We start from the raw sequence: 55,935 nt of genomic DNA, 5'->3' as shown, positions 1-55,935 counted from the left end.
TTTGAGAATTGTGGTGCACGACGTGCGCCTTTAAGACCGTATTTTTTACGTTCTTTCATGCGTGAATCACGTGTTAAGAATCCAGCTGATTTAAGTGCAGCACGGAAGTCAGGGTCTACAGTTAAAAGTGCACGTGCAACACCGTGACGAATTGCTCCAGCTTGTCCTGTATAACCGCCACCATGAACGTTTACAAGGATATCATAGCTTCCAAGTGTTTCTGTTGTAACGAGTGGTTGTTTAATAACCTCACGCAATGTTTCAAATGGTACGTAGTCTTCTACATCACGATTGTTAATGACGATTTTGCCATTACCAGGAACGAGACGTACACGAGCTACAGAACTTTTACGACGGCCAGTGCCGAGATATTGTACTTGTGCCAAAGGTGTTTCCTCCTCTTAATTATCCGCGAAGTTCGTAAACTTCCGGTTTTTGTGCTGTATGTGGGTGATCCGTTCCAGCATATACGTTTAGTTTCTTATAAGTTTGACGACCTAAAGGACCTTTAGGAAGCATTCCTTTAATTGCAAGTTCAAGCATTTTTGTCGGATAATTTGTACGCATTTCTAGTGCTGTACGTTGTTTAAGATTACCCGTATAACCTGAGTGACGGTAGTAAATCTTGTCTTTCAATTTGTTTCCTGTTAAAACGATTTTCTCAGCGTTGATGATGATCACATGATCACCTGTGTCAACGTTTGGTGTGAAAGTCGGTTTATGTTTACCACGTAAAAGTTGTGCTACTTCAGAAGCAAGACGACCAAGCGTCTGTCCTTCAGCGTCGACAACGAACCATTTACGCTCTACTTCGTGACTTTTAGCCATGAATGTTGTACGCATTTTTTGTCCTCCTAAATGTATCAAAATCTGTTTCCGTTTTCTCTATCCCTAAACACAAATTACCTTCCGGGGCTTCTTGTGGGGTTTTAGAAATACCATTTCTTATCATATAATAGATTCAGCATTAAGTCAAGCACTTTAATAATATACGCTAGGACGGGTTGTCATAGCTTTTATATTCGACATTTTCCAAGTACAAACCTTGCGCTGACAAGGTTTTCCCTGCAGTTTTCCGATCTTTTTTTTCGAGAATAGAAAGTACGTCCGAAGGTGCTTTCCGACCTACTCCAACATCTATTAAAACACCCGCAATTGTTCGAACCATATTGTATAAAAAGCCGTCTCCGTTAATTGTCATTACGAGAAACTCATCCTGTTCTTCAAGTGTAAGCAATTTTACGGTTCGCACTTTATTACTCGTCGCTGTTTTAGTAGAACAAAAACTGGAAAAGTCGTGAGTACCCATTAAATGCATCGCTGCTTCTCGCATTTTTTCAACATTTGGTTTCCTTGTTCCTAAAGGTACCGAAAAGTTTCGCTCAAACGGACTGTGCACTTCACTATAGGACCACTTATACCGATATGTTTTACCTGTAGCAGAATAACGTGCATGAAAGTCTTGATCGACACTCTCAACTTTATTAATACGGATATCTGTCGGAAGCAATACATTAAGCGCCTTTTTCCATCGGTCTAACGGTAAATTAAAGGGTGTGTCAAAATGAATGACCTGACCATTTGCATGAACACCCGCATCCGTTCTTCCACTCGCATAAGAGATCATGTTCTCTCCCTTATGGATTTTCGTCAATGCTTTATCAATCTCTTGTTGAACAGTCCGTATTCCGGGTTGTATCTGATAACCCGCAAAATTTGTGCCATCATACGATATAGTTGCTTTTATTCGATTCATCTTTCTTAAACCCCCCTAAGAAAATAGAGGCTAATAATAAGCATTAGAAGCAGAACCATTATCGTTGTATCACGATATCCCCAGCTTAATTGTCGATACCTCGTTCTTCCTTCACCACCACGGTATCCGCGGACTTCCATAGCGATGGCGAGATCTTCAGCACGTTTAAATGCACTCACAAAAAGTGGTACTAAAAGTGGTATTACCGCACCAATTCGTTGCTTGACAGAACCTGTGCTTATGTCTGATCCCCGTGCTAATTGAGCTTTCAATATTTTATCTGTTTCATCCATTAACGTAGGTATAAAACGGAGTGATATTGACATCATCAATGCAAGTTCGTGGACAGGCAACTTAAATCGCTTGAAAGGGTTTAGCAGTTCCTCTAAGCCATCTGTTATTGAAATCGGTGTTGTGGTCAGAGTCAAAATAGAAGTCATTAAAACAAGTACAAGAAAACGGGTTGATATGAAAATAGCCTGCCTCAGACCTTCCTCATAAATCTTAATGAATTTCCAATCGACCAAAAGGGCTCCTTCTTTTGTGAAGAAAATATGCATTAAAAAAGTAAATACGATGAGAAAGATGATAGGTTTTAATCCATTTATTAAAAAGTAAATTCGAATTCGAGAAACAAATATAACTAACAACGTAAATGCCAAGAGCAATCCGTAGGTCCATACATTATTCGCAATAAAAACGGCAATTATAAATAAAAACACAAAAGATAATTTAGCTCGTGGATCCAGTTTATGTATAAAAGATGTTCCTGGAATGAAACGGCCAAAAATCATTTTTTCTAACATTAACGGCCACCTACTTCCGATGCCACTTTCGCAATTTCCTCAGCAAGTATTTCTTCCGTTAGTGCCATTTTAGACAATGAACGACCAATCAACTTCTCAAAATCACGCTGGAATTTAACCGCGCGAGGCAATCCGAGTCGATAAGTTGCAAGTCTTTCCTCATCGCTGAAAATCTCTTCAGGTGTACCATTCATGACAGAAGTGCCATCATGCATCACAATGATGTTGTCTGCATAGCGAGCCGCATCTTCCATACTGTGAGTCACCAGAATGGTTGTTAAATTTTCGCGTTCATGAAGAACTTGGAACAAGTCCATGATTTCTCTGCGTCCTTTAGGATCCAGGCCCGCTGTCGGCTCATCTAGAACGAGTACAGACGGTTTGAACGCTAGGACACCCGCAATTGCAACACGTCTCATCTGTCCTCCTGAGAGCTCAAACGGGGACTGTTCCGCAATTTCTTTAGGAAGACCTAACTGTTCAATAAGTTCATGTGCTCGTCTTCTTGCCTCTTCTTTATCAACACCAAAATTCATCGGTCCAAACATGATATCTTTTTCAACCGTCTCTTCAAATAGCTGATGCTCTGGAAATTGAAAGACGATGCCGACATGTCTTCGAACTTCTTTCAATCCTTTAGCTTTTGTACCAGCAGTAATGGTCGCATCACCAATCTTCACGATTCCCTCGGAAGGTTTTAACAGACCATTCAAATGCATTAACAACGTTGACTTACCAGAACCTGTATGACCAATTATTGCGGTGTAAGAACCCGAATGAATCGTGGCATCCACTTCGTGCAATGCCCTTTTTTCAAACGGAGAATTTTTAGCGTATAAATAACCTACTTGCTGAAGTGTGATGTCCATAATTCATTCACCAACTCTTTTTCTGTCATATGTTCCCCGTTAAAATCCATTCCAAATTCTCGTAGTAAACTGGAGACTTTCATAGCAAATGGTAAATCCAAACCAATGGAGTCCAGTTCGTTCCCACGAGAAAAGATTTGCTCTGGCGTACCTGTTGCGAGCAACTGACCTTTATTCATTACAATGATCCGATCTGCAAGCAACGCTTCTTCTAAATCATGTGTAATTGAAATAACAGTAAGTCCCGTTCTCTTCTTTAACTCTTGAACGATTTGAATCACTTCGTCACGACCTTGTGGGTCTAACATTGAAGTTGCTTCATCCATAATGAGCAGACGCGGTTTCAAAGCCAGGGCTCCTGCAATCGCTACCCTTTGTTTTTGACCACCTGAAAGATGATGCGGTTCTTGGTCTAAGAAATCCCCCATATTTACTTGGGCTAAAGATTCTTGGACACGAATAACCATCTCCTCAAAAGGTATTCCATTGTTTTCAAGAGCAAATGCTACATCATCCTGTACAGTTGAACCAACAAACTGATTATCTGGGTTCTGGAATACAATACCCATCTTCGAACGAATATCCCACAAATTTTCCTCTGTTAATTTTTCAATAAAAACACTTACATCTCCCGTATTAGGAAATAAAAGTCCAATCATTAATTTCGCTAGTGTAGATTTACCAGATCCATTATGTCCAACAATGGCAATCCATTCGTCTTCATGCACAGTGAATGACACATTATCAACTGCATTTGTTGGTTGACCATCCTCAGATGGATACGAATATGTTACTTTGTCCATCGACAGAATTTCTTTCATTGCCGACACCTCCGGCTTCTCACATTTTATGTATAGTAAATAACGTATTATTATAAGAGTAAGGACCCCCCGCAAAAAACGCGAGGAATCCTTATTTTAAGTAAAAAAAAAGCGCGCACCTCATCCGAAGAAATGCGCTCATATCTATGACTTGTACCGGCTGCTCAATTCCAGTACAGCGGATGAGGTACGTAGAGCTAGACCAAGAAGATAAAGTTCTATCGACGATCATAACACTCAGCTTTTAAAGTTGTCGTATAAATCTGTGTTGAAAAAGGGTGTGGACAAGCATATAGCTCGACACACCCTTCTAAAATGAAATCAAATCAATTTCGCCTTGGCGTAATTGCGTCCAGATTTTTTTCGAGTTTACTCGAAAAACTCCCCTAAAAAAATCTGTGACATCCGCCGGAGGCTTAATTTATTCAGCGTCAGCTGAATAAATTAAACGAGTTCGATTATGACGACGGGTGCACCGTCACCGCGACGCGGGCCCATTTTCATGATGCGAGTATATCCGCCTTGACGCTCTGTGTAACGTGGAGCGACATTATCAAAAAGTTTTTGAATCGCATAAATTTCTGATTCATTGCCTTCATCATTTGTGACTGTAACGAGTTCACGACGGATATATTGTGCGGCTTGACGACGTGCGTGCAAGTCTCCACGTTTACCGAGTGTAATCATTTTTTCTACAACAGAACGAAGTTCCTTCGCACGTGTTTCTGTAGTTTGAATACGTTCATGTATGATTAGGTCCGTTGTAAGGTCACGAAGTAATGCTTTACGTTGTGAACTTGTACGTCCAAGTTTTCTGTATCCCATAAAAGTTTTTCCTCCTTACACATTAAGATCACTCAATCTTCTGTTCGTAATACAAGATTAAGCTCATCTAGTTTCGCTTTCACTTCTTCAAGTGATTTACGACCTAGATTTCGAACTTTCATCATTTCATCTTCTGTTTTGTTAGCAAGCTCAAGAACAGTGTTAATACCTGCGCGCTTCAAGCAGTTATAAGATCTAACCGAAAGGTCAAGTTCTTCAATAGTCATCTCTAGAACTTTCTCTATCTGGTCTTCCTCTTTTTCTACCATGATTTCTGCAGTTTGTGCTTCATCAGTCATGCCAACAAATATATTCAAATGCTCAGTTAGAATTTTTGCTCCAAGTGATACAGCTTCCTTAGGACCAATACTTCCATCTGTCCAAACGTCTAGTGTAAGTTTATCGAAATTGGCCATTTGACCGACTCGAGTATTTTCCACTTGAAAATTAACTCTTGAGACTGGAGTATAAACCGAATCAATCGGAATAACACCAATTGCAAGATCTTCACGTTTATTTGTTTCAGATGGTGCATAACCGCGACCACGAACAGCATACATACGCATACGTAAATGACCGTTTTTCCCAAGTGTAGCAATAGGTAGCTCTGGGTTCATAATTTCAACATCACTATCATGCGTAATATCCGCAGCAGTAATAATTCCTTCACCCTTTACATCTATTTCAATCACTTTTTCTTCATCAGAATAAATTTTCAAAGCTAGCTTCTTCACATTCAATATAATTGAAGCGACATCTTCAACGACACCTTCAACTGTAGAAAATTCGTGAAGTACACCATCAATTTGAATTGAAGTAACAGCTGCTCCAGGCAATGAAGAAAGTAGAATGCGACGTAAAGAATTACCTAAAGTATTTCCGTATCCGCGCTCCAATGGCTCAATTATAAACTTACCAAACTTGGAATTATCGTTGATCTTAACTGTCTCAATTTTTGGTTTCTCAATTTCGATCATTCGGTTATCCTCCTTCGAAACATCTAATGTACAGGCAGTTCCATATTGAAATCGATTTTCTCATAAGACAAAATGTAATCCCACAATTCATTTTTGACAATAATTGTGTTTCTCAATCAAATGGATAAAAAGCCATTATACACGGCGACGTTTTGGTGGGCGGCATCCGTTATGAGGAACCGGTGTTACGTCTCTAATTGCAGTTACTTCAAGACCTGCAGCTTGTAGAGAACGAATCGCTGCTTCACGTCCAGCTCCTGGACCTTTAACAGTTACTTCTAATGTTTTCAAACCGTGCTCCATTGCTGATTTAGCAGCTGTTTCAGCAGCCATTTGAGCAGCGAAAGGAGTAGATTTACGAGAACCTCTGAAGCCTAGTGCGCCTGCACTTGACCAAGACAGAGCATTCCCCTGCATGTCAGTAATTGTAACAATTGTATTGTTGAACGTCGAACGGATATGTGCAATACCTGATTCGATATTCTTTTTCACGCGACGTTTACGAGTGACTTGTTTCTTTGCCATGTTAAGAAGATACCTCCTTTACCTATTATTTATTCTTGTTAGCAACAGTGCGTTTTGCACCTTTGCGAGTACGTGCGTTGTTTTTAGTGTTTTGCCCGCGTACAGGTAATCCACGACGATGACGAATACCACGGAAACTTCCGATTTCCATCAATCGTTTGATGTTAAGTGAAGTTTCGCGACGTAGGTCACCTTCAACTTTCAATGTATCCATTTGTTCACGGATTTTATCTAGCTCAGCATCAGTAAGATCACGAACTCGAGCTTCTTCAGAAACTCCAGCAGCAGCTAATACCTTTTGAGCAGTTGTTTTTCCAATTCCAAAAATATACGTTAATGAAATTACAATGCGCTTATCGCGCGGAATGTCTACACCAGCAATACGTGCCATAAAGATTGTGCACCTCCTTCTAAATTAGCCTTGTCTTTGTTTATGTCTTGGATTTTCACAAATTACCATTACTCGGCCGCGTCTGCGAATAATTTTACATTTTTCACAGATCGGTTTTACAGATGCTCTTACTTTCATCTTACCCAACCTCCTTCATATTCCGGAGTACAAAAGTTTATTTAAAGCGGTACGTGATACGGCCGCGTGTCAAATCATAAGGCAAAAGTTCCATTGTCACTTTGTCGCCAGGCAGGATGCGGATAAAGTGCATACGGATTTTGCCAGATACATGCGCAAGAATCGTATGGCCATTTTCTAGCTCCACTTTGAACATCGCGTTTGGTAACGTTTCGACTACAGTACCTTCTACTTCGATTACATCGTCTTTCGCCATCAATCCTGTCTCCCTTCTATATCAATAAAGGTTCTCACCATCAATCGGCATCAGTCGCCTTTAAAGCTTCCTTCAACATATGTCTGGACTGCAAGAGTGATGTTCGAAAGACGTCTGTCACATTTCGTTTCCCGCAAACCAGTCTTTCGACTATTGTTGTGGTAAATCGTATCTGAATGGACACGACCGTCCGGATTGCCGTAGATGAGTTCCTTGTTACGTTATTACAGTTCCCTTAAGAACTTTTTACGCCTCATTGAACTCTAAGCAGTTCTAATACCGGGCACATTATAACTTTTGTATCTCAATAAAACATACACTCCGTATAGCATATCCATAAATACCCTTAAAGCATACATGAGTATGTACCTAAAAGTGTTACTGATTGCTTTTTTGGAGAATTACATCCAGTTCTTTAAATACAATATCAATGTTTTGTTGACCATTAATATTTTCCAAAACACCTTTTCCATCATAATAAGATAAAAGTGGTGCTGTTTGAGTCATATTTACTTCCAGACGATTTGTGACAGTCTCTGGATTGTCGTCAGCTCGTTGATAAAGTTCTCCTCCATCCTTATCACATTGCCCCTCAACCTTTGGCGGGTTGAATTGTAAGTGATAAGATGTTCCGCACACCTTACAAATTCGGCGACCTGTTAAACGTGCAACAAGCTCATCCTTATCTACTTGGATATTCAGAACATGTTCGATCCTACGTCCCATGTCAGACAATAGCTCATCAAGGGCTGCTGCCTGTGGAACAGTACGAGGGAAACCATCGAGCAAGAAGCCTTTATCACAATCAGGTTTACTTAATCGTTCACGAACGATACCGATTGTCACTTCATCAGGAACAAGTGCGCCCTGATCCATGTAAGATTTTGCTTTGACTCCAAGTTCCGTACCTTCTTGTATTGCAGCACGGAACATATCGCCTGTAGAAATATGAGGGGTCTCGTACTTTTCGACAATTTTGTCTGCCTGTGTACCTTTACCAGCACCTGGCAAACCCATTAATACGATATTCATACGTAAAGTCCTCCGCCTTCATATTCGTTTTCCAAAATGTTAATCCCGAAAAACTTATTTCATAAAACCTTTATAATGCCTTTTCACAAGTTGTGATTCAAGTTGTTTCATCGTTTCAAGGGCAACCCCGACAACGATTAGTAAACTTGTTCCTCCAATTTGCGCAGACTGTGGAAGGTTTGCGAAATTGATAAAGAAAATCGGCATAACTGATACTACCGCAAGGAATGAAGCTCCAACAAAAGTAAGTCTATACAGAGTGCTTGTTAAATAACTTTGTGTATTCGCACCAGGACGAATACCAGGAATATAAGCACCTTGCTTTTTCAGATTATCTGCCATATTTTCAGGATTTACCTGAATAAATGCGTAGAAGTAAGTGAATGCGACAATAAGTACAACGTAAATGACCATACCAATTGGATTCGTATAATCAAATATCGATTGAATTTTTGTCGTAACACTATTTGTTCCGAAAAACGACGCGATTGATTGCGGTGTTATAAAGAATGCAGATGCAAAGATTACCGGGATAACCCCTGCAGCATTTAGTTTTAATGGTAAATGTGTCTGTTGACCAGCAGTTGTCGGTCCTCGTCCAGAAACACGTTTAGCATATTGAATTGGAATTTTCCGAAGTGCTTCTTGCACATAGATAACTCCAACTGTTACTGCAACAATCACTAGAAGAAGTAGAACTGCAATGGCTATTTTAATAAACAGCGCATCACCTGCATCTTTTAGTTGAGTCGCATAGTACTGATTTACAGCTGTTGGGATTCCGGCAGCAATACCAGCAAAGATGATGATGGAAATACCATTTCCAACACCTCTTTCCGTGATCTTTTCACCGAGCCACAACAAGAATGCAGTACCTGCAGTCAATACGATTGCAATAACGACATATGTTGAAACGCCTTCAGACTTGATAAGCTGTCCGCCAAACATACTATTAAAGCCAAATGACATAGCAATTGCTTGAATGAATGCAAGGATAATTGTGAAATACCTTGTAAACTGTGCAAGTTTACGTCTACCAACGTCTCCTTGTTTTGCCCATTCAGCAAATTTTGGAACAACATCCATCTGTAATAGTTGCACAATAATGGATGCGGTGATGTACGGCATGATTCCAAGTGCTAAAATCGAAAAGTTAGCAAGTGCTCCACCGCCGAAAATATTCATGAATCCGATAAGACTATTATCGGATTGCTGTAAAGCCGTTGCGTCAACGTTAGGAACAGTAATAAATGTTCCTAGTCTAAAAACGATAAGTAGCAGCAACGTGAAAATGATTTTACTTCTGATATCTCGAACGCGCATTAAGTTGGAGATTGTCTGAAACATTAAACCACCTCAGTTTGCCCGCCCGCTTTTTCAATTGCTTCCTTTGCGGATGCAGAAAATTTGTTTGCTCTAACTGTTATTTTCTTCTCAATAACGCCGTTACCAAGAATCTTAATTCCAGATTTAGCATTACTAACAACGCCAAGCTCGAGTAACAACTCAGGCGTTACTACTGTGCCTTCATCAAACATATTAAGTTTATCAAGGTTCACAATTGCATAGTCTTTACGGTTGATGTTTGTAAATCCACGTTTTGGAAGACGTTGGAATAATGGAATTTGTCCACCTTCGAACCCAAGACGTACACCACCACCCGATCGAGAGTTTTGACCATCATGTCCTCTACCTGAAGTTTTACCATGACCTGAACTCATTCCGCGACCAACGCGTTTGCGTTTTTTTCTAGAACCGTCAGCTGGTTTCATTTCGTGTAATTTCATCTAATTGGCACCTCCTTATTCAAAAAATCAAGATTATTGTTCTTTAACTGTAACCAAATGGGCTACTTTACCGACCATGCCGCGAATTGCAACATTGTCTTTATGTTCAACCATTTGATTTAGTTTACGTAATCCTAGTGCTTCCACTGTTTTACGTTGTGCCGGCTTTGAACCGATTACGCTTTTTGTAAGGGTAATTTCAAGTGTACTCGTCATTGTGTGTCCCCCCTTAACCTAACAGTTCTTCTACTGTTTTTCCACGCAGCTTAGCTACATCTTCAGCACGCTTCAAACTTTTCAGTCCATCAACAGTTGCACGAACCATGTTAATCGGTGTGCTTGATCCAAGTGATTTTGAAAGTATATCAGTAATACCTGCAAGTTCTAGAACCGCACGGACAGGTCCGCCCGCAATAACTCCAGTACCAGGCGCAGCTGGTTTAATAAGAACTGAACCTGCACCAAAGTGACCAAGCACTTCGTGAGGTGTTGTTCCTTTAACTCTAGGTACAACAATTAAGTTTTTCTTAGCATCATCGATAGCTTTACGGATTGCATCTGGAACTTCTTGTGCTTTACCAGTTCCAAAACCAACACGTCCGTTTTTATCTCCGATTACAACGAGAGCAGTAAAGCGGAAACGACGTCCACCTTTAACAACTTTCGCAACGCGATTAATCGTTACTACGCGTTCTTCGAATTCGCTTTTATTCTGATCATTACGACGCATTAAATGTGTCCCTCCTTCTTAAATTAAAATTCTAGACCATTTTCACGTGCTGAGTCAGCAAGAGCTTTCACACGGCCGTGAAATAAGTAACCGCCACGGTCAAAAACAACCGTTTTGACGTCTTTTTCAACAGCTTTTTTCGCGATTAACTCGCCTACTTTAACAGCAGCTTCAGCGTTTGATCTTGACTCAGATTCGAACTCTTTGTCCATTGTTGATGCACTAGCAATAGTTACTGCATTAATATCATCAATCAATTGTGCGTAAATATGCTTGTTTGAACGGTAAACGTTCAAACGTGGACGTGCTGCAGTTCCGCTGATTTTTGTACGAACGCGAGCATGGCGTTTTTTACGAACAACGTTTCTATCTTTTTTCGTAATCATCGTGGTCACTCCTTCCAAATGCTTTATGAGGCATTATTTACCTGTTTTTCCTTCTTTACGACGAACGACTTCGCCTTCGTAACGAATACCTTTACCTTTGTAAGGCTCAGGAGGACGTACTTGACGTACTTTAGATGCAAGAGCACCTACGCGTTCTTTATCAATACCACGAATTGTGATTTTTGTGTTAGCAGGAACTTCGACTTGAATTCCTTCTTCTGGTATAAACTCAACCGGGTGTGAGTATCCGACGTTTAAAACAAGTTTTGTACCTTGAAGTGTCGCACGGTAACCTACCCCAACAAGTTCAAGTGATTTTTCAAAACCTTTTGAAACGCCTGTCACCATATTATCAAGAAGTGAACGAGTCGTTCCGTGCATAGAACGGTGTTCTTTAGATTCAGAAGCACGGATCAAAGTGATCACGTTATCTTCTCTCTCGATTTTGATATCAGTATTAAAACTATTCGTTAGTTCGCCTTTTGGACCTTTAACAGTAACGACATTACCATCTGCGATAGTAACAGTTACATCTGCAGGAACTTCAATCGGCTTTTTTCCAATACGGGACATTCAGTTGCACCTCCATTCAATTGTTACATATTACCAAACGTAAGCTACTACTTCTCCGCCTACTTGTTTAGCGCGTGCATCCTTATCAGTAAGGACGCCGTGTGATGTGGAAACGAGGGCGATACCTAGGCCATTCAAAACTTTAGGAACTTCGTTTGTTTTTGCGTAAACACGAAGACCTGGTTTAGAAATACGTTTAAGACCAGTAATGACTCGCTCGTTATTTTGACCATATTTAAGGAATATGCGGATGATACCTTGTTTGTTATCTTTCACATATTCAACTTCGCGTACAAAACCTTCACGTTTCAAGATTTCAGCAATTTCTTTTTTCATGTTTGAAGCAGGAACTTCAAGCTTCTCGTGACGAACCATGTTCGCGTTACGGATGCGTGTAAGCATATCTGCGATCGGATCACTCATTGTCATTGCATTTACCTCCTTCCCATATTTAGGGGATTACCAGCTTGCTTTTTTAACGCCTGGAATTTGTCCTTTGTAAGCCAATTCGCGGAAACAAATACGGCAAAGCTTGAATTTACGATATACGGAATGTGGACGACCACATCGCTCGCATCTTGTGTATGCCTGAACTGCATGTTTAGGTGTACGTTTTTGTTTAGCGATCATTGATTTCTTAGCCACGTTTACGCCTCCCTCTTTTTTACTTTTGGAACGGCATGCCGAACTGCGTTAATAACTCACGTGCTTCTTCATCAGAGTTTGCAGTCGTAACGATGACGATATCCATACCGCGTATTTTAGAAACTTTGTCGTAGTCAATTTCAGGAAATATCAATTGTTCTTTTACGCCAAGCGTGTAGTTTCCACGTCCGTCGAATGCTTTCTTAGAAACTCCGCGGAAGTCACGTACACGAGGTAGTGAAACCGAAATTAGCTTATCAAGAAATTCGTACATACGCTCTCCACGTAATGTAACTTTAGTTCCGATAGGCATTCCCTCACGGAGACGGAATCCAGCGATAGATTTCTTCGCTAATGTAACAACCGGTTTTTGACCAGAAATGATAGTCAAGTCTTCAACAGCAGCGTCTAATGCTTTTGTGTTCTGAACAGCATCACCAACACCCATGTTAATAACGATTTTATCAACTTTAGGTACTTGCATAACCGATGTATATTCAAACTTGCTCATAAGAGCAGGAGTAACTTCTTTAATAAACTTCTCTTTGAAACGGCTCATCTAGTGGACCTCCTTTCATCCGTTACTTATTTATCCAATAATTCACCGGATTTTTTAGCAACACGAACTTTTTTGCCATCTTCAATCTTATATCCAACTCGGGTTGGTTCACCTGTTTTAGGGTCTATCAACATAACGTTAGATATATGGATAGCCGCCTCCAAGCTCACGATTCCACCTTGAGGATTTTCTTGATTTGGTTTTGTATGTTTCTTGACGATGTTCACACCTTCAACAAGCACACGGTCTTTCTTGGGTAAAGCAGCTAGGATTACGCCGGTTTTACCTTTATCTTTACCAGTGATAACCATAACTTTATCGCCTTTTTTTACATGCATTCTGTCGCACCTCCTTGATTGGCACTGTCATGTGAATTAAAGAACTTCGGGAGCTAATGAAATAATTTTCATGAAATTGCTATCGCGTAATTCACGAGCAACTGGGCCGAAAATTCTTGTACCACGTGGGCTTTGATCGTCACGGATAATTACACATGCGTTTTCATCAAACGTTATATATGAACCATCTTTACGACGTACTCCACTTTTCGTGCGGACGATAACAGCCTTGACGATTTCGCCCTTCTTAACAACGCCACCAGGTGTTGCTTTTTTCACTGTACAGACAACTACATCACCGATATTTGCTACTTTACGGCCAGTACCGCCTAATACTTTAATTGTTAGAACTTCTCGAGCGCCTGAATTGTCGGCGACTTTCATACGACTTTCCTGTTGAATCATTGAGGCTACCTCCTCCCGGATTTTTAGATCCGAACTTTATTAGATAACGACCGCTTTCTTGACAACTTCAAGTAAACGAAAACGCTTTGTTGCTGATAACGGACGAGTTTCCATAATGCGGACTACATCGCCGATTTTTGCATCGTTTAATTCATCGTGCGCTTTAAGCTTTTTAGAATACTTTACACGTTTACCGTATAATGTATGTTTTTTATATGTTTCGACCATTACAGTAACTGTCTTATCCATTTTGTCAGACACGACACGGCCTGTGTATACTTTGCGTTGGTTACGCTCAGTCATGGTTGCAACCTCCTCCATCAGTTATTTGCACTGATTTCTCTTTGACGTATAACAGTTTTCATGCGCGCGATCGACTTACGAACTTCGCCGATACGTGCAGTGTTTTCTAATTGGCCTGTCGCCAATTGGAAGCGAAGGTTGAAAAGCTCTTCTTTCAGTGATTTCACTTGTTGCTCAATCTCTGCAGTTGTCAAGTCACGGATTTCTTTAGCTTTCATTAGATTCACCACCAATTTCTTCACGTTTTACAAACTTCGTTTTAATAGGAAGTTTGTGTGATGCTAGACGAAGTGCTTCACGTGCTACATCTTCACTTACACCTGCGATTTCAAACATGATTCTACCAGGCTTAACTACCGCTACCCAGCCTTCTACAGCACCCTTACCAGAACCCATTCGAACTTCGAGAGGCTTTTTTGTATATGGCTTGTGTGGGAAAATATTAATCCATACTTTACCGCCACGTTTCATGTAACGTGTCATTGCGATACGTGCTGATTCTATTTGTCGGCTTGTAATCCATGCCGGATCAATTGCTTGAAGTCCGTATTCACCGAATTGTACCGTTGCTCCGCCTTTTGTTGTTCCGCGCATTTTACCACGGAATACACGACGATATTTAACGCGTTTAGGCATTAACATATTAGTTGCCTCCTTCCTCAGAGTTCTTCTTTCTCACTGGAAGGACTTCTCCTCTATAAATCCACACTTTTACGCCTAACTTACCAAAAGTTGTATCAGCTTCAGCGTGTGCATAATCTATATCTGCACGCAATGTATGGAGAGGGACAGTACCTTCACTATAATGTTCTGCACGTGCAATATCGGCTCCGCCGAGACGTCCAGAAACTTGAGTTTTAATTCCTAATGCTCCAGAACGAATTGTACGTTGAATCGCTTGTTTCTGTACACGTCTGAATGATACACGACCTTCTAGTTGACGTGCAATGCTTTCAGCTACTAATTTCGCGTCAAGATCAGCACGTTTAATTTCTATAATGTTGATGTGTACTCGTTTGCCTGAAATGTCGTTAAGTTGTTTACGAAGTGTTTCAACTTCAGTACCGCCCTTACCGATTACCATTCCCGGTTTCGCAGTGTGAATTGTAATGTTAACGCGTTTTGCAGCACGTTCAATTTCTACTTTAGAAACCGATGCATCTACAAGACGTTTTTCAATATATTCACGAATTTTTAAGTCTTCATGTAAAAGTGTTGCATAGTCTTTTTCAGCGTACCATTTCGACTCCCAGTCGCGGATGATACCGACCCGTAAACCGTTAGGATGTACTTTTTGACCCACGAATTATCCCTCCTTTTTTTCTGATACCACTACAGTGATGTGACTTGTACGCTTGTTGATCGCACTAGCACGCCCTTGTGCACGTGGACGGAAACGTTTCATAGTCGCGCCTTCGCCAACGAATATTTCGCTTACGATAAGGTTTTCGACATTCATTTCGTAGTTGTGTTCAGCATTTGCAATCGCTGAGTTTAGTACTTTTTCTACTACTGGAGAAGCCGCTTTAGGCGTCAGACGTAGAATTGCAACTGCTTCACCGATTTTCTTGCCTCGGATAAGATCAACTACCATACGAACTTTGCGAGGAGCAATGCGGATTGTGCTGGCAGTAGCTCTTGCTTTTTGCATCAGAATAACCTCCTCTCAATTAACGTTTTGTTTTCTTATCGTCGTTACCATGACCTCTAAATGTACGTGTTGGTGCAAATTCACCTAGTTTATGACCTACCATATCTTCAGTTACATAGACAGGTACATGTTTACGTCCGTCATATACTGCAATTGTCATTCCGATGAATGCTGGAAAAATCGTAGAACGACGTGACCAAGTTCTAATTACTGCCTTTTTTTCTGATGCCTTTTGGTCTTCAACCTTCTTTAAAAGATGGTCGTCTACAAAAGGTCCCTTTTTCAAGCTACGGCCCATGTCGTAACCTCCCTCCATGCGTGTACTACGGTCCAATCAAAGAACCGCAGTTCATTCACATTATTTTTTGCGTCCACGAACAATAAATTTGTCGGATTTGTTGGTTTTCTTACGTGTTTTATAACCAAGTGTTGGTTTGCCCCATGGTGTAAGTGGAGATGGCATACCAATTCCTGTTTTACCTTCACCACCACCGTGTGGGTGATCGTTAGGGTTCATTACAGATCCACGTACTGATGGACGTTTACCCATCCAACGTGAGCGTCCTGCTTTACCGATGTTAATAAGTTCGTGTTGTTCGTTACCAACTTGACCAATAGTTGCGCGACAAGTTGAAAGAATCATACGTACTTCACCAGATTGTAAACGAACAATTACATACTTATCTTCACGTCCTAAAAGTTGTGCAGATGTTCCTGCAGAACGAACGAGTTGACCGCCTTTACCTGGTTTCATTTCAATGTTGTGAATTGTAGATCCCATTGGAATGTTTTCAAGTGGCAATGCATTACCAGGTTTAATATCAACATCTGGTCCTGACATTACTGTAGCGCCTACTACTAAGCCTTTTGGAGCGAGAATATAACGTTTCTCTCCATCTGCGTAGTTGATTAAAGCTATGTTAGCTGAACGGTTTGGATCGTATTCTATTGTAGCAACGCGTCCTGGTATGCCGTCTTTAATCCGTTTGAAATCGATGATACGGTATTGACGCTTATGGCCTCCACCTTGGTGACGAACAGTCATCCTACCTGTGTTGTTACGGCCGCCTGTCCGTTTGATTGGAGATAGCAGTGATTTTTCCGGCTTTGCTGCAGTAATTTCAGAAAAGTCCGAAGAAGTCATGTTACGACGTCCGTTGGAGGTAGGTTTGTATTTCTTAATCGCCATTTGTATTCCCTCCTTCGTATAATTAGGTTTCTTATGTTGTTAAATTAAATCTCGAAAAGCTCGATATCTTTTGAATCAGCAGTCAATGTAACAATCGCTTTACGACGCTTGTTTGTATATCCTGCATGTTTACCCATACGCTTAAACTTACCTTTGTAGTTTTGTACGTTGACTTTTTCGACTTTAACACCGAAAACTTCTTCTACAGCTTGCTTGATATGTGTTTTGTTTGCGCGTGTGTCAACTTCAAAAGTGTATTTATTGAATTCCATTTGTTCAGAAGAACGCTCGGTAATGACCGGACGTTTTAAAATATCACGTGCTTCCATTAACCAAGCACCTCCTCTACTTTTTGAATTGCAGCTTTTGTCATAACAAGCTTTTCGTGCCCAACAAGATCAAGAACGTTGAGTCCAGTTGCAGTGATTACGCTAATTCCAGGGATGTTACGAGCAGACAATGCTACTGTTTCATCTAGATCAGCAGTTACAATCAAAGCTTTCTTGTTAATAGAAAGATCTTTCAGAACTTGAATGAAGTCCTTTGTTTTTGGTGCATTGAATGCAAGTGCTTCAAGAACTATAAGATTCTCTTCTTGTACTTTTGTTGAGATAGCTGATAGTAATGCAAGTCTACGAACTTTCTTTGGCAACTTATAAGAATAACTTCTTGGTGTTGGACCAAATACGATTCCGCCTCCACGCCATTGTGGTGAACGAATAGAACCTTGACGAGCACGACCTGTACCTTTTTGAGCCCACGGTTTACGTCCTCCGCCTGCAACCTCTGAACGATTCTTAACTTTGTGATTTCCTTGACGTAATGATGCACGTTGTTGAACAATTGCTTCAAACAAAACTGCTTCATTTGGTACTATTCCGAAAATCGCAGCATTAAGTTCGATATCGCCGACTGAAGAACCCGTTTGGTTTAATACTGTTACTTTGGGCATTTCTATTTCCTCCTTCCTTTAGTAGTTAGTTCCCTTTTATAGCACTTCTCACTTTAATAAGTGATTTGCGTGCTCCTGGAACGTTACCTTTTATAAGTAGCAAGTTACGCTCAGCGTCAACTCGTACGATTTCTAGATTTTGAATTGTAACTGTGTCGCTACCCATACGTCCAGGCATCTTCTTCCCTTTGAATACACGTTGTGCATCAACTGAACCGATTGAACCTGTAGCACGGTGGAAACGAGATCCGTGACTCATTGGACCCATTGAGAAACCATGACGTTTAATAACACCTTGGAATCCTTTACCTTTTGAAGTACCAGTTACATCAATTACATCGCCTTCAGCGAATGAATCCACTTTAACTTCTTGTCCAACTTCGTAAGCACTAACGTCCAATTCGCGAAATTCGCGGATGAAGCGCTTAGGTGCCGTTTCAGCTTTTGCAACGTGCCCTTTTGCAGGTTTGTTGGAAAGCTTTTCACGCTTATCATCAAATCCAAGTTGAATTGCTTCGTAGCCGTCCGTTTCAACTGTCTTCTTTTGAAGAACAACGTTCGGTGTAGCTTGGATTATTGTTACTGGAATTAGATCACCATTTTCAACGAAAACTTGTGTCATTCCAATTTTTCTTCCTAAGATTCCTTTGGTCATTAGTAACACCTCCTGTATTATGTTTCTTAATTTATGAATTAAAGTTTAATTTCAATGTCTACGCCTGACGGTAAATCGAGTTTCATTAATGAATCGACAGTTTGTGGTGTCGGATTAACGATATCAATCAAACGTTTATGAGTACGCATTTCAAATTGCTCACGTGAGTCTTTGTATTTATGAACTGCACGTAGAACTGTATAAACAGATCTGTCAGTCGGAAGTGGAATCGGACCCGATACACTTGCACCCGAACGTTTTGCTGTTTCTACAATTTTCTCAGCTGATTGATCTAGAATTCTGTGATCATAAGCTTTCAAACGAATACGAATTTTTTGTTTTGCCATTATTTTCCCTCCTTTTCGCCTAATTTGATAGACATTCTCCACGGAAATTTCCCACACACATGCCATGGCAAAGCGGCCTGGTGTGTCGGCAACCTCCCGCTTCATCGCAGTCAAAGACCAACATTCAATATTATACACAAATTTGTTTCAATGTGCAAGACATTTGTCGAGGTTCTTTCTCAGCCTTTATTATTATAATTCCATTCCATTAAAATTACAAGCATTTTGATAGAAGTTCGAAAAATTACTTTTCACAATCTAAGCTTGATATGTAAAAACCCTTTTTTACATAAAAAAAGATCCTACCAGGTTGGCAGGATCTTTAAAAATATAATTATTTTTGGATTGTTGCTACAACGCCCGCGCCTACAGTACGTCCACCCTCACGGATAGAGAATTTCGTACCTTCTTCAAGAGCAATTGGGTTAATCAAAGTGATTGTCATTTCAACGTTATCACCAGGCATAACCATTTCTACGCCTTCTGGAAGATTACAAACACCAGTTACATCAGTTGTACGGAAGTAGAACTGTGGACGGTAGTTTGTGAAGAATGGAGTATGACGTCCACCCTCTTCTTTTGATAGTACATATACTTCAGCAGTAAATTCTGTGTGTGGAATAATAGTACCTGGTTTAGCAAGTACTTGACCACGTTGGATATCATCACGTGAAACTCCACGTAAAAGTGCACCAATGTTGTCTCCAGCTTCAGCATAATCAAGAAGTTTACGGAACATCTCTACACCAGTAACTGTTGTAGATTTTGCTTCTTCAACAATACCAACGATATCAACAACGTCACCGATTTTAACTTGGCCACGCTCAACACGTCCTGTAGCAACTGTTCCACGACCTGTAATTGAGAATACATCCTCAACAGGCATCATGAATGGCTTTTCAGTATCACGTGGTGGTGTTGGAATATATGAGTCAACAGCATCCATAAGTTCGATGATTTTGTCTTCCCATGCTTCTTCGCCTTCAAGTGCTTTAAGAGCAGAACCTTTAATGACAGGAATGTCATCGCCAGGGAAATCATATTCAGATAGAAGATCGCGAATTTCCATCTCTACTAATTCAATTAGTTCCTCGTCGTCAACCATGTCACATTTGTTCATGAAGACTACTAGATAAGGAACACCTACTTGACGTGAAAGCAAGATATGCTCACGTGTTTGTGGCATTGGACCATCAGCTGCAGAAACAACTAGGATTCCGCCGTCCATTTGTGCTGCACCAGTGATCATGTTTTTAACATAGTCAGCGTGACCCGGGCAGTCTACGTGTGCGTAGTGACGTGTAGCTGTTTCGTATTCAACGTGAGACGTGTTGATAGTAATACCACGCTCTTTTTCTTCAGGTGCATTATCAACCTGTGCGTATGACATTGCTGAACCACCTGATCTTTTAGCTAGGACAGTTGCGATTGCAGCAGTTAATGTAGTTTTACCATGGTCAACGTGACCGATTGTTCCAACGTTAGCATGTGCTTTTGAGCGATCAAATTTCTCTTTACCCATTTTTGAAATCCTCCTTAGAATATACAAGTTTATATTTTTTAATAGATGCAAGAGGAAAAAATTCCTCTAACATCCATTGACTTACAATTAATTTATACTTCAAATAAAAGCAAATTACAATTATTCACCTTTATTTTTCTTGATAATTTCTTCAGCAATTGACTTTGGTACTTCCTCGTAGTGATCGAATGTCATTGAGAATACACCGCGACCTTGCGTGTTTGAACGTAAAGAAGTCGCATAACCGAACATCTCAGCTAGAGGAACCATCGAACGTACTAATTGTGCGTTACCGCGTGCATCCATACCTTCAACGCGGCCGCGTCGAGATGTGATGTCACCCATAATATCGCCCATGTACTCTTCAGGAATCGTTACTTCAACTTTCATCATCGGCTCAAGTATAACCGGGTTGACGTATTTAACAGCATTCTTAAGTGCCATAGATGCAGCAATTTTAAATGCCATTTCGTTAGAGTCGACATCATGATAAGAACCGTCATAAAGACGAGCTTTAATATCGATAAGTGGATATCCAGCAACTACACCGTTGTCGAGTGAGTCACGGATACCTGCTTCAACTGCAGGAATATATTCACGTGGTACAGAACCACCAACTACGTTGTTAATGAATTCGAATCCTTTTCCTTCTTCGTTAGGAGAGAATTCGATCCAAACGTGTCCAAATTGTCCACGTCCACCTGATTGGCGTACAAACTTACCTTCAACTTCCGCTGATTGACGGAATGTCTCACGATAAGAAACTTGTGGTGCACCAACGTTTGCTTCTACATTAAATTCACGACGCATACGGTCAACTAGAACGTCTAGGTGAAGTTCACCCATACCTGCGATGATTACTTCGCCAGTCTCTTGGTCTGTATGTGCACGGAATGTTGGATCTTCTTCTTGGAGCTTAATAAGAGCTTGACCCATCTTGTCTTGGTCTGCTTTCGTTTTAGGCTCAACCGAAAGTGAAATAACTGGTTCTGGGAAGTCCATCGATTCAAGGATAATGAGTGCTTTGTCGTCACAAAGTGTATCACCAGTTCCTGTATCTTTAAGACCTACTGCTGCCGCAATATCTCCAGAGTGTACTTCTGCAATTTCTGTACGAGAATCCGCATGCATTTGTAGAATACGACCTACACGCTCACGTTTTCCTTTTGAAGAGTTTTGAACATATGAACCGGACTGCAAAGTACCAGAGTATACGCGGAAGAATGTAAGTTTCCCTACATAAGGATCCGTCATAACTTTAAATGCTAGTGCAGAGAACGGTGCAGAATCGTCTGCTGGGCGTTCTTCGTCTTCTTCTGTGTCAGGGTTTGTCCCTTTCATTGGAAGAATATCAGTTGGTGATGGTAGGTAGTCGATAACAGCGTCTAGAACAAGTTGTACACCTTTATTCTTGAATGCCGTTCCACATACTACCGGATAGAACTCAACTGCAAGCGTAGCTTTGCGAATTGCCTGCTTAATTTCTGCTTTTGAAATTTCTTCACCATTTAAGTATTTTTCTAGAAGAACTTCATCAAAGTCTACAACGGCTTCGATTAGTTTATCACGGTACTCTTCCGCTAAAGCAAGGTGTTCTTCAGGAATTTCTGAAATCTCAGTATTCATTCCTGTATCATCACCGTAATTAATAACATTCATTTCAACTAAGTCAATAATCGAGTGGAATTGATCTTCCGCACCGATTGGTAGTTGAATTGGGTGTGCGTTCGCACCAAGACGATCGCGAAGAGTTCCTACTGAATATAAGAAATCCGCACCTGTTTTATCCATTTTGTTAACAAAAACAAGACGTGGTACACCATAGCTTGTAGCCTGGCGCCATACTGTTTCAGTTTGTGGCTCAACACCTGATTGTGCATCAAGTACCGTTACTGCACCATCAAGTACACGTAGTGAACGTTCAACTTCAACTGTGAAGTCTACGTGACCTGGTGTATCGATGATATTTACACGGTGACCCTTCCATTCTGCCGTTGTAGCAGCGGAAGTGATCGTAATTCCACGTTCTTGTTCCTGCGCCATCCAGTCCATTTGAGAAGCACCTTCGTGCGTTTCTCCGATTTTGTGGATTTTACCAGTATAATAAAGAATCCGCTCAGTCGTCGTAGTCTTACCCGCGTCGATATGGGCCATGATTCCAATATTACGAGTATTCTCTAAGGAGAATTTTCTAGCCATATTGTAGATCTCCTTCCATTTCGAATTAGAGTATTACCAACGATAGTGAGCAAACGCTTTATTCGCATCTGCCATTTTGTGTAATTCTTCGCGACGTTTAACCGACGCACCTGTGTTGTTAGAAGCATCAAGGATTTCATTCGCAAGACGTTCTTCCATCGTCTTCTCTCCACGGCGACGTGAATAGAGTACGAAGAAACGAAGACCTAGTGTCGTACGACGCTCAGGACGAACTTCAACAGGAACTTGATAGTTTGCTCCACCTACACGACGTGCACGCACCTCAAGTACGGGCATTACGTTTGCTAAAGCTGTTTCAAATACTTCAAGTGGATCCTTGCCAGAACGTTCTTTAACAAGTTCGAACGCACCATAGAGGATTTTTTGTGATGTACCTTTTTTACCGTCAACCATCATTGAATTGATAAGACGTGAAACGAGTTTCGAATTATAAATCGGATCCGGAAGTACGTCACGCTTTGTTACTGGGCCTTTACGAGGCATATTGTTTTCCTCCTTTCGATAATTGAGTTTTCAAGCGGATATCGCTTGAATAACTATTGGTTTGTATAATTTACTTTTTAACTTTAGGTCTTTTAGCTCCGTATTTTGAACGGCTTTGCATACGACCTGTAACTCCAGCTGTATCAAGTGCACCGCGTACGATATGGTAACGTACACCCGGTAAATCCTTAACACGTCCTCCGCGAAGAAGTACAACGCTGTGTTCTTGAAGGTTATGACCTTCTCCACCGATATAAGCGTTAACTTCCATTGAGTTCGTCAAACGAACACGTGCGTATTTACGAAGAGCCGAGTTTGGCTTTTTCGGTGTCATTGTTCCAACACGTGTACAAACACCTCTTTTTTGTGGTGAGTTCACGTTTGTCATTGACTTTTTGAAACTGTTATAGCTTTTTCCAAGTGCTGGTGATTTAGAGCTTTCCACTTTAGGCTTACGTGGTTTGCGAACCAGTTGGTTAATTGTAGGCATTGATTTGTCCTCCCTTCAAACTTCTTTTGTAAGACCACACATCCAGGTGGTTCATTTTTAGGTAAAAAACAAAGTCTTTGTGCTTCAAGTGCACAAAAACTGTTACCCAGTAATTGCAACAACGGCTGCACTGACCTGTATGCCACACGCTTCGCCAAGTTTTTTCTTGGAATCCACATATGTCACTAGGATATCATGAAGTTTGGCTGCCTCCAGCGCTGGGACAATTATCCGCTCTTCTGCATCCTGTGCAACAATGACCTCGGTCACTATTCCTGTATATATTGCTTTCACTGTCTGCTTAGTACCAATGATTGTTATCTTGGCCTGCTCAACTTTTTCATAAGACATTTACATATCCTCCAAAGTACAGACATTTAACTATCAACCTTTTGTATATTATCATCTCTATAGATTACTGTCAATGCTTAAATAGAAAAACGGGGGAAATCTTTTTCTACTTCCCCCGCACCTTTTAAAGATTACTCTGCAGTAACTTTATTATCGGTATTTTGCATTTCCTCTTGATCCATTCGGATTTGACGGTAACGCTGCATTCCAGTACCCGCTGGTACGAGTTTACCGATAATGACGTTTTCCTTCAATCCAAGTAGTTCGTCGGTTTTCCCTCTAATTGCTGCATCAGTCAAGACACGTGTTGTCTCTTGGAAAGAAGCCGCAGAAAGGAATGATTCTGTTTCAAGTGAAGCTTTTGTAATACCGAGAATGACTGGACGACACGTCGCAGGTATTCTTCCAGCATCAAGCACAATTTTGTTTGCATCAGAGAATTGGTGGATATCGACTAATGACCCTGGTAATAAATCTGTATTACCTGCTTCAATAATTCGTACTTTACGAAGCATTTGACGAACCATTACTTCAACGTGTTTATCACCAATTTCAACACCTTGGCTACGGTAAACTTTTTGAACTTCTTTCAAAAGGTATTCTTGAACAGTAGCAACATCTTTTACTACAATAAGTTGCTTCGGATCAATAGAACCTTCCGTCATCGGTTCACCACGATCGATGAAATCTCCAACATCTACTTTAAGACGACCATTGTAAGGTGCAAGATATTTACGTGTTTCAACGTCACCCGTGACAGTAATTTCCTTCAGTCCTTCACGGATTTCCTCGATTTCGGTAATTTCTCCTTTGATTTCTGAAATAACGGCTTGACCTTTCGGATTCCGTGATTCAAAAATCTCCTGTATACGTGGAAGACCTTGTGTAATGTCATCCCCTGCAACTCCACCTGTATGGAACGTTCTCATTGTAAGCTGAGTACCCGGCTCACCAATTGACTGAGCTGCAATGATTCCAACCGCTTCACCAACTTCAACATTTTCACCCGTCGCCAAGTTAATGCCGTAACATTTCTTACAGACGCCGTGCTTCGTGTTACAAGTAAATGCTGAACGAATCGTAATCTTTTCGAATCCTGCGTCCATAACAATACGCGCAACATCCTCAGTGATCATTTCGTTTCGAGCAAGAATTACTTTGCCCGTCTCCGGATGAATAATTGTTTTCTTCGTATGACGACCAACAATACGCTCGTCTAAGCCTTCAATCAATTCTGCACCTTCCATAAGAGCAGAAATCTCAAGCCCACGATCTGTTCCACACTCGTCTTCACGAACGATAACATCTTGTGCAACATCAACAAGTCTACGCGTCAAGTAACCTGAATCGGCAGTCTTAAGTGCCGTATCCGCAAGTCCTTTACGTGCTCCGTGTGTAGAGATAAAGTACTCAAGTACTGTTAATCCCTCACGGAAAGAAGATTTGATTGGCAATTCGATAATCTTACCTGCCGGGTTGGCCATCAGACCACGCATACCCGCTAACTGCGTAAAGTTTGATGCGTTACCACGAGCACCCGAGTCACTCATCATATATATAGGATTCGTATGGTCAAGAGATTCTATCAGCTTTTCCTGAATGACGTCTTTTGCATGACTCCAATATGAAATAACACGGTCATAACGTTCTTCTTCCGTAATAAGACCACGACGGAATTGCTTCAGTACGTTATCTACCTTAGTTTGAGCTTCATCCAGGATTTCGCCCTTGTTATGAAGAACTACGATATCGGACATTCCGATTGTAATACCCGCACGAGTCGAATATTTGAATCCTAGGTCTTTCATGCGGTCGAGCATTCTTGACGTTTCCGTAATGTGGAAAATCTTGAATATCTCCGCAATGATGTTCTGTAAAATCTGTTTCTTGAATGGTGGCACGAGTTCAGCTTCCAAAATATGCTTCTTCGGATCCACAGTACCTGATATAAAGTACTTAGCAGGTGTTTCTACTTGTAAGTTGAAATCTGTCGGCTCATTAATATACGGGAATGAATCCGGTAGAATTTCATTGAAAATTAATTTCCCTACAGTTGTTAGTAGAAGCATTCTATTTTGTTCTTCTGTGAAATTCGGGTTATTAATAGAACTAGCTTGGACTGCGATTCGTGAATGAAGATGAACATGTCCGTTATGATAAGCGATTAACGCTTCATCCGTATCACGGAATGTAAATCCTTCACCTGTTGCTCCTTCGCGCTCAAGTGTTAGGTAATAGTTCCCTAAAACCATATCCTGGGACGGAGTAACTACTGGCTTTCCATCTTTAGGGTTCAATATATTTTGCGCTGCTAGCATTAGAAGACGAGCTTCAGCTTGTGCTTCTGCAGATAACGGAACGTGAACTGCCATTTGGTCACCATCGAAGTCAGCGTTATAAGCTGTACAAACGAGAGGGTGAAGAGTAATTGCGCGTCCTTCGACAAGTATTGGTTCGAAGGCTTGAATTCCTAAACGGTGAAGTGTCGGTGCTCGGTTTAAAAGAACCGGGTGCTCCTTAATGACATCTTCGAGAACATCCCATACTTCTGAATGAAGACGTTCAATTTTACGTTTAGCACTTTTAATATTATGAGCAAGTCCTCGTTCAACGAGTTCTTTCATCACAAATGGTTTAAATAACTCAATCGCCATTTCTTTAGGTAGACCACACTGATACATCTTCAAGTTGGGTCCAACAACAATAACTGAACGACCTGAATAATCTACTCGCTTACCTAGTAAGTTTTGACGGAAACGACCTTGTTTTCCTTTCAACATATGTGAAAGGGATTTAAGCGGACGGTTACCCGGTCCTGTAACTGGACGACCACGACGACCATTATCAACTAGTGCATCAACAGCCTCTTGAAGCATGCGCTTCTCGTTTTGAACGATAATGCCAGGCGCTCCTAGATCAAGTAATCTTTTCAATCTATTATTCCGGTTAATAACCCTACGGTACAAATCATTCAGGTCGGAAGTTGCAAAACGTCCACCGTCAAGCTGTACCATCGGACGTAGTTCTGGCGGTATTACCGGAAGAACTTCAAGTACCATCCATTCAGGCTTATTCCCTGAATTACGGAACGATTCTACAACATCAAGACGTCTAATTGCACGTGTACGACGTTGCCCCTGAACAGTTTTCAGTTCTTCTTTAAGAGATTCCGCTTCTTTATCCAAATCAATCGCCGCTAAAAGACGTTCGATTGCTTCTGCACCCATAAGTGCTTGGAATTTAGTACCGTATTTTTCACGGTAAATGCGGTATTCTCTTTCGGATAGAAGCTGTTTTCGTTCAAGTGGTGTATCTGCAGGTTCTACGACAACGTAAGAAGCGAAATAAATAATCTCTTCAAGCGCACGTGGAGTCATGTCTAAAATCAAGCCCATACGACTCGGTATTCCTTTGAAGTACCAAATATGTGTTACTTGAGCAGCAAGTTCAATATGCCCCATACGCTCACGACGTACTTTTTGACGCGTCACTTCTACTCCGCAACGATCACAAACTACACCTTTATAACGAACACGTTTGTATTTACCACAATGACATTCCCAGTCTTTTGTAGGACCAAAAATCCGTTCGCAGAACAAACCTTCTTTTTCCGGTCTTAATGTACGATAATTTATTGTTTCTGGCTTCTTAACTTCACCATAGGACCATGAACGTATCTTATCTGATGAAGCGAGACCTATCTTCATATACTCAAAATTGTTTACGTCTACCAAGGAGCCTACCTCCCTTTAGTCTTATTGCTAGCGATTGCTTTTTCCGAGCAAGCGTGAAACTTTATGAATAAAACAGTTGGAGAAACAATAGTTTCTCCTTCCGTTATAGATAATGAAAAAGTCGATTAATCGACTTTTACAAGATTTAGAGCATCTGTGGGTTGCATGTCGTCGCCTTCGTCAAGATCACGTAATTCTATCTCTTCGTAATCCGCAGAGAGCATTTTAACATCCAAACCAAGACTTTGAAGTTCTTTAATCAATACCTTAAATGACTCAGGAACTCCAGGTTGAGGAACATTTTCACCTTTGACAATCGCTTCATATGTTTTCACACGTCCAACGACATCATCCGACTTCACTGTCAATATTTCTTGAAGTGTATAAGCCGCACCATAGGCTTCAAGTGCCCAAACTTCCATTTCTCCAAAACGTTGTCCACCAAACTGTGCTTTACCTCCAAGAGGCTGTTGCGTAACAAGTGAATATGGTCCTGTTGAACGAGCATGTAGCTTATCATCGACCATATGCGCAAGTTTAATTAAATACATGACTCCGACAGAAACACGGTTGTCGAATGCTTCACCAGAACGACCGTCATACAACATTGTTTTACCATCGCGATCCATTCCAGCTTCTTCCATCGTGTTCCAAACATCGTCTTCGTTGGCTCCGTCAAATACCGGAGATGCCATGTGAAGTCCGAGACTTCGAGCAGCCATACCAAGATGCATTTCAAGAACCTGTCCGATGTTCATACGTGATGGAACACCTAATGGGTTAAGCATAACGTCAATTGGTGTACCATCGGGCATATATGGCATATCCGATTCAGGTAATATTCTTGAAATAACACCCTTGTTTCCGTGACGACCAGCCATTTTATCACCAACAGAGATTTTCCGTTTTTGAACAATGTATGCACGGACAAGTTGGTTTACACCTGGTGGTAATTCGTCTCCATCTTCACGATTAAACACTTTAACGTCCAAGATAATTCCTCCAGCACCATGTGGTACACGAAGAGAAGTATCACGAACTTCACGTGCTTTTTCACCAAAGATAGCATGTAAAAGTCGCTCTTCAGCAGTCAATTCAGTTACACCTTTTGGTGTTACTTTACCGACTAGAATGTCTCCATCCCGTACTTCGGCTCCTATACGAATAATTCCACGATCATCCAAATGGCGCAATGCTTCTTCACCTACGTTTGGAATATCTCGTGTAATTTCTTCAGGACCTAGTTTTGTATCTCTTGCTTCAGATTCGTATTCTTCGATATGAACCGAAGTATATACATCATCTTTCACAAGACGTTCACTCATTATAATTGCATCTTCATAGTTGAAACCATCCCATGTCATGAAAGCAGTTAGAACGTTACGCCCTAAAGCTAACTCTCCATTTTCCATTGAAGGTCCGTCAGCGAGTATCTCTTTAGGAGAAACTCTATCGCCAACACTAACAATTGGACGTTGATTGTAACATGTTCCCTGGTTTGAACGGATGAAGTTATCTAGCTTAAACGATGTAATATCGCCCTTCACTTCTTTTCCATCAACCGTTTCAATGCGACGAACGCGAATCTCGCTTGCTTCGACATGTTCTACGATACCTTCATATAAAGAAAGAACCGCTGCCCCAGAATCACGGGCTGACACATGTTCCATACCTGTTCCAACTAAAGGTGCTTCTGGATTAAGTAATGGAACTGCTTGACGTTGCATGTTCGCACCCATAAGTGCTCTGTTAGAGTCATCGTTTTCTAAAAACGGGATACAAGCTGTTGCTGCAGAAACTACTTGTTTTGGTGAAACATCCATATAGTCAATTTGCTCACGTTTGAAGACTGTGTTATCCCCTTGAAAACGGCCAACGACACCTTCATTTTCGAATGAACCGTCTTCATTAAGTATCGAATTTGCTTGGGCAACGACGTAATTATCTTCGATGTCAGCAGTTAAATAATCAATTTGAGCAGTTACGCGACCTGTTTCAGGATCTACTTTTCGATATGGAGTTTCAATAAATCCGAATTTATTTACTTTCGCAAATGTAGATAGCGAGTTGATAAGTCCGATGTTTGGCCCCTCTGGAGTTTCAATCGGACACATACGACCATAGTGAGAATAGTGAACGTCACGTACTTCCATACCTGCACGTTCTCTTGTCAATCCACCGGGTCCAAGTGCAGAGAGTCGACGCTTATGCGTTAATTCTGCAAGCGGGTTTGTCTGATCCATAAACTGTGAAAGTTGTGAGCTACCAAAAAACTCTTTAATAGACGCAATAACCGGCCGTATATTAATGAGTTGTTGAGGAACAATTGATTGTGTGTCATTAATCGACATACGCTCTTTAACGACTCGTTCCATTCTGGAAAGTCCGATTCGGAATTGGTTTTGCAGTAGTTCACCTACCGAACGCAGACGACGGTTACCAAGGTGGTCAATATCATCTGTGTTTCCAACTCCATGTAATAGGTTAAAGAAATAACTAATTGACGCAACGATATCGGCAGGCGTAACATGTTTTATAGAATCATCTACGTATGCATTCGATATTACGTTAACTACTTGTTTCTCATCATTCTTAGGGGCATATATTTTGATAGTCTGGATCGTAATACTCTCGTCAAGAACGCCACCGGCATGGGATATTTCTTCGAAACCTATCCCTTTTTCCAAGTGAGGCAGAAGACGATCTAACGCACGGCGATCAATAAGTTCATCTTTTTCCAAGAGGATTTCGCCTGTTTCGGGATCGACGAGTGTCTCCGCGAGTGTTTGATTGAACAGACGGTTTTGAACATGAAGTTTTTTATTCATTTTGTAACGACCAACATTTGCTAGGTCATACCTTTTCGCATCAAAGAAACGTGAGAACAATAGGTTCTTCGCACTATCGAGCGTTGGAGGCTCACCCGGACGTAGTCGTTCATAAATTTCAAGCAATGCTTTATCGGAGTTTTCGGTATTGTCTTTTTCAAGAGTATTTTGTAAATACTCGTTATCTCCGATTAATTCAATAATTTCTTCATCTGTTGAAAATCCGAGTGCACGAAGTAAAACAGTAATTGGCAATTTACGCGTCCGGTCAATTCTGACATGAACAACATCTCTTGCATCAATTTCATATTCTAGCCATGCTCCACGATTTGGTATAACTGTAGCACCAAATCCACGTTTTCCGTTTTTATCAACTTTGGCGTTGTAATAAACGCTTGGAGAACGAACTAACTGGGAAACGATAACTCTCTCCGCACCGTTGATAACAAACGTACCGTTTTCAGTCATGAGTGGGAAATCACCCATAAAGACATCTTGCTCTTTCACTTCTTCAGTCTCTTTGTTATGGAGTCTGACTTTAACTCGAAGCGGTGCTGCATAGGTTACGTCACGTTCCTTCGATTCATCAACTGGATACTTTGGTGCTTCCAAATGATAATCGATAAATTCTAATGAAAGGTTCCCTGTGAAGTCTTGAATCGGAGATATATCACGGAACATCTCCAATAATCCTTCTTCCATGAACCATTCGTAAGATGCCGTCTGTATTTCAATCAGATTCGGAAGCTCGAGCACTTCTTTAATCCTCGCGAAACTTCTACGCTGACGGTGTTGACCATACTGAACTAGATGACCTGTCAACTCATTCACCCCTCATAATACAATAATAGTTCTTTGCCAAATCAAAAAAATAGTGTATGATATCGACAAAACAAAAAAGAAAACGAGTTCTAGCAAGAGCTCATTTTCGGTTTGAAACTCTTTTATTCATCATCAGTATACCTTTTATTAACATCTTTCATGCAAAAGGGCACACGAATGCATGATATTAATTTATGCATCTTATAACACTACCTTAAAGAATCTTAGCAGTCAAGACTTTACAACTTTCAAAATGTAGTAACCTTTCTTCTTGTCGACTGTTTCCACAGCGCCAAATAGATTGATTAGATGATTCATTGTTGAAGGCGCACCCTGTTTCTTCTGGATCACTACCCACAACTCGCCACCACTTTTCAATTTCGAATAAGCTTCGTCGTAAAATTTGAATACCGTATCTTTCCCTGCACGTATTGGAGGATTCGTCAAAATAGCAGCGAATTCTTCCTCAGTAACAGCAGATAATGCATCACTTGAATAGATTTTACAATTCACAACTTTATTTAGCTCCGCATTAAGCTTTGCTAGATCAAGCGCCCGGTCATTCACGTCAACCATATGCACACTTCGCTCTGGAAATGATGCGGATATCGATAACCCAATAGGTCCATAGCCACAACCAACATCGAGTACATTACCTTCTGTTTCGGTCATCACAAATGTTTCAGCAAGTAGTCGCGAACCAAAATCCACTTCACCTTTACTAAATACACCTGCATCCGTCCTAAACCGTAGAGTCTTTCCACGCAGTTCCGTAGACCATTCTGTTGGCGTACTTTTTACTTTTGGATTACTCGTATAATAGTGTTCAGACATATAGACCCCTCCAATTTATAAAGGAATATCTACAAAAAATAGCAAAAGAAGAAAAGCCCGTCTTTTTATCGACGAGCTTTTCTTCATTTATTGACAAAGATTACTTAACTTCTACAGAAGCGCCTGCTTCTTCAAGCTTAGCTTTTACTTCTTCAGCTTCTTCTTTAGAAACAGCTTCTTTAACAGCTTTTGGAGCTTCGTCAACTACAGCTTTAGCTTCTTTCAAGCCAAGACCAGTAATTTCACGAACTGCTTTGATAACTTGGATTTTCTTGTCTCCAGCAGCAGTAAGGATAACGTCGAATTCAGATTGCTCTTCTTCAACAGCCGCTCCGCCACCAGCTGCTGCAACAGGTGCAGCTGCAGTTACGCCAAATTCTTCTTCGATTGCTTTTACAAGGTCGTTAAGTTCAAGAACTGTCATTTCTTTAACAGCTTCTAGGATTTGTTCTTTAGTCATTATAATTTCCTCCTAATATTTTTTTGTCAAGTAACCTACAAACTATTCATTCGCGGCTAACTCGCAAGTTTTATGTCAAGCCGCTTGATTATGCGCCTTGTTCTTCTTGTTCTTCTTTTTGTTCTGCAACTGCTTTTGTAATAAGTGCAAGGTTGCGCATTGGAGCTTGTAGTACACTGAGAAGCATAGATAGTAAACCATCGCGTGATGGTAGTTCTGCCAATGCTTTAACGTCTTCTTTAGATGCAATTACACCTTCGATTACGCCAGCTTTAATTTCAAGTTTGTCGTTTTTCTTAGCAAAATTATTAATAATTTTTGCTGGAGCAACAACGTCTTCGTTCGAGAATGCGATTGCATTCGGTCCTGTAAGGTGTTCGTTCAACCCTTCAAGTCCGGCAGTTTCAGTCGCACGACGTGTCATCGAGTTTTTATAAACTTTGAACTCAACACCTGCTTCACGAAGTTCTTTTCGAAGATCTGTTAATTGACTTACAGTAAGACCGCGATAATCAACAACAACAACCGAAGCTGCTGCATTCAATTTTCCTGCGATTTCGCCAACAACTGCTTGTTTAGCTTCTAACACTTTGCTCATCTGGACACCTCCTAATAAGTTTGGGGTCACTTATACCGGTATAAAAAAGCCCACGATCTACGAATAGTAGAATCGAGGGCAGAAAAGTCGTCATCTTTAATCATAAAGAGCGTCTTGTCCTCGGTAGGAAATTTAAACGGCAAGCCGCTCCTACTGTCTACGGTACAAATGGTATTGCTATTGAACAACAAAATTAATCCTACAAGAAGATTTCATTTTTGTCAATATTACTTTTTAATTACAACACTTGAAGGATCAATTTTCAGAGAAGGACCCATTGTAGTCGTCAAGTTGACAGACTTCATGTAAGTACCTTTCGCTGATGCTGGCTTCGCTTTTTGAACTGTTTCAAATACAGTTCTAAAGTTTTCTTCCAACTTCGCATCGTCAAATGAAACCTTACCGATTGGAGCGTGAATGATTCCCGCTTTGTCCGCACGATATTCCACTTTACCTGCTTTGATTTCTCCAATAGCTTTTGCCACGTCAAACGTTACAGTACCCGTTCTCGGATTTGGCATAAGACCTTTTGGTCCAAGAAGGCGACCGATCTTACCTACTTCACCCATCATGTCAGGTGTCGCTACGATAACATCGAAATCGAACCATCCTTGTTGGATTTTCGCGATATAGTCTGCATCGCCAACAAAGTCAGCACCTGCAGCTTCAGCTTCTTTAAGTTTTTCACCTTTAGCGAAAACTAGAACGCGCTGAACTTTACCAGTACCATTCGGAAGAACAACTGCTCCACGAATTTGCTGATCGTTTTTACGAGTGTCAATTCCAAGACGGAATGCTACTTCAACTGTTGCGTCAAAGTTAACTGTGCTCGTTTTCTTCGCAAGTTCAACAGCTTCTGTTATAGAATACGCTTTTGTATTATCGACAAGTTTAATTGCTTCTTTGAATTTCTTACCTCTTTTAACCATTTAAAATTTCCTCCTCAATTGTGGTTTTAACGGATTGAACCTCCCACGAAATAAGGGCTGCGTGTCCCAAAACCAAAGAACTTCCGCAACCCCCACTACAACAAAACAACATTACAGAATCAATCTTCGATCTTGATTCCCATACTGCGTGCAGTACCTTCAACCATTGCCATCGCTGCTTCAACTGTCGCTGCGTTTAGATCTGGCATTTTTTGTTCTGCAATTTCGCGAACTTTATCACGCTTCACAGTAGCAACCTTCGTTTTGTTCGGTTCACCTGAACCTTTTTGAAGATTAGCTGCAACCTTTAGCAATACTGCTGCCGGTGGAGTTTTTGTAATAAAAGTAAATGAACGATCTTCAAATACAGAAATAACTACAGGTATAATAAGACCTGCTTGATCCGCTGTACGCGCATTGAATTCTTTACAGAATCCCATTATGTTCACACCTGCTTGACCTAGCGCCGGTCCAACTGGTGGAGCCGGATTCGCTTTTCCAGCGGGAATTTGCAATTTAACAATCTTAGTAACTTTTTTAGCCACGAAACACACCTCCTTAAGTCCGTGATGTGGTAATAGGGTTGCCCCTCCCACTCAATATGTGCCTGCCGACTTCCGCCGGTAGTTTATTTTTTTGTCCAAACCAAACAATTCTAGCCTGACCTTTGAAATAATAACACTATTACTCACCTGATGCAAGTAATAATTAATTATATTTTTTCAATCTGTATAAAATCAAGTTCCATATTTGTTTCCCGGCCAAACATATCAACCGATACTTTCACTTTACCCTTGTCTTCATCAATCTCTTCAACCTTACCTTGGAAGTGCGCAAATGGACCTTCGAGAACTTGAACCATTTCTCCAATAGAGAAATCTATTTCGGTTCTACCTTCTTTAACACCCATTTGTTTCAGAATAAATTCTACTTCTTCAGGCAATAACGGTGTCGGTTTTGCCCCTCCACCTGATGAACCAATAAAACCAGTTACTCCTGGAGTGTTACGTACAACGTACCAAGAATCGTCTGTCATAATAATCTCAACAAGAACATATCCAGGAAACGTCTTCTTCATAAGGACACGTTTTTTACCATCTTTAAAATCAGTTTCTTCTTCTTCCGGGATAATTACACGGAAGATTTTATCTGACATACCCATCGTTTCAACACGTTTTTCCAGGTTGGCTTTCACCTTATTTTCATAACCCGAGTACGTATGAACGACATACCAATTTTTCTCCATATCCATAACAATAAGGACTAAACGTCCGTCCCTCCTTTTTCTACAAATGATAAAAAAACCCGTACACGTTGCAGAACGGGCTATTTTTCAGGCGATTATTATATTTCTTTTATTATAACGCAAGATACCATTCCATGAAGGTCGAGATACCAAGATCTGTAACCCCAAAGAAAATAGCCATAAAGACAACTGTTGTAAGTACAACGATTGTATAGCGCGTTAATTCTTTACGCTTTGGCCAACTGACTTTTCGCATTTCTGAAACTACCGCTTTTAAGAAACCGCTAATCTTACCCATTGTATCGTAACCCTCCGAATAAAGATATATTACTGCTATACGGCGTACAATTTTTAAGCTGTTTGCCTGTGGACCGTATGCCCATTGCAATGTCTACAGTATTTTTTTATTGTTAATCGCTCTGTTGCTCGATCTTTGCCTGCTGGTACCGAATAGTTTCGGGAACCGCATACATCGCAACTCAATATTATCTTTTTGGCCATTTTCTCACCCTATACGACTCATAGTCTTGCTAAAGAGTAACATTTTACATAACTCATGTCAATATGCTTGGAAACGGTATTTCTAGTGAATTGCATCGACTTGCATATAACGTTCAAGCTTACGCTTAATTCGCTGTAAAGCATTGTCTACGGATTTTACTTGACGATTCAACTCATCTGAAATCTCTTGGTACGATTGACCTTCCAGATAAAGTGCCAATACTTGTTTTTCTAAACCGCTCAACACTTTATTCATCTCTTTTTCCATATGGGAAAAGTCTTCTCGGTGAATGATAAGACCTTCAGGATCATCTAGTGCCGGACCTGCAACCATATCGAGTAATGTCCGCTCCGAATCTTCTGCGTAAACTGGCCTGTCCAAAGAAATAGAAGAATTAAGAGGGATATGCTTTTGCCGTGTTGCTGTTTTAATGGCCGTTATGATTTGCCGAGTAATACAAAGTTCTGCAAAAGCTTTAAAAGAACTCAATCTATCCGCCTTAAAGTCTCGTATCGCTTTGTATAGACCAATCATTCCTTCTTGAATGATGTCTTCCCTATCTCCACCAATTAAAAAGTATGAACGACCCTTTAATCTGACAAAAGATAAGTATTTCGTTATAAGAAAATCAAGTGCATCCGTATTACCCTCATGGATTATTTCAATGATTTCCTCGTCAGATAAAGCTGTGAAATTAGCTATTTCGCTCTCAACGTGCGTCTGCCCAACCACATGGATCACCCCCGATTCGTCATAGGCCGTTATACAAAGTAGTAACAATTGTTTAGAATTACACAAATATGCATTGATATATTATTTACCACAGGACGAATGAGCCTGAGTTTTCCAGGACTTCTGCAGTATTTTTAGTCGGCTATTTCTCTCTATCTAGTTCTACCGAACATGTAATATATCTAAGTATACCGTATAAGAAATTTTTGCGTCAAGGATTCATTTTATTCCACGTCGCCATTTTTCAAATATTTCCGCAACTTCATCTGTTAGCGCTATTTTTGAAAACGGTCTTTTTTCTTGGAAATCTTTCACTCTCTGAGAGATCTTTTTATCAATATCATCCATTTCAATTTCCAATTCTCGCGCTGATATTCTAAGCGCACCGTGTGCAAAGATAACCCACTGCTCGGTCAAGTCGGATGTGGCTACATGGACTTGAACACTTCTACTCGCCATTTTAATGACAAGTTTTTCAATGCGTTCATCAGCAGTTTCGTTTTCCCTGGTATACACAACTTCTAAATCATGTTTAAGTTTCTTCTTTTCAATCCCTGCAATTAAGTGCGCATCAAACACAATAATTACTCGCCATCCCGTATACGCTTTATATTCCGCCAAACGCTCTATTAAACGATCACGCGCATTCGCTAAACGTTCCTCTTTCATTTGACGCAGTTCCTCCCATGCACCAATGATGTTATACCCATCGACTAGGAGTACGTCCTTCCTCATTTTTCAGAAAGGTTCGGTTGACGTTTGCGAAGCACCTCGTACATTAAAATTGATGCCGCTACAGAAGCGTTCAGTGAAGTTACATGACCAATCATTGGCAAGTGGTAGAGAAAGTCGCACTTCTCTTTTAGTATTCTAGACATACCTTTTCCTTCGCTACCAATAATTATTGCAAGAGGGAGTGTTGCATCCATCAATCGATAATCGGTCGAGTGAGTTGCATCTGTTCCCGCAATCCAAACACCGCGCTTTTTCAGTTCTTCGACAGTTTGCGATATATTATTCACTCGTACGACAGGAATATGTTCAATCGCACCGGTAGACGCTTTTGCAACTACTCCGGTCAATCCAACAGCACGACGTCTTGGAATTATAATCCCGTGAACGCCCGATGCATCTGCAGTTCTTAATATGGATCCAAGGTTATGCGGATCCTCCAACTCATCAAGAATTAGAAAGAATGGATCTTCCCCACGCTTTGTTGCAACATCAAATAAATCCTCAACCTCAGCGTACTTATAAGCTGCAACCGATGCTATTATTCCTTGATGATTCATATCTAACATTCCGTCAAGTTTTCTCTTTGGCACTGCCTGAACAATTATTTTCGCTTCGTTCGCAAGGGACAGTATTTCACCAATCCCTTTTTTATTTAAACCTTCAGCAATCCATATTTTATTAAGTTCTCTACCAGAACGGAGAGCTTCTGCAATTGGGTTTTTACCACCAATCAACTCCGATTCAATTTCTGTCATAATGTTTCCTCCTTTGGTCTTTCTACAAATTCGATAGAGTACTTGATAAATTCCTCGACTCTTTCGGTTCTCTTAAGCAAATATAAATACCCGAGCACCGCTTCAAAGCCCGAACTGTAATTGTACGTTAAAACATCTGTGTTTTTCGGGACAGATCCAGACTTTGCATTGCGGCCACGTTTCATAATCGTTTCCTCTTCATCCGACATAAATCCGCTCTCCAGCATTTCTTTAATTACCGCGGCCTGTGCTTTAGCGGAAACGTAGCGAGTTGCTTGTTTATGCAACACATTCGGTCTTACACGCCCAGAGCGCAGAAGGTGTTCTCGTATCGCCTGTTCGAAAACTCCATCACCCATATAAGCCAACGCAAGAGCATTTAGTTGCTTGACGTCAATATCGCGTAATACGTACAAATCCTTCAGCCCCTCTTCCAGCGCGTGCCTTGTGCTGTATCTTCTAAGAGGATACCTTGAGCTTTCAACTCATCACGTATTTCATCTGAACGACTAAAATCACGCGTACGACGCGCCTCTAAACGTTCTTCAATCAAAGTCTCAATGTCTGTATCCAGAAGATTCGACTCATTATCTAACGTTAAGCCAATAACCGACATTAACTTTTCAAGCATTGCAACAAAATGCTCAATAACTTCTGTTTCTGTATTCTTTTCTAGAAGGTAAACGTTCGCAAGTTTAGCGAGTTCAAATACTGCCGCAATAGCGTTTGCTGTATTGAAATCATCATTCATAGCCGTTTCAAATTGAACTTTGCATTTATCCACTTTGTGGAACCAAATGTCTTTCTGATCTCCTAGATTTGCCGAAGCATTTCGTCTATATTGCAAATTGTTATAAGCCGTACGAATTCGTAAAAGTCCGTTCTCCGCACTTTCAATTAAGTCCTCTGAAAAGTTAATGGGATTTCTGTAATGAACTGATAACATAAAGAAACGCAGTACTTGTGGATCTATCTTTTTTCGAATGTCATTCACAAGGACAAAGTTTCCGAGTGATTTCGACATTTTTTCATTATCAATATTAATATAGCCATTATGCATCCAATAGCGTGCAAACTGTTTTCCAGTCATTGCTTCAGATTGGGCAATTTCGTTTTCATGATGCGGGAATGCTAAATCCTGACCACCCGCATGGATATCCATCGTATCACCAAGATGCTCACGTGCCATTACTGAACACTCAATATGCCAACCCGGTCGTCCAGCACCCCAAGGACTATCCCATGAAATCTCGCCTTCTTTTGCAGCTTTCCATAGAACAAAATCAAGTGCGTCCTCTTTCTTCACTCCAACTTCAATTCGAGCTCCTACAATCAATTCATCTGTTGATTGATTCGAAAGCTTTCCATACCCTTCGAATTTCTTCGTTCGGTAATAGACATCACCTTGTGATTCGTAAGCAAACCCTTTTTCAATAAGCACTTGAACGAAAGCGATGATGTCCTCAATATGGTCTGTCACTCTCGGATGCGCGTCAGCTTTCGAGCATCCGAGTGCAGAAACATCTTCAAAATAGGCTTTTATAAAACGCTCTGTTAATTCGCTTACGTCTTCACCAAGTTCATTTGCTGTTTTAATAATCTTGTCATCGACATCAGTAAAATTTGATATATATGTTACATCAAAACCTGTGTATTCAAGGTAACGTCGGACGGTATCAAAGACGATAACCGGTCGTGCGTTACCGATATGAATGTAATTATAAACAGTTGGACCACATACATACATTTTCACCTTGCCTTCCTCCATTGGTATGAAAGGCTCTTTCTGGCGAGTTAATGTATTGTAAATTTGAATAGTCATAATAAATCCCCTTTCGTATCTTTTTTCTCTAATTGGTCAAGCCGATTTTGCAACTGTTTAATTTCATTCTCAAGTCGATTACATGTGTCCGCAACAGGATCCGGAAGATCGTGATGATCGTACTTATCTTTCACCTTCACACCGTTTCGAATAACGACAGTTCCCGGTATCCCCACGACGGTAGAATCTGCAGGTACATCTTTCAATACAACAGACCCCGCACCTACTTTACTGTTTTCACCTATTGTAATCGAGCCCAACACTTTTGCGCCTGTCGCAACAAGTACATTATCATGCAAGGTTGGGTGCCTCTTCCCTTTTTCTTTCCCGGTTCCGCCAAGTGTTACACCTTGGTAGATCGTTACATCATTACCAATTTCACATGTTTCTCCAATGACTACTCCCATTCCGTGGTCGATGAAAAATCGTCGGCCTATTTTCGCCCCAGGATGTATTTCAATGCCTGTAAAAAAGCGGCTAATTTGCGATACAGAACGAGCCAAAAATAGAAGGTTCTTCTTATATAAAGCATGTGCAATTCGATGCGACCATAACGCATGAATTCCTGCATACGTAAGTACAATTTCAAACGCACTACGGGCTGCGGGATCCTGTTCCAAAATGCAACGGATATCTTCTCTCATTCTTCGAAACAATTGTTTCCTCCCCTTCCTAAAAAATACAATTATCCATATAAAAATGCGCCCCTGTCTAAAATGACAGAGACGCATTGAATACGTGGTTCCACTCCGCTTGAAAGGTTTCGACACCTTCCCGCTCGACGCCTATTAACGCTGGCGAAGCGTCCAGCCTACTAAAAGTTCGGCACGGCACTCAAAGGGGCATTTCCGCAATACAGTGGCACGGATCACTTACAGCCGGTGATGATCCTCTCTGGGGTGCTTATAATGCGTACTTTTCCTTATCAAAGCTTTAGGACCCAAAATACAGGTCATGAAATTACTAATTATTTTCATTTTACATGCTCACAGTTTAATGTCAACGGTATGTTACTGAGCGGCGTATTTCGCTATGCGCTCGATTACTTTAGCTTTACCAATAAGCGCAATCGCTGCAGGTAATTCAGGTCCATTTGTTTGCCCTGTTGTTACGACACGAGTTGGCATAAATAAATTCTTCCCTTTATGCCCCGTTTCTTTTTGAACAGCTTTAATGGCACCTTTAATGGATGCAGCATCGAATACTTCTAAGTCTTCGAGTTGTTTTTTTAACGACGCCATTACTTCTGGCACTTGCTCACCCGCAAGTACTTCCTGGGATGACTCATCATATTCAATGTCCTCTTTGAAGAATTGGGCAGAGAGCTCAATAATTTCTGCACCATAACTTAATTGGTCATGGTAAAGAGCAATAAGATCATGCGCCCAAACGGTTTGTTCGTTCGTTAACTCTTTAGGCAATGCACCTGACTTTTGTAAGTGAGGGAGTGCAAGTTCTATCACTTGATCAAGTGATAATTTTTTAATGTATTGATTGTTCATCCACTCAAGTTTGTTTGTGTCAAAGACCGCAGGCGATTTTGACAAACGATTCGCATCGAAAATCGAGATAAGCTCATCTTTCGAAAAGATTTCCTCTTCCCCTTCTGGAGACCAACCCAACAGAACAATGAAGTTGAAAATCGCTTCCGGTAAATAACCCCGCTCTTCATATTGCTCAATGAACTGAATAATCGACTCATCTCGTTTACTCAACTTTTTACGACTTTCGTTCACAATTAACGTCATATGCCCAAATTCAGGCGCTTCCCATCCAAAAGCTTCATAAATCATTTGTTGTCTTGGCGTGTTCGAAATATGGTCATCGCCTCGAAGGACATGTGTGATTTCCATATAGTGATCATCTACAGCAACTGCGTAGTTGTATGTAGGAATACCATCTTTTTTAACGATAACAAAGTCACCAATTCCATCGGATTCAAACGATACTTCTTCTTTAACAATATCGTTAAATGTATACGTTTTTCCAGCTTGTACCGCAAATCGGATACTCGGCTCTCTACCTTCGGCTTCAAGCGCAGCACGTTCTTCCACTGTCAAATTACGACATTTACCGCTGTATTTCGGCATTTGGCTTTTTGCACTTTGAGCTTCCCGTTCAGCCTCTAATTCTTCACTAGTACAATAACATTTATACGCTAATTCTTTTTCAAGTAATTCATTGTATAGTTTTTTGTACAAGTCGTTTCTTTCAGATTGACGATATGGACCGTATTCTCCGCCAACGTCAACACTTTCGTCCCAGTCTATACCAAGCCATTTTAAATACGTAAGCTGTGATTGCTCGCCGCCTTCAATATTCCGCTTGCCGTCTGTATCTTCTATGCGAATAATGAATTTACCGCCTTTATTGCGTGCATATAAATAATTAAACATTGCTGTCCGAGCATTTCCGATATGTAGGTGTCCTGTAGGACTTGGTGCGTAACGAACGCGAACTTCTTTAGTCATTTGTTAGTTCCTCCTAATTTTTATTAAATAATTCAAAAAGCCAACTTCTATTCACACGACTTATTCGGCTGCTAAATAGAAGTTAAAAGAATAACCGCTAATGCAGCGATTCCTTCTTCTCTTCCTGTGAATCCTAATTTTTCTGTTGTGGTTGCCTTAATATTCACTTGCGTAACATCCGCTTGTAATAATTGGGCAACACGTGCACGGATAGATTCAATATGTGGAGACATTTTAGGCATTTCCGCAATAATCGTACAATCAATATTACCGAGCTTATAGCCACGCTCAGCAACAATCGCCCACACCTTTTCGAGTAAAACAGCTGAATCTGCATCTTTAAAGGATGCGTCCGTATCCGGAAAATGCCTACCTATATCTCCCTCACCAATAGCCCCTAAAGCTGCGTCAGTTATCGTATGCAAAAGTACATCCGCATCTGAATGACCAACAAGCCCTTTGTGATGCGGGATTGTAATGCCCCCAATAATTAATGGTCGGCCTTCTTCGAATTTATGCACATCATAACCTTGTCCAATTCGAATCATTTGTCACCCTCCTTTAACTTACTTTTTCGTTGCCTCTCAAGAAGGATTTCTCCAAAGACAATGTCTTCCTGTGTCGTCATCTTCACATTATCATATGTGCTCTCAACAATTCTAACGGGGTAACCAAGTCGTTCAACAAGCATCGATTCATCGGTTCCAAGAAAAGAATCACTCTTTGCTTGGTTTGATGCTTTTCGCAACACTTTAATTTGAAATGCTTGAGGTGTTTGTATAATCCATAACGTTTCACGATCTACCGTCTCTTCAACAACACCCAAAGGCGCAAGCTTCATAGTGTCTTTCGCTTGAACTCCCGCAATCGCAGCACCGTATTTTGCAGCTGTACGTACCAACTCTGTAATAACGGCTTGATGAATAAAAGGTCTTGCCGCATCGTGAACAAGGACAATATCATCCCCATCATACGATTCAATACAAGCTGCTACACTATATTGTCGCTCACTACCCCCGTTAACAAACCTCGAAACCTTTGCAATCTTGTACTGATCAAGGACTGCTTGTATTTCAGATTGTTCCTCCTGCTTAACAGCTAGAAAGACTCCCTTACAAGCAGGGTCTTTTTCAAACACTTCGAGGGTATGAATAAGAATTGGTTTATTGCCCAGCATTAAAAAAAGCTTATTGTAGCCGGCACCCATTCGCTGTCCGCTTCCAGCTGCCGGCATCATAACGATATAATCCACTGTTAATCTTCCTTGTCTATGCTTAATCTATTTCTGTTTAATTAAAGTGCTCTTGAAGACTTTTCATTTTTGGGTTTCGCAAAAATCATACGTCCAGCAGATGTTTGTAGCACACTTGTCACTACTACATCAATTGCATTTCCAATATGATATTTCCCCTCTTCAACAACAATCATTGTACCATCGTCCAAATAGGCAATTCCCTGGTTTTGTTCTTTACCGTCTTTAATAACGACAACATGCATATCTTCCCCTGGAATAACAACCGGTTTAACGGCATTGGCGAGATCGTTTATATTCAGAACTGAAACACCGTGAAGATCAGCAACTTTATTTAAATTAAAATCGTTTGTCACCACAAGACCTGACATACTTTTCGCAAGACGAACAAGTTTTAAATCAACTTCTGCAACATCAACAAAGTCCTCATCCGTTATCAATATGTTTGGTCCGTCAGCCATTTGCATGCGTTTGAGCACATCAAGGCCACGTCTTCCCTTCGTTCTTTTAAGTGTGTCCGAAGAATCTGCAATGTGCTGGAGCTCCGTTAAAACAAACTGTGGAACGACTAATATGCCTTCCAAAAAGCCTGTTGCTGCAACATCGGCAATTCGGCCATCGATAATAACGCTAGTATCCAATATTTTATGGATAATCCCATTTCTTGAGGATGCGTCCTCTACAAATTCCTTTTTCTTTGGTCCTGAGATTTTCGTAGTTTGCACAGCGGAAATTAATTCTTCACGTTTCTTAAAACCAACTTGAAAACCTAAGTAACCTAGAGTTACCGATAAGACAATTGGTATAATGTTCTTGAATATAGGAAACTCAATACTTCCTAGAACATAACTCACAAGAAAAGCAAGACTTAAACCAACCATAAGACCAATCGTTCCAAACAATAGGTCGAAAATAGGTGCTTGTAGCAAGCGCTCTTCCATCCATTTAATAAAATTCACGATGGGCATCGTAAGAATAAAACTAAGAAGTGCAAGAACAGCGGCACCAAGAATAGCAAATAAATACGGGTTATTAATCCATGGATTTGTAGTAAAAGAAAAGAATTCGAATAATTGCGGTAAGAATAAAACGCCGAGCGTGCCTCCGACGAGTAGAAATGAAATTTGAATTACTCTTTTCAACACATAATCCACCTCCTTATAAGTTTAATTATACATGTTTACCCATAATCTCGCTCTATTTAACATAGGGTACCCATGTTTCAGCTTGACAAGTACGCCTTAACTTTTGAAATGTTTAGAAAGGACGGGGTTACCTCAAGGTCAACCCCGTCTTATTTACTTACTAAAAGCAATTTTCAACGCGTCACTAACCGTTTCAACACCAATGACTTGAATTCCTTTTGGATAATCCCAACCACCAAGATTTGAGGAAGGAACAATTACACGATCGAAACCTAATTTCGCCGCCTCTATCACTCGTTGTTCAATTCGGGAAACACGTCGTACTTCACCTGTAAGTCCAACTTCTCCAATAAAACAGTCTGCTAGTCCAGCAGCTGTATCACGGTAACTCGAAACAATACTCACGAGAACTGCAAGGTCAATGGCAGGTTCATCCAATTTTACGCCACCAGCGACCTTAATGTAAGCATCCTGTGCTTGTAAAAGCATTCCCATTCGTTTTTCAAGAACCGCCATAAGTAAAGAAACTCTGTTTTGGTCGAGTCCAGTAGCCATTCGTTTCGGATAGTTGAAACTGGATGGAGTAACAAGAGCCTGAATTTCAACGAGGATAGGACGTGTTCCTTCCATTGAAGCAACGACTGTTGAACCAGCTCCACCTTGTGATCTTTCCCGTAAAAACAACTCCGATGGATTCAATACCTCTTTTAACCCCGACTGCAGCATTTCAAAAATTGCAATTTCATTCGTTGACCCAAATCTGTTTTTCACACTGCGTAATATTCGATACGTATGATGACGTTCGCCTTCAAAATAAAGGACGGTGTCAACCATATGCTCAAGTAGACGAGGCCCTGCAATTTGACCATCTTTCGTCACATGACCTACAAGGAAGATTGCGATGTTTTGTGTTTTTGCAATTCGCATTAATTCCGCTGTACATTCACGCACCTGCGTAATGCTTCCTGGTGCAGATTTAACTTCGGGATGATGAATTGTTTGGATAGAGTCCACAATGATGAACTTCGGCTTAACTTCTTCGATTGTATGGTGAATTTGTTCCAAATCAGTTTCCGCGTAAATATAAAGTTCATCTGATGTAACCCCAAGCCGTTCTGCTCGTAACTTCGTTTGACGAATCGATTCTTCACCTGAAATATACAGTACACGGTGCTTTTTATTTGCAAGCAATGAAGATACTTGAAGAAGAAGTGTAGATTTTCCAATTCCCGGATCCCCTGCTGTTAGAATAAGTGAGCCCGGAACTATTCCGCCTCCAAGAACCCGATTTAATTCTCCTAAATCAGTGTCTACTCGTGGCTCGTCCGAAGTTTCTATCGCATTAATAGGCATTGCTTTTTGACGGGTATTTTCTGTGTGCTGAAACGCACCACGTGGACCCTTTTGCACAAACTCAATTTCTTCATCCATCGTATTCCATTCGCCGCATCCGGGACAGCGACCCATCCATTTTGCGGATTCATATGTACATGACTTACATATGAACTTTGACTTCTTTTTTGACATGTCGCCCTCCAAATACGAAAAGGACAGTCCATTTTCACCGATTTTAAATTCGGGTCAATGGACTATCCAGCTCATTCATTATTTTTTCGTTACTGTTTTTTTAACTACTTTTTTCTTTGGCGCCTCTTGTTTCGTATCTACGAAAAATTCTCCGTCAACTACATCAACAACGACTTTTCCGCCTGTTAATACCGTTCCTTTTAAAAGCTCTTCAGATAATCGGTCTTCAATATGTTTCTGAATCGCACGACGTAGTGGACGTGCACCATATTCGGGATCATATCCGATTTCCGAGATTTTCAATTTCGCTTCATCTGTCAGTTCAAGAACAATATCCTGCTCAGCAAGACGTTTTGATAATTCATCCGACATGAGTGTTACAATTTTGCGCAAATGTTCTTTTTCAAGTGAATGGAAAACAATCATTTCATCGACACGGTTTAAGAACTCCGGTCGGAATGCTTTTTTCAATTCCTCAAGCATTGCTGATTTCATACCTTCGTAATCTCGACTTGTATCTTGTAAATTAAAGCCTACATAGCGATTCGTTCGCAGTGCTTGTGCACCTACGTTAGACGTCATAATGACAACCGTATTTCGGAAGTCTACTGTACGTCCTTTCGAGTCCGTAAGTCTTCCATCTTCAAGTACTTGTAATAAAATATTGAATACATCCGGATGCGCTTTCTCAATTTCATCAAGAAGAATAACGGAATAAGGCTTACGACGGACCTTCTCGGTTAACTGACCGCCTTCTTCATATCCAACATAACCGGGTGGTGAACCGACAAGACGGGAAGTCGAGTGTTTCTCCATATACTCAGACATATCCACACGAATCATCGCGTCTTCATCTCCGAACATCACTTCCGCTAGTGCTCGAGCAAGTTCCGTTTTACCTACACCTGTTGGGCCTAAGAAAATAAATGAACCGATTGGTCTTTTGGGATCTTTCAGTCCAGCACGGGCACGACGAATCGCACGAGATATTGCTGTTACCGCCTCTGCCTGACCAATAACACGTTCGTGAAGCATCTCTTCCATATTCAACAACTTGGCAGACTCGGTTTCAGCAATTTTAGAGACCGGAATTCCAGTCCACATTGCAACAACTTCCGCAATGTCTTCAACTGTTACTTTAGACTCTGTTTTTCCTTGCTTTTCTTTCCAAGCTGACTTTGTTGTTTCAAGTTCTTCTTTCATCTTTTGCTCTTTATCTCGGAATGATGCTGCTTTTTCAAACTCTTGGCTTTGAACAGCCGCATTTTTCTCGGAACGCATCGCTTCCAATTGAGATTCAAGCTCTTTCAAATTCGGGGGTATTTTATATGAACGAAGACGAACTTTTGAACCCGCTTCGTCAATTAAATCAATTGCTTTATCCGGTAAGAAACGATCCGAAATGTAACGATCAGACATCTTCGCTGCTGCTTCGATTGCTTCATCTGTAATTTTTACACGATGATGCGCTTCGTAGCGGTCACGAAGTCCATAAAGGATTTGAACGGTTTCGTCTACAGTTGGTTCATCTACTTGAATTGGTTGGAAACGACGTTCAAGTGCCGCATCTTTTTCAATATATTTGCGGTACTCATCAAGCGTAGTAGCACCAATACATTGTAATTCTCCGCGTGCAAGGGATGGTTTCAAAATGTTTGAAGCATCTATTGCACCCTCTGCCCCACCTGCTCCAATCAATGTATGAAGTTCGTCGATGAATAATATAATGTTACCTGCTTGACGAATTTCCTCCATCACTTTTTTCATACGGTCTTCAAATTCACCGCGGTATTTCGTTCCCGCAACAACAGTACCCATATCAAGCGTCATTACTCGTTTATCCCGAAGTATTTCAGGGACTTCATTATTAACGACTTGTTGTGCGAGTCCTTCAGCAATCGCTGTTTTACCAACACCAGGCTCACCAATAAGAACAGGATTGTTTTTTGTACGACGTGCTAACACTTCAATTACACGTGTGATTTCCTTACTTCGACCAATAACCGGGTCTAATGAACCTTCACGTGCAACTTCCGTTAAATCACGTGCCAGACTATCTAGTGTTGGAGTGGCTGCTGAATTTGAAGTACCTTGACTTCCGATTGATGAATCATTGTTGCCGAGAAGTTGAAGGACTTGTTGACGCGCCTTGTTCAGACTTACTCCAGCATTACTTAGAACACGTGCCGCTACACCTTCACCTTCACGGATAAGCGCGAGCAAAATATGCTCTGTTCCAATATACGAATGACCGAGTTTTCTCGATTCATCAACAGAAAGCTCAATTACTTTTTTCGCACGTGGTGTGTAATGAACAATTGGGCCGACGTCTTTTGTTCCAGAACCAACAAGTTTTTCCACGCCTTCTTCGATTGTTTCAAAACTTACATCGATAGCCTCAAGTGCTTTTGCAGCAATGCCACCGCCTTCTCGAATAAGACCTAACAAGATATGTTCTGTTCCAATTGACTCGTGCTTCATTCGAATTGCCTCTTCTTGGGCAAGTTGTAATACCTTTTGTGCGCGCTGTGTAAATCGGTTAAACATCATATACAGTCCTCTCCTTCTAGCCTTTATAATCACTCTTCAAAAAGAATGCTTTTATTCTTCAATTTATCTTATTACTCATGTAGAAGTATTATCTTTAAATCTAAAATTAAAAGATGCTCCTACATATACATATTCTAGCGGAATGATTGAATCCCCTTTATTGCAAATTGACTTTGACCATCTTTGACCTTAGTATACCTAAAAGATATGCTTCAAGCAAAAAAGATGCTTACTCCTGTGTTCCCTCTTCAAGCGATTTTAATGTATCTGCTATATTTAGACGTTCACGGAATAGCTTCGCTCTGAATATATCGCGTTCTTCCTGTGATAATTCGGTACCCGCATATTGCTGTAAAAATCCGGGTTGCATAAAAATCATTAATTCATTTAAGATCGATACATCGACATCTTCAATGATACCCAAATCGATGCCAAGTCTAACATCAGATAAGCAACGTGCTGCCTCTCCAGTTTGTAATATTCGTGCATAAACAATTGTACCAAGAGACCGGAAGAGCCTATTTTCAAGCGCTAACCGCGATTTCGCTAAGAGAACTTCACGAGACTTTCTTTCATGAGCAATCAATCGCGAAGTTATATTCCCCAAGTCTACGAGAATTTCTTGTTCCGTTTTCCCAAGCGTTGTTTGATTTGAGACTTGGTATACGTTTCCGGGTGCTTCGCTGCCTTCACCATAGCTGCCGCGAACGACCATACCTAACCTTGAAATTGCTGGAATAATCCGGTCAATTTGCTTTGTAATTGTAAGTGCGGGCAAATGCATCATGACAGAAGCACGCATTCCTGTACCTGTATTGGATGGACAACTTGTCATATAGCCAAAATCCTCATCAAATGCATAGGGCAGTTCGCTTTCAAGAAGATCATCTACCGCATCCGCTTTTTTATAAGCATCTTCAAGCTGAAGACCTGGATAAATGCACTGAATACGGACATGGTCCTCTTCGTTTATCATAACGCTTACGGTCTCATCTTCTGACAAAATGACGGCACCGTGACGATTGGGATTTGCCAAATGCGGACTTATTAAATGCTTCTCAATAAGTACAAGACGTTCTAATGAAGGTATCTCAGACATCTTCATATAGGTATAATCCGGTCCATCTGAATCCAGCAAAACACCTGTAGCAGCTCTGTCAATCGCCATCGCATCATCTTCAGTGAAGGCGATTGGATAAAGATATCCCGTTAAATTACGCGCAAGTCGAATTCGGGTCGACATAACAATATCCGAATGCTCGCCGTGTGCTGCCATCCAACCCGTCACTTCGTTTCGAATGAATTTTTCAGTCGACATTGTTATCCCCTCCTTCGTTTGCGAGTTGATGTTTTAAATGATTCGCTTCATCGCGTATAGTTGCCGCTTCTTCAAAACGTTCTGCTTCGACGGCCTCGTTCATTTTCACCCGTAGTTCCTCTATTTTACGTTTCACAGCATAGACTTTATTAAAGGATACCGGAACTTTTCCAGTATGTTTCGTATGACCGTTGTGAAGTTTTGCAAACACATGTGGAAGCTGACCTCTGAATGTATCGTAACAAGTCGCACAACCAAACTTACCGATATCCAAAAACTTTGGAAACGTCAATTTGCAATTGGGACATTCAGGACCTACTACTTCATTATCTCGCGTCTTTTGGGAAACTAGAAACGAATCCGCTCCTCCAAACCATTGAGATAAAAATTGTTGGATGGATAGCGGTTCTTGGTTGGGATCGAAATGGAAGGCTTCTGATTGAAATGCACATTTTTCACATAGGTGATGTTCAACAGACTCTTCCATATAACCTTTTGTCAGGATGACGGAAGCAGGTCGTTCTTTACAGTTTTCACATATCATGGTGTGCCACCTCGTATTCAATTTAATATAATTCAAATCTTATTCCAGTTGTTCATATAGAAGCGTAAGGAGCATTGCTTCCATTATTCGAGCACGTATATCGTCACGGTCTGGAAGCGGTTGACGTATCGTTGTTCGATCTACTGCAGCTAGTATTAGCCTGGATTCACGTTCTGATATTACTTCTGCTTCAATAAGTCGGTAAACAACATCCAATGCCATTGTTTGGGATACGCCTTCTTGTAAGCCCCCCAATACGTGGTCGATTAAATCTTTACGAGTATTCGCTTGAACTCGAAAGATTCGGATGTAACCCCCGCCTCCACGTTTCGATTCAACAGCATATCCGCGTTCCGCAGTGAACCTCGTCTTAATGACGTAATTTATTTGCGAAGGGACGCACTGGAACTTCTCAGCCACTTCATTGCGTTTAATTTCAATCGTTCCTGTTTGTTCCTGTTCTATAATTGCTTTTAAATACCCTTCAATAATATCCGATATATTTCGCATGTACTCACCTCTTTCACTCCGGGTGACAAGTTATTGACTTTGACTATCTTTGACTTGATTGTACATGAATAAACATCAGGAATGCAATTGAAAAGCAATCTTAAATTTGGCAAATGATCATTGATGTTTAGAAATGCCTAATACGGGTAAACAAGTTAATGAGGACTTTTTTGTTACCTCTTTTTTCCTCAAATTCTCCACCAGATTGACTTCAAACAAAAAGCTCCAGGTACAAAATACCGACGGAGGAGATATACATTATGAACTGGTACGAAAAATTGAGCGAATACTTTCCAATTGAAGAAATGAAATCGAAGGCACATATGGACGCGCTCCTAAACGATAAGAAAAATGTTTACATCAAAGAAGAAGGGCCACATCACGTACTTATGTATGTCGAAACAGAAACATTCGTTTTTGTCGATTATCTATTCGTTTCATCTCAATCGCGTGGTGCTGGACTCGGACGAAAGCTTTTGGCTTCACTAAAAGAAAAAGGCAAACCTATTATTTTAGAAGTAGAGCCTGTCGATTATAAAGATACAGATACCGCTAAACGATTGAACTTTTATGCACGTGAGGAGTTTCACCATGCACAACGCATTGGTTACAGTCGTCGTTCTTTGGCAACAGGTGAAAAGACAAATCTTGAAATTCTATTCTGGTCACCTTCAGATGCAGACGAACAAAGTGCTTATGAAGCAATGAAACAGACGTATGAAGAAATCCATACGTATAAGGATGAGACATTTTACGGTAATCAATACGAGCCGACACATAAAGTACTTGTTTTCAAAACGAAACGAAAAACGAATATACTTCAACCGTTTATCGAATCACAAGCAAAATAGTGAATAAGAGCGGAGAACCCTTTCAGTTCACTGGTATAAAACATAAAACGGCCCACTCATTCGCATCTGAATGAGTGGGCCGTTTTATGTTTAGGATTCATTGTTAAAAGAGTAACTAGGATTGATAGATCTCAACTTCTTAGGCCACGGCCTTTTTCAATCAGATACCAATTGACTCCATAAAGCGCAATGACAAAGGTAATTGAAATAAGTATAGAGAATAAAATTGGAATATCCATCACACCGAGAAACCCGTATCGGAATCCGGAAATCATATATACAATCGGGTTGAGTTTCGATACGACCTGCCAAAACGGAGGCAGCATCGAGATGGCGAAAAACACGCCGCCTAAGTAAGTCAACGGCTGAAGAACGAACGTAGGAACAATAGACACATCGTCAAATGATTGCGCAAAAATACCGTTCAACAATCCTGCTAAAGAGAACAAAATAGACGTCATCAAAAGCGTCAAGATGACAATGCCCCAAGAATAGACGTGCAACGGAACAAAAAACAGGGAAATAATTGTGACCATTATCCCCACAAGAATACTTCTTCCTAGTCCTCCAATCACAAAGCCCCAGATAATGATATGAGTCGGTACAGGAGCAATCAACAGTTCTTCAATGTTCTTTTGAAACTTTTGCGAGAAAAATGATGACGACACATTTGAGTAGGAACTCGTGATGACCGACATCATAATCAATCCAGGGACTATAAACTCCATGTAGGAGAATCCTCCCATCTCGCCAATCCGTTCCCCAATCAAATTACCGAAGATGATAAAGTACAAGGAAGTTGTGATGACTGGTGGGACCAGTGTTTGGATCCAAATTCTAAGGTAGCGGTTCGTTTCTTTGACCGCCAGACCTCTTAATGCTGTAAAATAAAGTTTAAACATGGACATCCTCCACTACGCGGTTTTCATCTGTAATTTTTAAGAATAACTCTTCTAATCGGTTGGACTTGTTGCGCATGGACAACACTTTAATCCCCTGTTCTGACAGTTGATTGAACACTTCGTTGATTCCTTGATCACGCGCTATCTCCACTGAAAGGGTTGCTTCGTCCACAAGTTCGCTGTTATAGCCTTCAATCACCGGAATTCTTCCTGAAGATTCGATTTCTAAAATAATTGTTTCAAACTGGAGCTTGGCCAGCAATGATTTCATACTGGTATCTTCAATCAGTTCCCCTTTTTGAATGATACCAATGTTGCGGCATAACGTCTCCGCTTCTTCCAAGTAATGTGTCGTCAGAATAATTGTCGTGCCGTTTGCATTCAACTCTTTCAGAAACAGCCACATCTCTCTCCTCAACTCGATATCCACACCGGCCGTCGGTTCATCAAGAATAAGCAGACGCGGTTCATGCATCAAGGCGCGCGAGATCATCAGTCGACGTTTCATCCCTCCAGAAAGCATCCGTGCCCGAACATTTCTTTTCTCCCATAAATCAGATTGCTTCAAGTACTTTTCACTGCGTTTCAACGCTTCTTTTCTTGGCACGCCGTAATAACCTGCCTGGTTCACAACAATCTGCTGGACCGTTTCAAAAGGATTAAAGTTGAACTCTTGAGGGACCAGACCGATTTGCAGCTTGACCTGCATTAACTGTGTGTCCATATCATAGCCGAAGACTTTAACTTTTCCAGATGTCTTATTGACGAGGGATGTCACAATCCCGATGGCCGTAGATTTGCCGGCACCGTTAGGACCTAAGAGAGCATAAAAGTCGCCTTCTTTCACTTTTAAATCGATGCCACGTAAAGCCTCGACACCCCCAGTATAGACTTTTTTTAAGTCTTTAATTTCTAATGCGTATGTCATTGCTTTTATCTCCTTACCATCTTTTTAATCAGCTGCATTTAAAATACCTATTTGCCAGTATGCCACTACCCCACACATTAGCAAAGCTTTATGTATACTTTTTTGAACTATTATAATCTCTTTGGCTTATCAGGAAAGTTCATCCCTGCCCTCTATACTGTTTGATATAGAAGAATAAAAACCTTCTCAGCAGAATTATAACATTGAATTTATATACACTATGTCTTTTTACTATACTAAACGGTGCAAATCCATCTTCAACAATCGCCCCCTCGATTATTGTTAGGCTTAAGTTTTAAGTTTTACGACCAAACTAGTTTTTCGAAATTAAGCACCAAGAAAATAAAGTGAGTACAAAAAATACAAAAGTGAATTTTCACTTTTGTATTTTTTATATTGAAATCGACTACATCTAGTAGTACATCCTACATCATATTCAATAGGTATTGTGGTTCTGAGTTTCTTCTATTGTGACAAGAACGAATGCATTTCGCAAATATCTTGCAGATTGTTAAAGTAGTTGAACATTGAAATTCAGCATACGTGCTTCTGCAAATAGCTTCATTAAAATTGAAAAAGTTTTTGTGTTTGCCTCACGGTAAGGATGAACACGCCAAAGCTTTATCATACATGCAGAATAGTCTTTTACGAGAATAGGATTAAAATAACTTGTTTGTTTAGGATAAATATTAGGATCCATAAATTATTGTGAAGCCCTTGTATATTCTCCAACAATCGCGCCCCGAATATTTAACATGCAGCTTACATTTCACCCTGAACTATCCGAAGACTTCCTGCAAAAGACACTACAAATAGTCCGATTAATAGTAAACTCCTAATATGAAATACGGGCACTAATCTGTGTGAAAGATCAGTGCCCGTTATATTATCCAATGTATTGAATCGTTTCCAAGAATACTTCTCTTAGTGACTTTAAATCAGTGACAGATTGAATCATAGCATGCAGATACTTTTCACTCTCCAGCGTTTCATACGACCACTCAATTCCTCTACTAATTGCGTAAGCATGTAGAAAAATCCGGATAGTTCTACCATTCCCTTCACGAAAAGGATGCAACATATTTAATTCTGCTTTAAAGTAAGCTAAACGATCCGCAGCTTCATTCAATGAATTCCAAAGAGGCTCTTCATTTAACTCCATAAACAAGTTACTTGCATAGCTATTCAAGAATCGAACTTGACAGAAACGAGTAGCACCTTTCATGAGTTGAACATCCCTAAAGTCGCCTGCAAACGGGTAGATATCTTGAAATAGGTAATGATGCAGTTCTTGAAACTTTTTCAAGGTAAATGATTCGAATATGAAATCGTTTTGTTCTAACGCCATTGCACGAAGAGTAAATGCTAATGCTTCTGCTCTTTCAAGTTCTTTATGAGAGTTAATCTCCAATAAATTGTGTTTTATTAGGTAATCATCATTTTCTTTATCATTATACTTTCCCATGCCGCAATATATCCTTAATTAAAGTAGGGGTAATTGAAGTCTTTGTATTTATGAGTTCTAAGACTTTTTCCTGCATATCAGAAGAAATCTTTAAATTTTCGAGATGAAGATTATGCATCACTCGTCTAAATTCTTTCGAGTCAAGATCCAATGCCTTCATATAAACAACCCCTTTTATCAGTATAATCTTACCTTATATTATACAGTTCTAATTGGTTAATTACTAATTAGACGTATGACCAAATCCTTCTTACGGAATCGCGCCCGATTACGATATATACCTAAAAGGGTTAATTCAAAACATTATTTGCCTGAAAACTTTGGTGTCCTCCACACTGGTATAAAAAACTTGATATTTATGATACTCAAAATCACAATAGCAAAAAGTAAAGTAATCAATGTATTTATACTTTTTTCAAAAGGTAACATCTCATAAAAAAAGAAAGAAAAAACAAATAACAAGTCAAACCATATAATGTTTTTCGGTCCAAAG

The 55,935-nt window shown here is 40.6% G+C and carries 69 protein-coding genes and 2 other annotated features (1 of these 71 cut by a window edge); of the genes, 1 reads left to right on the top strand and 68 read right to left on the bottom strand.

Annotated features, from left to right (window positions below; all coding sequences use genetic code 11):
• The 65 genes from rpsI to ACFSFY_RS16875 form a co-directional block, all read right to left on the bottom strand.
• Positions 1-386, bottom strand: the 5' portion of a protein-coding gene (gene rpsI, locus ACFSFY_RS17195; protein WP_381540249.1) for a 30S ribosomal protein S9. 7 nt of this gene lie to the left of the window's left edge; the window shows 386 of its 393 coding nt (coding positions 1-386); its start codon is at positions 384-386; the stop codon falls past the left edge of the window.
• A 19-nt stretch (positions 387-405) separates the two neighbouring features.
• On the bottom strand, positions 406-843 hold the full coding sequence (gene rplM, locus ACFSFY_RS17190; protein WP_381540247.1) for a 50S ribosomal protein L13: 438 nt from the start codon (positions 841-843) through the stop codon (positions 406-408).
• Between the two features lie 151 nt (positions 844-994).
• On the bottom strand, positions 995-1,756 hold the full coding sequence (truA, locus tag ACFSFY_RS17185) for a tRNA pseudouridine(38-40) synthase TruA (protein WP_381540244.1): 762 nt from the start codon (positions 1,754-1,756) through the stop codon (positions 995-997).
• 5 nt (positions 1,757-1,761) lie between these two features.
• Entirely contained in the window at positions 1,762-2,562 is an 801-nt protein-coding gene (locus ACFSFY_RS17180; protein ID WP_381540242.1) for an energy-coupling factor transporter transmembrane component T family protein, read from the bottom strand.
• A complete protein-coding gene (locus ACFSFY_RS17175; protein WP_381540239.1) occupies positions 2,562-3,431 on the bottom strand; it encodes an energy-coupling factor ABC transporter ATP-binding protein in 870 nt (289 codons plus the stop codon). The genes ACFSFY_RS17180 and ACFSFY_RS17175 overlap by 1 nt, the downstream gene beginning before the upstream one ends.
• The gene (locus tag ACFSFY_RS17170) at positions 3,407-4,252 is read right to left on the bottom strand and encodes an energy-coupling factor ABC transporter ATP-binding protein (RefSeq protein WP_381540236.1); all 846 of its coding nucleotides are present in this window, start codon (positions 4,250-4,252) and stop codon (positions 3,407-3,409) included. The genes ACFSFY_RS17175 and ACFSFY_RS17170 overlap by 25 nt, the downstream gene beginning before the upstream one ends.
• Before the next feature lie 444 nt (positions 4,253-4,696).
• A complete protein-coding gene (gene rplQ, locus ACFSFY_RS17165) occupies positions 4,697-5,077 on the bottom strand; it encodes a 50S ribosomal protein L17 (protein WP_381540235.1) in 381 nt (126 codons plus the stop codon).
• 32 nt (positions 5,078-5,109) lie between these two features.
• A complete protein-coding gene (locus ACFSFY_RS17160) occupies positions 5,110-6,054 on the bottom strand; it encodes a DNA-directed RNA polymerase subunit alpha (RefSeq protein WP_381540232.1) in 945 nt (314 codons plus the stop codon).
• Positions 6,055-6,189: 135 nt separating this feature from the next.
• Positions 6,190-6,579 (bottom strand): 30S ribosomal protein S11, encoded by a 390-nt coding sequence (gene rpsK, locus ACFSFY_RS17155; RefSeq protein WP_381540230.1) that lies wholly within the window; start codon positions 6,577-6,579, stop codon positions 6,190-6,192.
• A 25-nt stretch (positions 6,580-6,604) separates the two neighbouring features.
• A complete protein-coding gene (gene rpsM / locus ACFSFY_RS17150; protein ID WP_381540228.1) occupies positions 6,605-6,970 on the bottom strand; it encodes a 30S ribosomal protein S13 in 366 nt (121 codons plus the stop codon).
• A 24-nt stretch (positions 6,971-6,994) separates the two neighbouring features.
• Entirely contained in the window at positions 6,995-7,108 is a 114-nt protein-coding gene (gene rpmJ, locus ACFSFY_RS17145; protein WP_381540226.1) for a 50S ribosomal protein L36, read from the bottom strand.
• Between the two features lie 37 nt (positions 7,109-7,145).
• Positions 7,146-7,364, bottom strand: coding sequence for a translation initiation factor IF-1 (infA, locus tag ACFSFY_RS17140; protein WP_381540394.1), 219 nt, complete (start codon positions 7,362-7,364; stop codon positions 7,146-7,148).
• A gap of 378 nt (positions 7,365-7,742) precedes the next feature.
• Positions 7,743-8,396: an adenylate kinase gene (locus ACFSFY_RS17135; RefSeq protein WP_381540224.1), complete on the bottom strand. Its 654-nt coding sequence runs from the start codon at positions 8,394-8,396 to the stop codon at positions 7,743-7,745.
• Positions 8,397-8,450: 54 nt separating this feature from the next.
• A complete protein-coding gene (gene secY, locus ACFSFY_RS17130; RefSeq protein WP_381540222.1) occupies positions 8,451-9,743 on the bottom strand; it encodes a preprotein translocase subunit SecY in 1,293 nt (430 codons plus the stop codon).
• On the bottom strand, positions 9,743-10,183 hold the full coding sequence (gene rplO / locus ACFSFY_RS17125) for a 50S ribosomal protein L15 (RefSeq protein WP_381540220.1): 441 nt from the start codon (positions 10,181-10,183) through the stop codon (positions 9,743-9,745). The genes secY and rplO overlap by 1 nt, the downstream gene beginning before the upstream one ends.
• Before the next feature lie 33 nt (positions 10,184-10,216).
• Positions 10,217-10,399: a 50S ribosomal protein L30 gene (rpmD, locus tag ACFSFY_RS17120; RefSeq protein ID WP_381540218.1), complete on the bottom strand. Its 183-nt coding sequence runs from the start codon at positions 10,397-10,399 to the stop codon at positions 10,217-10,219.
• Positions 10,400-10,412: 13 nt separating this feature from the next.
• Positions 10,413-10,913, bottom strand: coding sequence for a 30S ribosomal protein S5 (gene rpsE / locus ACFSFY_RS17115; protein ID WP_381540215.1), 501 nt, complete (start codon positions 10,911-10,913; stop codon positions 10,413-10,415).
• A 23-nt stretch (positions 10,914-10,936) separates the two neighbouring features.
• Entirely contained in the window at positions 10,937-11,299 is a 363-nt protein-coding gene (gene rplR, locus ACFSFY_RS17110) for a 50S ribosomal protein L18 (protein ID WP_381540213.1), read from the bottom strand.
• Positions 11,300-11,332: 33 nt separating this feature from the next.
• Complete coding sequence (gene rplF / locus ACFSFY_RS17105) at positions 11,333-11,872, bottom strand: 50S ribosomal protein L6 (RefSeq protein WP_381540210.1); 540 nt, start codon at positions 11,870-11,872, stop codon at positions 11,333-11,335.
• A 30-nt stretch (positions 11,873-11,902) separates the two neighbouring features.
• On the bottom strand, positions 11,903-12,301 hold the full coding sequence (rpsH, locus tag ACFSFY_RS17100; protein ID WP_381540208.1) for a 30S ribosomal protein S8: 399 nt from the start codon (positions 12,299-12,301) through the stop codon (positions 11,903-11,905).
• A gap of 30 nt (positions 12,302-12,331) precedes the next feature.
• On the bottom strand, positions 12,332-12,517 hold the full coding sequence (locus ACFSFY_RS17095; protein ID WP_381540206.1) for a type Z 30S ribosomal protein S14: 186 nt from the start codon (positions 12,515-12,517) through the stop codon (positions 12,332-12,334).
• A 19-nt stretch (positions 12,518-12,536) separates the two neighbouring features.
• Positions 12,537-13,076 (bottom strand): 50S ribosomal protein L5, encoded by a 540-nt coding sequence (gene rplE, locus ACFSFY_RS17090; RefSeq protein ID WP_381540203.1) that lies wholly within the window; start codon positions 13,074-13,076, stop codon positions 12,537-12,539.
• Between the two features lie 26 nt (positions 13,077-13,102).
• The gene (gene rplX, locus ACFSFY_RS17085) at positions 13,103-13,414 is read right to left on the bottom strand and encodes a 50S ribosomal protein L24 (RefSeq protein WP_381540202.1); all 312 of its coding nucleotides are present in this window, start codon (positions 13,412-13,414) and stop codon (positions 13,103-13,105) included.
• 36 nt (positions 13,415-13,450) lie between these two features.
• Entirely contained in the window at positions 13,451-13,819 is a 369-nt protein-coding gene (rplN, locus tag ACFSFY_RS17080) for a 50S ribosomal protein L14 (protein ID WP_269051740.1), read from the bottom strand.
• Between the two features lie 39 nt (positions 13,820-13,858).
• Complete coding sequence (gene rpsQ / locus ACFSFY_RS17075) at positions 13,859-14,122, bottom strand: 30S ribosomal protein S17 (protein WP_381540198.1); 264 nt, start codon at positions 14,120-14,122, stop codon at positions 13,859-13,861.
• Positions 14,123-14,139: 17 nt separating this feature from the next.
• Positions 14,140-14,340: a 50S ribosomal protein L29 gene (rpmC, locus tag ACFSFY_RS17070; protein ID WP_381540196.1), complete on the bottom strand. Its 201-nt coding sequence runs from the start codon at positions 14,338-14,340 to the stop codon at positions 14,140-14,142.
• Entirely contained in the window at positions 14,330-14,764 is a 435-nt protein-coding gene (gene rplP, locus ACFSFY_RS17065) for a 50S ribosomal protein L16 (protein WP_381540193.1), read from the bottom strand. The genes rpmC and rplP overlap by 11 nt, the downstream gene beginning before the upstream one ends.
• A gap of 1 nt (position 14,765) precedes the next feature.
• Positions 14,766-15,425: a 30S ribosomal protein S3 gene (rpsC, locus tag ACFSFY_RS17060; RefSeq protein ID WP_381540190.1), complete on the bottom strand. Its 660-nt coding sequence runs from the start codon at positions 15,423-15,425 to the stop codon at positions 14,766-14,768.
• A gap of 3 nt (positions 15,426-15,428) precedes the next feature.
• Positions 15,429-15,773 carry a 50S ribosomal protein L22 gene (gene rplV / locus ACFSFY_RS17055; protein WP_381540187.1) on the bottom strand — a complete coding sequence of 115 codons (345 nt, stop codon included), beginning with the start codon at positions 15,771-15,773 and terminating at the stop codon, positions 15,429-15,431.
• A 19-nt stretch (positions 15,774-15,792) separates the two neighbouring features.
• Positions 15,793-16,071 carry a 30S ribosomal protein S19 gene (rpsS, locus tag ACFSFY_RS17050; RefSeq protein WP_381540185.1) on the bottom strand — a complete coding sequence of 93 codons (279 nt, stop codon included), beginning with the start codon at positions 16,069-16,071 and terminating at the stop codon, positions 15,793-15,795.
• A gap of 60 nt (positions 16,072-16,131) precedes the next feature.
• Positions 16,132-16,962 carry a 50S ribosomal protein L2 gene (rplB, locus tag ACFSFY_RS17045; protein WP_381540182.1) on the bottom strand — a complete coding sequence of 277 codons (831 nt, stop codon included), beginning with the start codon at positions 16,960-16,962 and terminating at the stop codon, positions 16,132-16,134.
• Between the two features lie 44 nt (positions 16,963-17,006).
• Positions 17,007-17,291: a 50S ribosomal protein L23 gene (rplW, locus tag ACFSFY_RS17040; RefSeq protein WP_381540179.1), complete on the bottom strand. Its 285-nt coding sequence runs from the start codon at positions 17,289-17,291 to the stop codon at positions 17,007-17,009.
• Positions 17,291-17,914: a 50S ribosomal protein L4 gene (gene rplD, locus ACFSFY_RS17035; RefSeq protein ID WP_381540176.1), complete on the bottom strand. Its 624-nt coding sequence runs from the start codon at positions 17,912-17,914 to the stop codon at positions 17,291-17,293. Before rplD ends, rplW begins: the two co-directional genes overlap by 1 nt.
• A 25-nt stretch (positions 17,915-17,939) precedes the next feature.
• A complete protein-coding gene (gene rplC, locus ACFSFY_RS17030; protein ID WP_381540174.1) occupies positions 17,940-18,569 on the bottom strand; it encodes a 50S ribosomal protein L3 in 630 nt (209 codons plus the stop codon).
• A 38-nt stretch (positions 18,570-18,607) separates the two neighbouring features.
• Complete coding sequence (gene rpsJ, locus ACFSFY_RS17025; protein ID WP_381540172.1) at positions 18,608-18,916, bottom strand: 30S ribosomal protein S10; 309 nt, start codon at positions 18,914-18,916, stop codon at positions 18,608-18,610.
• A gap of 334 nt (positions 18,917-19,250) precedes the next feature.
• Positions 19,251-20,438: an elongation factor Tu gene (gene tuf, locus ACFSFY_RS17020; RefSeq protein WP_381540169.1), complete on the bottom strand. Its 1,188-nt coding sequence runs from the start codon at positions 20,436-20,438 to the stop codon at positions 19,251-19,253.
• A gap of 120 nt (positions 20,439-20,558) precedes the next feature.
• The gene (gene fusA / locus ACFSFY_RS17015) at positions 20,559-22,637 is read right to left on the bottom strand and encodes an elongation factor G (RefSeq protein WP_381540166.1); all 2,079 of its coding nucleotides are present in this window, start codon (positions 22,635-22,637) and stop codon (positions 20,559-20,561) included.
• A 33-nt stretch (positions 22,638-22,670) separates the two neighbouring features.
• Positions 22,671-23,141 carry a 30S ribosomal protein S7 gene (gene rpsG / locus ACFSFY_RS17010; RefSeq protein WP_381540164.1) on the bottom strand — a complete coding sequence of 157 codons (471 nt, stop codon included), beginning with the start codon at positions 23,139-23,141 and terminating at the stop codon, positions 22,671-22,673.
• Positions 23,142-23,211: 70 nt separating this feature from the next.
• Positions 23,212-23,631 (bottom strand): 30S ribosomal protein S12, encoded by a 420-nt coding sequence (rpsL, locus tag ACFSFY_RS17005; protein WP_381540161.1) that lies wholly within the window; start codon positions 23,629-23,631, stop codon positions 23,212-23,214.
• A 102-nt stretch (positions 23,632-23,733) separates the two neighbouring features.
• Complete coding sequence (locus tag ACFSFY_RS17000; protein WP_381540159.1) at positions 23,734-23,982, bottom strand: ribosomal L7Ae/L30e/S12e/Gadd45 family protein; 249 nt, start codon at positions 23,980-23,982, stop codon at positions 23,734-23,736.
• 131 nt (positions 23,983-24,113) lie between these two features.
• A complete protein-coding gene (gene rpoC, locus ACFSFY_RS16995; protein WP_381540158.1) occupies positions 24,114-27,716 on the bottom strand; it encodes a DNA-directed RNA polymerase subunit beta' in 3,603 nt (1,200 codons plus the stop codon).
• A 125-nt stretch (positions 27,717-27,841) separates the two neighbouring features.
• Positions 27,842-31,366, bottom strand: a complete 3,525-nt coding sequence (rpoB, locus tag ACFSFY_RS16990; RefSeq protein ID WP_381540155.1) for a DNA-directed RNA polymerase subunit beta — start codon at positions 31,364-31,366, stop codon at positions 27,842-27,844.
• 231 nt (positions 31,367-31,597) lie between these two features.
• Positions 31,598-32,200 carry a class I SAM-dependent methyltransferase gene (locus tag ACFSFY_RS16985; RefSeq protein WP_381540152.1) on the bottom strand — a complete coding sequence of 201 codons (603 nt, stop codon included), beginning with the start codon at positions 32,198-32,200 and terminating at the stop codon, positions 31,598-31,600.
• A 100-nt stretch (positions 32,201-32,300) separates the two neighbouring features.
• Positions 32,301-32,660: a 50S ribosomal protein L7/L12 gene (rplL, locus tag ACFSFY_RS16980; protein WP_381540149.1), complete on the bottom strand. Its 360-nt coding sequence runs from the start codon at positions 32,658-32,660 to the stop codon at positions 32,301-32,303.
• Between the two features lie 88 nt (positions 32,661-32,748).
• On the bottom strand, positions 32,749-33,258 hold the full coding sequence (gene rplJ / locus ACFSFY_RS16975; protein WP_381540146.1) for a 50S ribosomal protein L10: 510 nt from the start codon (positions 33,256-33,258) through the stop codon (positions 32,749-32,751).
• A 34-nt stretch (positions 33,259-33,292) separates the two neighbouring features.
• Positions 33,293-33,439 (bottom strand) — a sequence feature (ribosomal protein L10 leader region).
• Positions 33,440-33,485: 46 nt separating this feature from the next.
• A complete protein-coding gene (rplA, locus tag ACFSFY_RS16970) occupies positions 33,486-34,187 on the bottom strand; it encodes a 50S ribosomal protein L1 (protein ID WP_381540143.1) in 702 nt (233 codons plus the stop codon).
• A 119-nt stretch (positions 34,188-34,306) separates the two neighbouring features.
• Entirely contained in the window at positions 34,307-34,732 is a 426-nt protein-coding gene (gene rplK, locus ACFSFY_RS16965) for a 50S ribosomal protein L11 (RefSeq protein ID WP_381540140.1), read from the bottom strand.
• A gap of 167 nt (positions 34,733-34,899) precedes the next feature.
• A complete protein-coding gene (gene nusG, locus ACFSFY_RS16960; protein WP_381540138.1) occupies positions 34,900-35,433 on the bottom strand; it encodes a transcription termination/antitermination protein NusG in 534 nt (177 codons plus the stop codon).
• 112 nt (positions 35,434-35,545) lie between these two features.
• Positions 35,546-35,731, bottom strand: a complete 186-nt coding sequence (secE, locus tag ACFSFY_RS16955) for a preprotein translocase subunit SecE (protein WP_381540135.1) — start codon at positions 35,729-35,731, stop codon at positions 35,546-35,548.
• A 53-nt stretch (positions 35,732-35,784) separates the two neighbouring features.
• Positions 35,785-35,934, bottom strand: a complete 150-nt coding sequence (gene rpmG / locus ACFSFY_RS16950; RefSeq protein ID WP_381540133.1) for a 50S ribosomal protein L33 — start codon at positions 35,932-35,934, stop codon at positions 35,785-35,787.
• A gap of 82 nt (positions 35,935-36,016) precedes the next feature.
• Complete coding sequence (sigH, locus tag ACFSFY_RS16945) at positions 36,017-36,667, bottom strand: RNA polymerase sporulation sigma factor SigH (RefSeq protein ID WP_381540132.1); 651 nt, start codon at positions 36,665-36,667, stop codon at positions 36,017-36,019.
• A 219-nt stretch (positions 36,668-36,886) separates the two neighbouring features.
• Positions 36,887-37,402: an NYN domain-containing protein gene (locus tag ACFSFY_RS16940; protein ID WP_381540131.1), complete on the bottom strand. Its 516-nt coding sequence runs from the start codon at positions 37,400-37,402 to the stop codon at positions 36,887-36,889.
• Positions 37,399-38,157, bottom strand: a complete 759-nt coding sequence (gene rlmB / locus ACFSFY_RS16935; protein ID WP_381540129.1) for a 23S rRNA (guanosine(2251)-2'-O)-methyltransferase RlmB — start codon at positions 38,155-38,157, stop codon at positions 37,399-37,401. The genes ACFSFY_RS16940 and rlmB overlap by 4 nt, the downstream gene beginning before the upstream one ends.
• A complete protein-coding gene (locus ACFSFY_RS16930) occupies positions 38,154-38,573 on the bottom strand; it encodes a Mini-ribonuclease 3 (RefSeq protein WP_381540126.1) in 420 nt (139 codons plus the stop codon). The genes rlmB and ACFSFY_RS16930 overlap by 4 nt, the downstream gene beginning before the upstream one ends.
• A gap of 5 nt (positions 38,574-38,578) precedes the next feature.
• Entirely contained in the window at positions 38,579-39,979 is a 1,401-nt protein-coding gene (gene cysS / locus ACFSFY_RS16925) for a cysteine--tRNA ligase (protein WP_381540124.1), read from the bottom strand.
• Positions 39,976-40,635: a serine O-acetyltransferase gene (gene cysE, locus ACFSFY_RS16920; RefSeq protein ID WP_381540122.1), complete on the bottom strand. Its 660-nt coding sequence runs from the start codon at positions 40,633-40,635 to the stop codon at positions 39,976-39,978. Before cysE ends, cysS begins: the two co-directional genes overlap by 4 nt.
• 62 nt (positions 40,636-40,697) lie before the next feature.
• Positions 40,698-40,917 (bottom strand) — a binding site (T-box leader).
• Positions 40,918-40,989: 72 nt separating this feature from the next.
• Positions 40,990-42,450 (bottom strand): glutamate--tRNA ligase, encoded by a 1,461-nt coding sequence (gltX, locus tag ACFSFY_RS16915; RefSeq protein ID WP_381540119.1) that lies wholly within the window; start codon positions 42,448-42,450, stop codon positions 40,990-40,992.
• A gap of 71 nt (positions 42,451-42,521) precedes the next feature.
• On the bottom strand, positions 42,522-42,998 hold the full coding sequence (gene ispF / locus ACFSFY_RS16910) for a 2-C-methyl-D-erythritol 2,4-cyclodiphosphate synthase (protein ID WP_381540118.1): 477 nt from the start codon (positions 42,996-42,998) through the stop codon (positions 42,522-42,524).
• Positions 42,995-43,702 (bottom strand): 2-C-methyl-D-erythritol 4-phosphate cytidylyltransferase, encoded by a 708-nt coding sequence (gene ispD / locus ACFSFY_RS16905; protein WP_381540116.1) that lies wholly within the window; start codon positions 43,700-43,702, stop codon positions 42,995-42,997. The genes ispF and ispD overlap by 4 nt, the downstream gene beginning before the upstream one ends.
• 41 nt (positions 43,703-43,743) lie before the next feature.
• Positions 43,744-44,847, bottom strand: a complete 1,104-nt coding sequence (locus tag ACFSFY_RS16900; RefSeq protein ID WP_381540113.1) for a PIN/TRAM domain-containing protein — start codon at positions 44,845-44,847, stop codon at positions 43,744-43,746.
• A 153-nt stretch (positions 44,848-45,000) separates the two neighbouring features.
• The gene (gene radA, locus ACFSFY_RS16895; RefSeq protein ID WP_381540111.1) at positions 45,001-46,374 is read right to left on the bottom strand and encodes a DNA repair protein RadA; all 1,374 of its coding nucleotides are present in this window, start codon (positions 46,372-46,374) and stop codon (positions 45,001-45,003) included.
• A gap of 78 nt (positions 46,375-46,452) precedes the next feature.
• Complete coding sequence (locus ACFSFY_RS16890) at positions 46,453-48,924, bottom strand: ATP-dependent Clp protease ATP-binding subunit (RefSeq protein ID WP_381540109.1); 2,472 nt, start codon at positions 48,922-48,924, stop codon at positions 46,453-46,455.
• Between the two features lie 229 nt (positions 48,925-49,153).
• Positions 49,154-50,242, bottom strand: a complete 1,089-nt coding sequence (locus ACFSFY_RS16885) for a protein arginine kinase (RefSeq protein ID WP_381540106.1) — start codon at positions 50,240-50,242, stop codon at positions 49,154-49,156.
• Positions 50,232-50,786, bottom strand: coding sequence for a UvrB/UvrC motif-containing protein (locus tag ACFSFY_RS16880; protein ID WP_381540104.1), 555 nt, complete (start codon positions 50,784-50,786; stop codon positions 50,232-50,234). The genes ACFSFY_RS16885 and ACFSFY_RS16880 overlap by 11 nt, the downstream gene beginning before the upstream one ends.
• A gap of 39 nt (positions 50,787-50,825) precedes the next feature.
• Positions 50,826-51,296, bottom strand: coding sequence for a CtsR family transcriptional regulator (locus ACFSFY_RS16875; RefSeq protein WP_381540102.1), 471 nt, complete (start codon positions 51,294-51,296; stop codon positions 50,826-50,828).
• A gap of 260 nt (positions 51,297-51,556) precedes the next feature.
• On the opposite strand from ACFSFY_RS16875, the gene ACFSFY_RS16870 reads away from it, so the two are divergent.
• Positions 51,557-52,147 carry an N-acetyltransferase gene (locus ACFSFY_RS16870; RefSeq protein ID WP_381540101.1) on the top strand — a complete coding sequence of 197 codons (591 nt, stop codon included), beginning with the start codon at positions 51,557-51,559 and terminating at the stop codon, positions 52,145-52,147.
• A gap of 131 nt (positions 52,148-52,278) precedes the next feature.
• On the opposite strand, the gene ACFSFY_RS16865 is transcribed toward ACFSFY_RS16870, so the two are convergent.
• The 3 genes from ACFSFY_RS16865 to ACFSFY_RS16855 all read right to left on the bottom strand — a co-directional run bounded on the left by ACFSFY_RS16865 (position 52,279) and on the right by ACFSFY_RS16855 (position 55,442).
• Complete coding sequence (locus ACFSFY_RS16865; RefSeq protein WP_381540099.1) at positions 52,279-53,049, bottom strand: ABC transporter permease; 771 nt, start codon at positions 53,047-53,049, stop codon at positions 52,279-52,281.
• Positions 53,042-53,977 carry an ABC transporter ATP-binding protein gene (locus ACFSFY_RS16860; RefSeq protein WP_381540097.1) on the bottom strand — a complete coding sequence of 312 codons (936 nt, stop codon included), beginning with the start codon at positions 53,975-53,977 and terminating at the stop codon, positions 53,042-53,044. Before ACFSFY_RS16860 ends, ACFSFY_RS16865 begins: the two co-directional genes overlap by 8 nt.
• Positions 53,978-54,863: 886 nt before the next feature.
• A complete protein-coding gene (locus tag ACFSFY_RS16855; protein ID WP_381540095.1) occupies positions 54,864-55,442 on the bottom strand; it encodes a Fic/DOC family protein in 579 nt (192 codons plus the stop codon).
• Positions 55,443-55,935: the final 493 nt, after the last annotated feature.

Source organism: Sporosarcina siberiensis, assembly GCF_042681925.1.
Lineage (GTDB): Bacteria > Bacillota > Bacilli > Bacillales_A > Planococcaceae > Sporosarcina > Sporosarcina siberiensis.
The sequence above is the reverse complement of the archived record's forward strand: the minus strand, read 5'-3'. Positions and strand labels throughout refer to the sequence as shown.

Excerpts from the sequence above, each read along its gene's own strand:
- rplM (WP_381540247.1), bottom strand. The coding sequence starts at position 843 with ATGCGTACAACATTCATGGCTAAAAGTCACGAAGTAGAGCGTAAATGG.
- truA (WP_381540244.1), bottom strand. The coding sequence starts at position 1,756 with ATGAATCGAATAAAAGCAACTATATCGTATGATGGCACAAATTTTGCG.
- ACFSFY_RS17180 (WP_381540242.1), bottom strand. The coding sequence starts at position 2,562 with ATGTTAGAAAAAATGATTTTTGGCCGTTTCATTCCAGGAACATCTTTT.
- ACFSFY_RS17175 (WP_381540239.1), bottom strand. The coding sequence starts at position 3,431 with ATGGACATCACACTTCAGCAAGTAGGTTATTTATACGCTAAAAATTCT.
- ACFSFY_RS17170 (WP_381540236.1), bottom strand. The coding sequence starts at position 4,252 with ATGAAAGAAATTCTGTCGATGGACAAAGTAACATATTCGTATCCATCT.
- rplQ (WP_381540235.1), bottom strand. The coding sequence starts at position 5,077 with ATGGGATACAGAAAACTTGGACGTACAAGTTCACAACGTAAAGCATTA.
- ACFSFY_RS17160 (WP_381540232.1), bottom strand. The coding sequence starts at position 6,054 with ATGATCGAAATTGAGAAACCAAAAATTGAGACAGTTAAGATCAACGAT.
- rpsK (WP_381540230.1), bottom strand. The coding sequence starts at position 6,579 with ATGGCAAAGAAACAAGTCACTCGTAAACGTCGCGTGAAAAAGAATATC.
- rpsM (WP_381540228.1), bottom strand. The coding sequence starts at position 6,970 with ATGGCACGTATTGCTGGTGTAGACATTCCGCGCGATAAGCGCATTGTA.
- rpmJ (WP_381540226.1), bottom strand. The coding sequence starts at position 7,108 with ATGAAAGTAAGAGCATCTGTAAAACCGATCTGTGAAAAATGTAAAATT.
- infA (WP_381540394.1), bottom strand. The coding sequence starts at position 7,364 with ATGGCGAAAGACGATGTAATCGAAGTAGAAGGTACTGTAGTCGAAACG.
- ACFSFY_RS17135 (WP_381540224.1), bottom strand. The coding sequence starts at position 8,396 with ATGAATATCGTATTAATGGGTTTGCCAGGTGCTGGTAAAGGTACACAG.
- secY (WP_381540222.1), bottom strand. The coding sequence starts at position 9,743 with ATGTTTCAGACAATCTCCAACTTAATGCGCGTTCGAGATATCAGAAGT.
- rplO (WP_381540220.1), bottom strand. The coding sequence starts at position 10,183 with ATGAAATTACACGAAATGAAACCAGCTGACGGTTCTAGAAAAAAACGC.
- rpmD (WP_381540218.1), bottom strand. The coding sequence starts at position 10,399 with ATGACGAGTACACTTGAAATTACCCTTACAAAAAGCGTAATCGGTTCA.
- rpsE (WP_381540215.1), bottom strand. The coding sequence starts at position 10,913 with ATGCGTCGTAATGATCAGAATAAAAGCGAATTCGAAGAACGCGTAGTA.
- rplR (WP_381540213.1), bottom strand. The coding sequence starts at position 11,299 with ATGATTACGAAAAAAGATAGAAACGTTGTTCGTAAAAAACGCCATGCT.
- rplF (WP_381540210.1), bottom strand. The coding sequence starts at position 11,872 with ATGTCCCGTATTGGAAAAAAGCCGATTGAAGTTCCTGCAGATGTAACT.
- rpsH (WP_381540208.1), bottom strand. The coding sequence starts at position 12,301 with ATGACAATGAGTGATCCGATCGCAGATATGCTTACACGCATCCGTAAC.
- rplE (WP_381540203.1), bottom strand. The coding sequence starts at position 13,076 with ATGAGCCGTTTCAAAGAGAAGTTTATTAAAGAAGTTACTCCTGCTCTT.
- rplX (WP_381540202.1), bottom strand. The coding sequence starts at position 13,414 with ATGCATGTAAAAAAAGGCGATAAAGTTATGGTTATCACTGGTAAAGAT.
- rplN (WP_269051740.1), bottom strand. The coding sequence starts at position 13,819 with ATGATTCAACAGGAAAGTCGTATGAAAGTCGCCGACAATTCAGGCGCT.
- rpsQ (WP_381540198.1), bottom strand. The coding sequence starts at position 14,122 with ATGACTGAGCGTAACCAACGCAAAGTATACACAGGCCGTGTCGTGTCT.
- rpmC (WP_381540196.1), bottom strand. The coding sequence starts at position 14,340 with ATGAAAGCTAAAGAAATCCGTGACTTGACAACTGCAGAGATTGAGCAA.
- rplP (WP_381540193.1), bottom strand. The coding sequence starts at position 14,764 with ATGTTAATGCCTAAACGCGTTAAATATCGTCGTGTATTCCGTGGTAAA.
- rplV (WP_381540187.1), bottom strand. The coding sequence starts at position 15,773 with ATGCAAAAAGCAAGAGCTACTGCCAGCACAATCCGCATTGCTCCTCGC.
- rpsS (WP_381540185.1), bottom strand. The coding sequence starts at position 16,071 with ATGGGCCGTAGCTTGAAAAAGGGACCTTTTGTAGACGACCATCTTTTA.
- rplB (WP_381540182.1), bottom strand. The coding sequence starts at position 16,962 with ATGGCGATTAAGAAATACAAACCTACCTCCAACGGACGTCGTAACATG.
- rplW (WP_381540179.1), bottom strand. The coding sequence starts at position 17,291 with ATGGAAGCACGTGATATTTTAAAACGTCCGGTCATTACCGAGCGTTCT.
- rplD (WP_381540176.1), bottom strand. The coding sequence starts at position 17,914 with ATGCCCAAAGTAACAGTATTAAACCAAACGGGTTCTTCAGTCGGCGAT.
- rplC (WP_381540174.1), bottom strand. The coding sequence starts at position 18,569 with ATGACCAAAGGAATCTTAGGAAGAAAAATTGGAATGACACAAGTTTTC.
- rpsJ (WP_381540172.1), bottom strand. The coding sequence starts at position 18,916 with ATGGCAAAACAAAAAATTCGTATTCGTTTGAAAGCTTATGATCACAGA.
- tuf (WP_381540169.1), bottom strand. The coding sequence starts at position 20,438 with ATGGGTAAAGAGAAATTTGATCGCTCAAAAGCACATGCTAACGTTGGA.
- fusA (WP_381540166.1), bottom strand. The coding sequence starts at position 22,637 with ATGGCTAGAAAATTCTCCTTAGAGAATACTCGTAATATTGGAATCATG.
- rpsG (WP_381540164.1), bottom strand. The coding sequence starts at position 23,141 with ATGCCTCGTAAAGGCCCAGTAACAAAGCGTGACGTACTTCCGGATCCG.
- rpsL (WP_381540161.1), bottom strand. The coding sequence starts at position 23,631 with ATGCCTACAATTAACCAACTGGTTCGCAAACCACGTAAGCCTAAAGTG.
- ACFSFY_RS17000 (WP_381540159.1), bottom strand. The coding sequence starts at position 23,982 with ATGTCTTATGAAAAAGTTGAGCAGGCCAAGATAACAATCATTGGTACT.
- ACFSFY_RS16985 (WP_381540152.1), bottom strand. The coding sequence starts at position 32,200 with ATGTCTGAACACTATTATACGAGTAATCCAAAAGTAAAAAGTACGCCA.
- rplL (WP_381540149.1), bottom strand. The coding sequence starts at position 32,660 with ATGACTAAAGAACAAATCCTAGAAGCTGTTAAAGAAATGACAGTTCTT.
- rplJ (WP_381540146.1), bottom strand. The coding sequence starts at position 33,258 with ATGAGCAAAGTGTTAGAAGCTAAACAAGCAGTTGTTGGCGAAATCGCA.
- rplA (WP_381540143.1), bottom strand. The coding sequence starts at position 34,187 with ATGGTTAAAAGAGGTAAGAAATTCAAAGAAGCAATTAAACTTGTCGAT.
- nusG (WP_381540138.1), bottom strand. The coding sequence starts at position 35,433 with ATGGAGAAAAATTGGTATGTCGTTCATACGTACTCGGGTTATGAAAAT.
- secE (WP_381540135.1), bottom strand. The coding sequence starts at position 35,731 with ATGGGTAAGATTAGCGGTTTCTTAAAAGCGGTAGTTTCAGAAATGCGA.
- rpmG (WP_381540133.1), bottom strand. The coding sequence starts at position 35,934 with ATGGCCAAAAAGATAATATTGAGTTGCGATGTATGCGGTTCCCGAAAC.
- ACFSFY_RS16940 (WP_381540131.1), bottom strand. The coding sequence starts at position 37,402 with ATGAGGAAGGACGTACTCCTAGTCGATGGGTATAACATCATTGGTGCA.
- rlmB (WP_381540129.1), bottom strand. The coding sequence starts at position 38,157 with ATGACAGAAATTGAATCGGAGTTGATTGGTGGTAAAAACCCAATTGCA.
- cysS (WP_381540124.1), bottom strand. The coding sequence starts at position 39,979 with ATGACTATTCAAATTTACAATACATTAACTCGCCAGAAAGAGCCTTTC.
- gltX (WP_381540119.1), bottom strand. The coding sequence starts at position 42,450 with ATGACTAAAGAAGTTCGCGTTCGTTACGCACCAAGTCCTACAGGACAC.
- ispF (WP_381540118.1), bottom strand. The coding sequence starts at position 42,998 with ATGATTCGAATTGGACAAGGTTATGATGTGCATAAATTCGAAGAAGGC.
- radA (WP_381540111.1), bottom strand. The coding sequence starts at position 46,374 with ATGTCAAAAAAGAAGTCAAAGTTCATATGTAAGTCATGTACATATGAA.
- ACFSFY_RS16890 (WP_381540109.1), bottom strand. The coding sequence starts at position 48,924 with ATGATGTTTAACCGATTTACACAGCGCGCACAAAAGGTATTACAACTT.
- ACFSFY_RS16885 (WP_381540106.1), bottom strand. The coding sequence starts at position 50,242 with ATGTCGACTGAAAAATTCATTCGAAACGAAGTGACGGGTTGGATGGCA.
- ACFSFY_RS16880 (WP_381540104.1), bottom strand. The coding sequence starts at position 50,786 with ATGATATGTGAAAACTGTAAAGAACGACCTGCTTCCGTCATCCTGACA.
- ACFSFY_RS16875 (WP_381540102.1), bottom strand. The coding sequence starts at position 51,296 with ATGCGAAATATATCGGATATTATTGAAGGGTATTTAAAAGCAATTATA.
- ACFSFY_RS16870 (WP_381540101.1), top strand. The coding sequence starts at position 51,557 with ATGAACTGGTACGAAAAATTGAGCGAATACTTTCCAATTGAAGAAATG.
- ACFSFY_RS16865 (WP_381540099.1), bottom strand. The coding sequence starts at position 53,049 with ATGTTTAAACTTTATTTTACAGCATTAAGAGGTCTGGCGGTCAAAGAA.
- ACFSFY_RS16860 (WP_381540097.1), bottom strand. The coding sequence starts at position 53,977 with ATGACATACGCATTAGAAATTAAAGACTTAAAAAAAGTCTATACTGGG.
- ACFSFY_RS16855 (WP_381540095.1), bottom strand. The coding sequence starts at position 55,442 with ATGGGAAAGTATAATGATAAAGAAAATGATGATTACCTAATAAAACAC.